Raw genomic sequence first — 48,834 nt, 5'->3', positions numbered from 1 at the left:
AGGACATGGTCCTGCGCCTCGCCGAGCATCTCGACGTCCCGGTGCGGGAACGCAACTCCCTTCTGCTGGCGGCGGGTTACGCCCCCCGGTACGCGCCGTTCAAGCGCGGGAGCTGAGCCGGTTCCCGCCGGGCGCGTCAGCCCTTGCTGACCGCCGTGAGGATCTCCGGCAGTCGCCTCGCCGTCTGCGGCGCCGCCACCCGCATGCCCGCCCAGGTGATCAGCGCCCCGTACACGGCGCCCACCGGCAGTACCGTCCACTGGGTCTCGCTGCCGGAGCCGGCGGAGGCGTTCAGCATGATCGTGAGGACGATCACCGGTGCGCACAGCAGCGCCGCCATGACCACGCCGCCGAAGATGGAGAGCCAGGCCAGCCCGCCCTGCCCCGGGGCCACGTTCTTGTAGGCGCTGTCCTGCGGGATCGAGTACGGGAAACGGGCCGAGGCCACCGCGCCCGTCGCCAGCATCGCGCCGAGCAGGGCGAAGGACAGGCCCAGCGCCTCCGGCAGGTCGTGCCACTCGCCGAGCGCCGCCGCCGTGACCACCACGACGAGCACGGTGTACGGGAGGGTGATGACGAGCAGCGCCAGGGTCCGGGCGCGCAGTTCCTCGTACGCGTCGCGTGTGGAGGAGATCGTCAGCGCCACCATCCAGAAGGCGGAGGTGTCCTGGCCGAACTGGTTGTACATCATGATGCCGAGCATCCAGGCGGCGAAGCACGCGAAGTAGATCGAGCCCGTGCCCTGGAGGGCGTTGAAGATGGGCACGATCAAGCCGATGGCCAGCGACGACACCCAGGCGCCCTTGGTCTTCGGGTCGCGCCAGATGTACTTGAGGCTGCGCTGCATCACCGTGCCCGTGCGGCCCTCCGGCAGCAGCCGGTGCAGACCGGACGTGGTGCCCTTGCGGGTCGGCTCGGACGCCGCGGCCAGCGTGGACCCGTCCGGGGCGGTCATCAGCTTCGTCAGGCTGTGGCGCCAGGTCCGCAGCAGCAGCACGAGCGCCACCGCGGACAGGGCGAGTTGGGCGAGGGCCTGGCCGTACGCGCCGTCGCTCGCGGAGTCCACCGCGCCGATTGCGGACGCCGGCGGCACCCACCGTACGATCGCCGCCGCCGGGTCCAGTGCCGCGAGGCCGCCCGCGTCGCCGAGACGCTGCACGCCGAAGTTCACGAACTGGATGCCCACCGCGATCAACAGGCCGCTGAGCACGGCCAGGTCGCGGCCCTTGCGGGAGGTGAGCAGCCGGATGTTCGCCGCCGCGACCGTGCGGGCGAGCGCCAGGCACACCAGCAGGGCGAGCGGGACGGCGACGAGGGACACCAGTGCCGCGACGACGCCGTGGGACAGCGCGAACGCCGACCCCACGACCATGCAGAGCGTGAACAGCGGGCCGATGCCCATCAGGGACGCGACGAGCAGCGCGGTCACCAGCGGCCCCGGCCGGAGCGGAAGCATCACCAGGCGCGTCGGGTCCAGCGTCTCGTCGCCGCTGGGGAAGAACAGCGGCAGCACCGCCCAGCCGAGCGCCAGCAGACCCGTCAGCAGGACGACGAGCGACATGGCGTGCTCGTTGCCGCGCAGCATGATCAGGCCCAGTAGCTGGACGGCGGCGAGCAGCAGCACGAAGACCATCGAGACGACGAACGCGGTCCTGCGGCCCGACGACTGGCGCAGCCCGTTGCGCAGCAGCGACAGCTTCAGACGTACGAAGACTGAGGTCAGGGTCGCCGTACTCAACGCGCACCGCCGCCGAGCCAGTCCAGCGACTCCCCGTTGTCCCTGCCCTGCGCGCCGACCAGTTCGAGGAACGCCGCCTGGAGCGAGGGGGCGTCGCCACGTACCTCGGCCAGCGGGCCCTGTGCGCGGATCGTGCCGGCCGCCATGACCGCCACCCAGTCGCACAGCGACTCGACCAGCTCCATCACATGGCTGGAGAAGACGACGGTCGCGCCGGAGGCGGTGTACCGCTCGAGCACCCCGCGGATCGTCTGCGCGGACACCGGGTCGACGCCCTCGAACGGCTCGTCGAGGAAGAGCACTTCAGGGTTGTGCAGCAACGCCGCCGCCAGGCCGATCTTCTTGCGCATGCCGGTCGAGTAGTCGACGACCAGTTTGTGCTGCGCGCCCGCCAGGTCGAGCACGTCCAGCAGCTGGCCGGCCCGCTTGTCGACCTCGTCGCCCGGCAGGCCTCGCAACCGGCCGTTGTAGGCGAGCAGTTCACGGCCGGACAGCCGCTCGAACAGCCGCAGGCCCTCCGGCAGGACGCCGATGCGCGACTTGACCTCGACCGGGTCGCGCCACACGTCGTGCCCCGCGACCTGGACCCGGCCCTGGTCCGGGCGGAGCAGGCCGGTGACCATCGACAGGGTCGTGGTCTTGCCCGCGCCGTTCGGCCCGACCAGGCCGATGAAGCTGCCGGCCGGCAGGGTCAGGTCGATCCCCGCGACGGCGATCTGCTCGCCGAACCGCTTCCACAGACCTTCGACGTGCACGGCGGGAGGTGCCGTCCGCACCCCGCCCGTCTCCTCAACTGCCTGGTCCGGCATGTGTTCCGCGCCTTTCGGAGTCCCCGTACGTGCCCTGCGGGCACAGGTGTACGGGTCCACCCTACGGACGCCCGGGTGCGGTGTGGATGCCCTGTCCCCGGCCCACCCGCTCCCCCCGGGGCATCCGCTCGGCCCCGGCGTACCGCTATCCCTGGCGCACCCGCCCCGACGCCGCGTCCCTGGCGCACGCGTACGCGAGCGGGCTGATGAGCTCCTCGACGTCCGGGAGCCAGCGGTTGGCCGGGGTGGGGCGGCGCGCCCACTGCACGGCGCCCTGCCCGCCGATCCGGGTCGGCGGGGCGGCGACGTAGTGGCCCTCGCCACGGGTGACCAGGTCGAGGGAGCTCGGGACCCAGCCCAGGTTCCTGATCAGCTCGGGGGCCTTGAGCGCCGCGCCCGGCAGCACGAAGAACAGCATCCTCCGGTCGGGAGTGCAGGTCACGGGGCCGAGGGGAAGATCCATCCGCTCCATGCGCGCGAGCGCCAGGAAGCCGGCCGAATCGGAGACCTCGATGGCGTCGAAGGTGCGGCCGGTGGGCAGCAGGATCGAGGCGGTCGGTTGCTTGGTCCACATCCGGCGCGCGGCGGTGGCGCTGCCGGTCGCCTGGTTCGCCCAGTCCGGGCGGGCGGCGTGCGCGCCGGGGAGCGGGCAGCGCAGGTCGCCGCACGAGCAGCGCTGCCCCCCTTCGACGGCCTCGAGCCAGGTGCCGGGGAACACGTCCCAGTGCCTCTCTTCCGCGTACCGCACAGCGCTGTCCAGCAGTTGCTCGCCTCGCTGCTGGGGGATCCGGGCGGCTTCCGTGACTGCCATGGTCTCTTCCACGACACACTCAACTACCGCCGCCAGTACGGGTTACGGGGCGTGACGCGGTGGGCGGTGGAGCATCGATCCTGCACGTGGGGCGCACGGGTGCACGACCGGGGGCGCGCATGGGCCGGGGGCCCTACGGGCGGGTAGGAGTGCGGCGCGTACGTCAGCGGCCGCGACCGGGCCGCGCCACGGCAAAAGCGAACCAACCCGACCAACCCTGCATTCTCCGTATATCAGCCGGGCATTGATCAACTCATTGATCAACATCAGGGGGTAGTTCATGGCAGCCAGGCCTCTCGTCGTCCGCCAGCCGAACGAACGGCTGCAGGCGCTCATCCAGGAAGCCGGATGCTCGAACGCCGGGCTGGCCCGGCGCGTCAACATGGTCGGCGCCGAGCGTGGCCTCGACCTGCGCTACGACAAGACGTCCGTCGCCCGGTGGCTGCGCGGCCAGCAGCCGCGCGGCCGGGCGCCGGGCATCATCGCGGAGGCGCTCGGCCGCAAGCTCGGCCGCACGGTCACGATCGACGAGATCGGCATGGCGAACGGCAAGAACCTCGCCACCGGCGTCGGCCTCCAGTTCGCGCCGACGGTGGTCGGTGCCATCGAGCAGGTCTGCGAGCTGTGGCGGAGCGACGTGGGCCGCCGGGACTTCCTGTCGGGCTCCGCGGTCGCCGCGTCCGCTCTCGTGGAGCCGAGCCGCGACTGGCTGATCACCGGAGCGGACACGCAGGTGGCCCGCACCGTCGGGGCCCGGGTCGGCCCGCCGGACGTCGACGCGGTCCGGGCGATGACCGCCGCGCTGACGGAGATGGACCACCGCTTCGGCAGCGGGCATGTGCGGCCGGTCGTCGTGCACTACCTGAACAGCGTGGTCTCCGGGATGCTGTCCGGTTCCTACCGGGAGACGGTCGGCCGGGACCTGTTCGCCGCGGCGGCGCGGCTGACGGAGCTCGCCGGCTACATGGCCGTGGACACCGGTCAGCCGGGGCTCGCCCAGCGGTACTACATCCAGGCCCTGCGCCTGGCGCAGGCCGCCGGCGACCGGGCGTACGGCGGCTATGTGCTGGCCGCCTCGATGAGCCACCTGGCGGCCGAGCTCGGCAACCCGCGCGAGATCGCCCAGCTCGCCCGTGCGGCGCAGGAAGGGGCGCGGGGCCGGGTCACCCCCCGGGTGCAGGCCATGTTCCACGCGGCGGAGGCACGCGGCCACGCGCTCCTCGGCGACTCCCGAACCTGCCACGAGGCGGCCGGCCGGGCGGTCACGGCGCTGGAGGGGGCCGAGCCGGACAGCGGCGACGACCCGGACTGGATCGCCCACTTCGACGGCGCGTATCTGGCGGACGAGCTGGCGCACTGCCACCGCGACCTCGGTGAGGCGCAGAGCGCGGCGCGCTACGCGTCGCAGGCTCTGGAGGGCCACCCGGAGTCGCGGGCCCGCCGCCGGGCGATCGGCCTGGTCCTGCTGGCCTCCGCGCAGGTGCAGCAGCGTGAGGTGGAACAGGCCTGCTACACGGGCACACGGGCGGTGGAACTGCTGGACACGCTGCGCTCCAGCAGGGGCGCGGAGTATCTGGACGACCTTCAGTTGAGGCTCGAGCCGTACGCGGAGGAGCCGTCGGTACGGGAGTTCGCCACCCGGCTGGAACTGCGCGCCGCGGCCTGACGCGGAGCGGGGCGTGGGAGGCGCCTGTGACGGATGCTGCACAAGGGCTTTCTGCCAGGAACGGAAGGCGAGTTGTGTCCGCGTCTTGTCACCGCTCCGGCACGTGTGTGCGGACCACTCCGGGCACCCGGTAGCGTGAGCCGACGATCGAAGTAGGTCCACACGTAGGAGTCCCGGTGACGCACAGCGGACAGGGTGACGAGCAGCGGCTACCCGCCGCGCGGCCCGCGCACGAAGGCGTCGTGCTGCCCGCCGACGGCAGTGAGCCCCTCATACCGGGCGCGCCAGGCGCACAGACGGCTCCGGCCGGCGGGCAGCCCTGGGGTGAGCCGTGGGGCCCGCAGCAGTCCGCACCCGCGCCCGGAGCCGCGTACGGATACCCGGGCCCGCCGCCGGCCGGCGACGCGCCCCAGGGGTACGGCTACCCGGCCCCCGCGCAGCCCGGCGGTTACGGCTACCCCGCCGCCCCGGCACAGCCGGGCGGTTACGGCTACCCCGGCGGCCCGGCGCAGACCGGCCACCAGAGCCACCCCGACGGCCCGGCCCAGGCCGGCCACCAGAGCCACCCCGGCGGCCCCGCTCAGCAGGTCGGTTACGGGGCTCCCGCTACCCCGCCGCAGCAGGCGGCCGCGCACCACGGGCAGGGCGCCCACGCCGCCCCGCCGGCCGGCCCCGCAGCCACCGGGCACGACCCGTACCCGGCTCAGGGCGGGCCCCAGGGGCAGCCGCCGTACGGCGCCCAGGTGCCGGCGGTACCGCAGCCGGGTGTGCACCGGCAGCCGCTCCCGCCGCAGGACGCCCCGGCGGCGCAGCCCACCGCCCCTCAGGGGCCGGACGCCTACGGGCGGTACCCCGAGTCGCCTCAAGGCGCCGGCCAGGCCGGGTTCGGCGGGCCGGGCGCGGGGGCGCAGCCCTTCCGGACGCCTCAGGGCGGGGCCTCGCAGGCGCCGCACGACCCGTACGCTCAGAGCCGTTCCCCGCAGACCGCCGGCCAGGACGCGCAGAGCGGCTTCCCGCAGGCCGCGCCGCAGCACGCCGCCGGGGGCGACGCGGACGCCACCCAATACATCGCACCCGTCACCTCCGGTGCGCTGCCGCCCGAGATGCCCGCGGAGTCGACCACGTTCCTCGGCACCGGCCCCCTGGCCTCCGGCGCCGCGCAGGGCGGCGCGCAAGGCGGCGCGCCGCAGGGAGCCGGCCAGGTCTCCGACGCCGACGCCACCCAGTACATCGCCCCGGTGCCCGGCGGGGCCGTGCCGCCCGCTCCCGCCGGGGCGCCGTTCGGCATCCGCCCCGGCGCCCCCGGGGACCGGCAGCCGCCGGCCGAGTTCGACAGCCTGTTCCGTTCCGAGGGGCAGGGTCCGCACACGGCCGACGCCACCCAGCAGATGCCCCGCTTCGAGGAACCGCCCGGCCACGGTCATCCGCAGGCCCGCCGGCCGGCGGCCCGGCCCGAGCCGTACTACGACCCGGAGCCGGAGCCGCGCCGCCGGTCCCTGGCGCCGGTGGTCGCCGCGGTCGTCGTCGGGTGCGCCGTCCTCGGACTCGGCGTCGGTGCCGTGATGTTCAACGGCGGCGACGACCCGAAGGACCCGGGCCCGGACAAGAACGTCGCGGCCGACTCCCCGGTGCCCAGCGAGGCGAGCCCCACCACGCAGGCGGCCGACCCCGCGGAGCCGCAGGCGAAGGAGCTCGACAAGCTCCTCGCGGACAGCAACAACAGCCGTGACGCGGTCATCCGTTCCGTGGAGAACATCAAGGTCTGCAAGAACCTGGACCAGGCCACCGCCGACCTGAAGGGCGCGGCGCAGCAGCGCCGGAGCCTGGTGACCCGGCTGGGCACCCTGTCCGTCGACAAGCTGCCGCGCAACGCCGAGTTGACCGCCTCGCTGACCAAGGCGTGGCAGGCGTCGGCCTCCGCCGACGACCACTACGCGGCCTGGGCGCAGCAGGTCAAGGGCAAGAAGGGCTGCAAGGACGGCAAGGCGCGGGTGACCGGCCGCACGGCCCAGGCCAACGCGGCGAGCGGAGAGGCCACGACGGCGAAGAACGCGGCGTCGCCGCTGTGGAACTCCATCGCCCGCAAGTACGGCCTGACCGAACGCCGCAGCAGCCAGCTCTGACGACGCGGCCCCCGGCCCGCTCCCGTGGGGAGCGGGCCGGGGGCGCCGGACGGGAGGCCGGAATCCTTGTCGGGAACGCCCTACGAGGCGTCCATCAGGGTCCGGCCGACGTCCACGAAGTCCTTCCGCTGCGTCACCAGCCGTCCGTCACGCACCACTTGGAACGTCACGCTGCTGTTGACGATCCTCGGGTAGCGGGAAGCGCCGAGCATGTCCTCGTAGCTCCACCGCAGGGCCGGTGTCAGGCCGTCGGTCGAGACCTCCACCCCCTGGTCGAGGGCGTGGGAGATCTTGCCGGGGGTGATCCGGTCGCTGTCGATCGAGCGGACGACCTTGTTGAGGACGTTGTACGCGATCCAGGTGGTCTGCACGCCCGCGTCCGCCGGGTCGATCCTGTTGTCGCCGAACGCGTGGGTCCGCACGACGTCGCGCATCCGGTCCCAGCGGGCGTCGCTCGCGTCGGGGTACCAGCCGGTGATGTAGGCGCCCTCGTAGGGGCCGTTGCGGCCGCCGGTGCGGTCGATGAGGGGCTGGCCGACGCTGCCCATCACGGACGAGATCCGGACCTGCCGTCCGTCCTCGGGCAGCCGCCGGTAGGAGTCGAAGAAGGTTTCCGTGCGTTCGCCGAGCGCGGCCGTGACACAGCCCGGCCGGTCGCCGTCGGACGCGGTCGTCGTCCAGGTCGCCTCTGCCGCCTTCCCGCGGGCACGCCTCGCCTCGTCGGAGTAGTCGGTGGCATCGTCGGCGGCGAGGATGTCCGCCGACTCCCGGGCCTTGCCGCGGGCCAGGCCCGCGTTGAGGAGGTCGGGCAGGTCGTCGCCGGCGAGGCTGTCCGGCCGTACCAGCGCGACCTTGTCGCAGACGTCCGCGAGCTGCTGGCCGTTTCCGGCGAGCAGGGCGGCCTGCCCGCCGTTGACGGGGTAGGACAGATAGCTGGTGAACTCCTCGTCGGAGATGCCGAATCCGCCGATGAAGGGGATGCCCGCGGCCTCCAGGGGAGCCATGAAGGCGTCGCCGTACTGGCTGTAGGAGCCGACCACCGCGGCCGCGCCTTCCTTGACGGCGCGCCGGGCGCAGGTGGCCGCGCCCTGGGGGGTGTTCTGCTCGTTGCAGGTGATGACACGCAGCTCGTGGCCGTCGATACCGCCCTGCGCCTCTGCCCAGCGGGCGTAGGCCTTGGCCATGGCGGGCATGCCGGGCATATTGGTCGCTTTGGTCTCTTCCGGGGCAAAGGTCATGACAGTGACGGGCTCCCTGGAGCCCCCCGGATCTCCAGGGAGTACGCCACAGCCGGCGATGAGCGACGCCCCGGTCGCCACCACCGCCGTACACGCGGTACGGACTGAGAGGGTTCTGGACGGGCGAGGGGAGGAGGAACGGCGCCTACCGGTCATGACTGTGCACGCTTCCGGTTCCAGGTAACGGCACAGTGAGCATGGTTCAACGAGGGGTGACGTCCAGGTGAATTGCAGGGGGGCGTTCGGGCGGCCGGGAAGGGAACGTACGATCGAAGGCGTGCAGCAAGGTTCGGTCAACCCTTCCCGTCGCGGCCGTCGCTCCTCCACCATGGGCGGCATGCCGCTCAACGACATGCCCTGGTGGCGCTGGCGCAGCAACGTGCGCTCGGCGCTGCACATGCTTTCCGACCCCGTCTTCCATCAGGAGTGCTGGCTGGCGGGGCGCGAGGGATACGGCGACGTCACCGACGCCGTCTACCGTCTGGTCGAGGACACCTGGCTGGACAACTGGTCCGCGGAGAAGTACGTCGGGACGATCTTCCGTGACTCCGGCGAGGCCGCGCTCGTCGACGTCGCCGTGCTGCGGGTGCTGCGGATCATGCACCAGGTCGGCGCCGACGCACCGGTCTCCGCGTACATGGAGCACCACGGCTGGCCGGAGGCCGTACGGGCGGCGCGTGACGCGCACGTCCGGATGGCCACGAGCGACGGGGAGGACCCCGACACCCCGCCGCGTTCCCTTGAGGTGCTGCGGATCATGACGCGGTCCGCCTGACGGACGTGTTCCTGGCCGCACGGCCGGATGTGGCAGGCTACAAGGATGACCGACCAGTACGTCCTGACGCTCTCCTGTCCTGACAAACAGGGCATCGTGCACGCCGTCTCGAGCTACCTGTTCATCACCGGCTGCAACATCGAGGACAGCCAGCAGTTCGGTGACCGGGACACTGGTCTGTTCTTCATGCGGGTCCACTTCTCCGCCGAGGCCCCGGTGACGGTCGACAAGCTGCGCGCCAGCTTCGCCGCCGTCGGCGACGCCTTCCAGATGGACTGGCAGATCCATCTCGCCGAGGAGCGGATGCGGATCGTGCTGATGGTCAGCAAGTTCGGGCACTGCCTGAACGACCTGCTGTTCCGTTCCCGTACCGGCGCGCTGCCCGTCGAGATCGCGGCCGTCGTCTCCAACCACACCGACTTCGCCGAGCTCGTCGCCTCCTACGACATCCCGTTCCACCACATTCCGGTCGCCAAGGACAACAAGGCGGCCGCCGAGGCGCAGCTACTGGACCTGGTGCACGCCGAGCAGGTGGAGCTGGTCGTCCTCGCCCGCTACATGCAGGTGCTCTCCGACGACCTCTGCAAGCAGCTCAGCGGCCGGATCATCAACATCCACCACTCCTTCCTGCCGAGCTTCAAGGGCGCCAAGCCCTACCACCAGGCGCACGCCCGCGGTGTGAAGCTCATCGGCGCGACCGCCCACTACGTGACGGCCGACCTCGACGAGGGCCCGATCATCGAGCAGGAGGTCGAACGCGTCGGCCACGAGGTCACCCCGGAGCAGCTGGTCGCGGTCGGCCGCGACGTGGAGTGCCAGGCGCTGGCCCGCGCGGTGAAGTGGCACGCCGAGCACCGCATCCTGCTGAACGGCCGCAGGACCGTCGTCTTCGCCTGACGTGCGCCGGGGACCGGGCCCTATTCCAGGGCCGGGGTGCCGCACAGGTCGTCCAGGACGAACGCCTTCTCCTGGCTCTGCAGCTGACGTTCGGCCTCCAGCTGCCCGAGCAGCCGGTCCAGCAGCGCCTCGTCGCCGGGGCGGACGACGAACTCCAGCACCGCCCGGTAGAACGCGTCGCGCAAGGTGGGCGGCATCGCGTCGGAGGCGTCGAAGCAGATCCTGCCCGCCGAGCGGAACAACCGCTGGACGTCCCTGGTGGCCGACGGTTCCGCGGTGACGACCGCGGAGCCGGGGAAGAACGGCCGCTCGCCGGGCAGCGCCGCGGCCGCCCAGCTCGCGCGTGCCTTCTCGGAGGTGAGCCGGTCGAGCAGGTCCCAGGCGGCCGCACTGCTCCTGAACACCGCGGCCATGTCGCCCGACACCTCGAAGGCGTTCTCGTCGCCCTCGTCGTCCTTCGCGGCCGGCAGCCTGTCCAGGTAGACGGCCGTCGGCCGGGGCCGCACGTCGTCGCCGTAGTGCCTGCGGATGAAGGAGCCCTGGTGCTCATGGGTGCAGTCGCCGCGGTTCAGGAGCCCGTGGCGGCGGTCGCCGATCAGCGCGAAGTCGTGCAGCCACCGGACGTCCGGGGTGCGCCCGCCCGCGGTGAGCATCCGCGCCCACTCCTCCCAGACCGGGCGGGTGTCCTCCCAGGGCATCCTGCCCGTGGCCCATTCCTCGTACTTCGCCGAGCCCCTGCGCTGGAGCATCAGGTCCTCGATCCAGTCGGTGCCCGGCCAGCCGGAGGTGGCGCCGGAGCCGAGTCCCACGCACCACACGGGAGCGGAGTCCGCCGCCTCGCTCCTGCTCCACACCAGCGACTTGAGGTCCACCCGTATGGGAGCCCAGTAGGCGCGGGTCCGGGCCTCGCCGCCCGCGTCCTGGACCGTGACGGTGGGCGCCCACGGGGTGACGGCGGCCCCCGCGACCCGCTCCGGCAGCGGAAGGAGATCGCCCGCCCTGGCGTACTCGGCCAGCTCACCCGGGCTGTTGAGGATCGCCATGTCCGGCGGGGCGCCGGCCTGGAGCTGCGCGACGAGGGTCTCGCGCAGTGAGCGGGTGCCCTTGTAGACGTAACGGTGCCCGGTCTGCTTCCCGATGCTCTTGAGCGCCTGGACGAACGGCCTCTCCTCGCCGTCGGTCCACGGCCCCAGCACGACCAGCGTGCGTTCCTCCGGTGGGCCGCCGCACCCGGCCGTGGCCACGGCGAGCAGAACACCCGCGAGCAGCGTTCTCAGGCCCCTGCGTCTCCTCATGAGTTCCTCACGCGTCGGTGGACGTCCGTCGGGTGCGGGCCGCCGGGTACGGCCTGCCGTAGAGGTGGAGCGTGACGCCGCAGGCGACCGCCCCGAGTCCCGCGGCCGGTACGGTGATCCCCGCCGTGAGCGACCAGCCGTCCGGGTCCGCCACGTCCATCCGCGCGTACGCGGCGTCCGCCGCCGCCTCGATCGCGCGCGGCGCGGCCTCGTCCGCTTCCACGGCCGCCAGGCCGGCGGCCGCCGAGTGCACGTCCTGCTGGGCGCCGTGCTCCTGGGCGCCGCCGAACGCCAGCAGCAGCGGCGTCACCAGTACCGGCAGCGCGCCCGCGGCCAGCTGGAGGCTGACGAGCCGCAGCCGGTCCCGCAGGAACACCGCCGTGCCGACGGTCATGAAGCCGAACAGCGCGGTCGTCAGGACGGCCGCTCCGGCGGCTGTCAGCGTCAGGGGGCTCCAGGCGGCGAGGTCGCCGCTCTCCTGCCGCAGCAGCTCCTCCATCTTCTCGATCCGGTCGAGCACGGTGGTGGGTTCCTGCTGTTCTTCCACGCTCGTGCCCGGGCTGCCGAGCAGGCCCGCCGCGTACTCGACACCGGCTGTGCGCAGCAGCTTGCTCGACCGGTTGCGGTCAGCCCAGGCGATCTTGTCCCCGTAGGCGACGACCAGCCCGGACACCACCCGCAGCTCCTGCTCCTGTCCCCGGCTCAGGGCACCGGTCCGGGCGACGAGGTTCAGACTCTGCGTCGCCTCCGTCAGCCGGGAGCGGTACGTCTCGCCGAGCTCGACCCGGCCGGCGTGCCGGGTCTCCAGCAACCGCAGTTCGGCCTGGTCCCGTGCCAGGACCAGCGACGTACGGGCCTGCGCCAGTCCCTCCAGCGCCGGCACCGACCGGTGGCGCAGCCGGTCGGAGCGGTCGTGCACGTCGCTGTACGCGGCGGCGCACAGCGCCAGCGCGACGAGCGCCAGGGCGGGCAGCACCAGCATCCGGCGCCGCAGGAACGCGGCCGTCGGCCGCCGTCCCCCGGGGCCCCGCCCGGTGGCCCGCGCCCACAGGCCCGGCCCGAGCAACCGCCAGGCACTGATCCACGGGGCGGGCTTCGTCGCCGGCGACCGCCGCACCGCCGCGACGGGGCGCCGCCACAGCGCGGCCACCCTGTGCCGCGCGGACGGCAGCACGCCGCTCCCGCCGGCCCTCCCCTCGGCGGCGTCCGCCGGTGGTCGGGTGTACGGACGCGTGGTCATGAACGGCCCCCGGGGGTCAGGCGGCGCAGCCAGGGGCCGCGGTCGTGGTGGCGGGCGTGACGCAGACCGAGCGGGCGGGTGCTGTACGCGTTGTCGAGGAGCGCCTCCGCCAGCGCGGCGCCCTCCGCGGTGTCCGTGTCCGGTACCTGTTTCGCCAGTTGGCGGTAGCTCGCCGACAACTGCTCGCGCAGTTCCCGTTCGGTGCGCGGGAGCGGGACGCCGGCCGGCAGCGCGGCCCGCACCTGCTCGAGCACGCCGGCGCCCTGTGACCGCACCAGCTCCAGCAGTTGCTCCAGCAGCTCCGCGGTGAGCCGCTCCTGCGCCTGCCGGTCGGTGAGCCCCTCGTGGCCGGCGAGCCGGTGCAGGGCGGCGTGGGCGCGTACCGCGGAGGCGGCCGTGGGTGTGCCGGCGTGGATGCGCACCATCGCCGTCCGCGCCGCCGTGCGGTGCCGCGAGTCGGGCGGGACGCCGTCGAGGGAGGCCAGCGCCCGCTCGGGGCTGTGCCGGGCGAGATGGATACGGGCGAGCCCGAACGCGGCCGCGCCGAGCGCGTGGTTGCGCCGCCACACCGCGTCGTAGAACAGCATGGCCTGCTGCTCGTGCGCCTCACGGGCCGCCGGGGCCTCGGGCGCGGTGGCCCGCTCGCCGGTCCGCCACTCGTCGGCGAGCTTCTCGTGGCAGTAGCCGAGGGCGAGTTTGGGCGCGTACTCGCCGGGGATCGCCGCGTACACGGTGTCGAAGCAGTTCAGTGCCCGGTGCAGCCGGCCGTGGGCCAGCTGCGCCAGACCCTGGTGCCAGTCCAGGCGCCAGTCGTAGCGGGCCCGGTCACCGAGCAGTCGCCCGGCCCGCTCCAGCTCCACCGCGGCGGTCACCAGTTCCTTGTCACGGCCGTGACGGCGGACACCGGCCAGCTCCAGATGGAGCCGGCAGCGCAGCAGATGCAGTTCCGGCGAGGGCAGCCACTCGTCGCTGAGCTGGAGCAGACCGGCCGGGTCGTCGTACGAGGTGCGCTGCAGCTCCTTCCAGTTGGGGTCCTGCACGTCGGCCTTGGGCACCGGCAGGGCCACCGCCGCCTCCGCCGGCTCCGGCACGTGGGCGCCGAGCCGGTCGGCCGTGCCGTCGGCCCGCCAGCGCTCCAGCGGCGGCGGCTTGCCCAGCCGGCCGTCCAGCGCGATCGCGGCCGAGTGGAACAGCGGGGACGGCTCGAACGTCTCCTCGTCCAGTCGCAGCGACCGCAGTTCGCGCAGCACGCCGCGCAGTTGGACGGCCATCTCCTGCGCGGAGGCGTAGCGCCGCCTCGGGTCGGTGGCCGTGGCGCGCGCGAGGGCGCGCCGGAGCGATTCGGTGCCGAGGTCGGACGGCGGCGCCGGGTCCTTGGCGAGCAGCTCGCCGAGGACGGCGCCGACGGTGTACAGGTCGCCCGCGGTGGTCATCCCGCCGCCGGGTCCGCTCTCCGGCGGCCGGTGGCTGACGGGTCCGGGGGCGCCCGGTTCGCGTACGCCCGCGACGTCGATGAGTTTGATGCCGGTGCCGCAGTGCAGGACGTTGGTGAGCGACAGGTCGCCGTAGACCAGCTTCTCCTCCTCGTGGAGATGGTCGAAGGCCTCCAGCACGAGCAGCCCGTACACGACGATGAACTCGCGGACCCGCGGGCCCGCGAACGGCTCGACGCTCCGGGCGATGCGGGAGCCGACCCACGACAGGGACGCCCCGTCGGCGAACTCCATCACGATGAACTCGGCCGACGTCGGTTCGTGGCGCGCGTAGTTGACCACCCGGATGACGGAGGGGTGGTTGAGGCTGACGAGCCGCAGCCGCTCCTGGTGGGCCTGGAGCACGGCCGCCGGATCGCCGGGGTCGAGGATGCCCTTGAGGGCGACGGGACGGTTCTCCAGGAGCAGATCGCGGGCGAGGTACACCTTGCCGTGGCTGCCCTGCCCGATGGGCCCCACCACCTCGTACTGCTGGTGCAGCCGCTCGCCGCCCGCCAGACGGTCCCCGGCCTGCTCGGTGACGAGCGCGTCCGGGTCGCGCACGGCGACGGCCGGCAGGTCGGTCAGCCCGTCACCGGGCGGCCCGACGACGAACTCCCGGGGCCCGGCCGGACCGGTGAGCTCCTGCTCGGCCGTCTCCGCGTCGAGCAGCGCCGCCTCGATGTCGACGGCGCAGCGGAACAGGGCGTGCGGCTGTTCCGGAGAACCGTTCAACGGGCCCGCCGGGCCGAGCTGTTCCAGCATCCGCCGCAGCCGCGGGGCCAGGGCGGCGGGCCGCCGGCCGGACAGCTGCCGCAGCCGCTGCTCGGTCTCCGCGAGCCGGCTCACCCGGGTGCCGAGCCGTTCGGTGCGGCGGGCGGCCCAGTCGGGGCCGAGGAGTTCGTCGCGCACCCGGGCGAGGAGCGGTGAGCGGGGGTCGCTGAAGACGAGCAGGAGCCGGCTCTGGCCGCGTTCGAGGAGCGCGGCGAGGAGCCGCAGCATCTCGTCGTCGGTGGAGGCCGACCGGTCGACGGACAGGAAGGCGGCGATCAGCGGCGGGCTCTCGGCCGCGATCCGTCCGAGCAGGTCCCCGTCCGTGCCGCCGGTGGACGGCGGCCCGTCCGGGAGGAGGTCGAGGCCGATCCGGTCCGCCGCGTCCCTGGCCAGGTCCGCCACGGTGCGGTTCGTGGCGTCGACCGCGAGGTCGATGCTGCCCGCCTGCGGCTCGCCCGCGACCTGCCCCGGACCTGTCGCGCTGCCCTGGCCGGGCGGCGCCTCCGGAGGGCTCTGCTCACGGTCGGCGAGGGTGAGCACCGATCTGACCGTGTGCAGTACGTCGTGCTCGCCCTCGCCGGCGAACACGGGCTCCACCGGGTCGGTGTCCGGGGCGCCGTCGAGCCAGCGCGTCAGCCGGCGGTGCAGCCCCGGGACGCGCCCGGAGGCGGTCCTGTCGTGGGCGACCGCGACGTCGTGCGACACGGCCGGCTTTCCCGTGACCGTCAGCCCCAGCCGTTCCAGCGGCAGGTGCTTCAGCACCGTCTCGGTCGGGATCATGTACGCGTGGTCCCGGCGCACCCGCGCCTGCGGCGTGCCGAACTGGTGCGCCACGATGCCGATGACCCGACGCGATCGGCTGTGCACGACGGCGCATCCGCTGTAACCGCGCCGCACCACGTACGGCGCGTTCAGCGCGTCGAGCTGCACCCACTCCGGCGTCGGCGCGGGGCCCCCGCGCCCCATCAGCCGGGCGTCCAGATGCTCCCCGCCGGGCAGATCCTCGGGATATCCGGTGAAATGCACCATGTCGCCGCGTGCCGGGATCTGCCGGTGCAGGACGGCGTGCGGTACCGCCGGCTCCTGGTCCAGCTTGAGCAGCGCCAGATCCCCGCCGTACTGGCCCGTCGGCATGACCAGGTACTCCGTCAGCAGCCGGGCCCGCAGCGGCTCCGGAGCGTTTCCGGCCGGGGCATGGGGTACGTCGACGTAGACCTCCTCCAGCGGGGTACGGATGCCGGAGGAGTCCGGGCGCATCAGGACGACATGCGCGCAGGTGAGCACCAGGCCGCCGGGCAGCAGCACCCCGGCGCCGAGCGGCCGGCCCGCCCGATCCGGTCCGCGGAGCAGACGTACCCGCCAACTCTCGTCGTGCGTCGAGGAGTTGGATGTGCGAATCGGCTCGCTCATACTGCTCAACGATAACTACGGGAGACGGGGGACGCGATGGCTGAGCGTGACGAAACCGCGGTCGTGGGGCTGGCGGAGGTCATCGGGCAGGTCCGTGACGAGCTCGAGAGGGCCCAACGCGCCGGTGAGGGACGCGATCTGCGGTTCAGCGTGGAGAGCGTGCACCTGGAATTCGCGGTGCAGGTGCGCCGGGAGGGGAGCGGGCGGGCCGAGCTGCGGATCGGGGTGCTGACGGCCGGCGGCGGAGGCTCCGCGGCGCGTGACACCACGCACACCATCCAGGTCGAGCTGAAGCCGCACGGGCCGGACGGCGACCCGAACATCAGCGTCGGCGGGGAGTGACACGGCCGGGACCATCGGCCCCGTGCGGGGTGCCGCGCACCGCCCGTGGGTCAGCCGGTCACCAGCGACTCACCCACGCTCGTACGGGCGTAGAGCACCACGCGACCCGTACGGTGCGCGCTGACCAGACCGGCCGCGCGCATCGCCGTCAGATGCTGCGAGACACCGCCCGCCGACAGACCGGTACGGCGGGCCAGGTCGGTGGTCGACGCCGGGGCCGCGAGCTCGGCCAGCAGCAGTGCCCTGCTGCGGCCCAGTACACCCGCCAGGGCGTCGGACAGCGGCGCCGCCCGCGCTTCCCACAAGGTGGCGGTGCCCCGCGGCGGATAGCGCAGAGTGGGCTGCCAGTCCGGGCTGTCCACGTCGGAGAAGATCCGCGGTCCGCCGAACACGGAAGGCACCAGGAGCAGTCCGCGGCCGTCCAGGCTCCGTTCGCCGCGTACGCACCGGTGCATCACCTGCAAGGTGCCCGAGTCCCAGGTGATCCGTGGATCGAGGTCGTCGAAGAGACGCCGGGCACCGCCTTCGGCGAGACGCTTGGCGCGGTAGAGGATGTCGCCCTCGACCACGGTGAGGATCCGCGGCCAGTACGGGGCCATCGCCACCTCCCAGTAGGCGGCGATCACGTCCGTGAGCCGCCCGAGACCGCGATCCGGGTCCGCGCGCAGTGCGGCGACCCCCTCCCGCGCGGCGGGCGTCGTCGTACGGAGCAGTTCGTGCGGCATGGAACGCAGCGCCGCCAACTCCACGTCGAGCGAGGGCTGCGGGGTCGTGGGCGGCGCCACCAGGAAGCCGGGGACGCCGGCCGGCGGCGGGCCGATCAGCGAGGACAGCGGGGCGAGATCCAGTTTCGCGGCCGCGAGAGCGGGCCGTACCCGCTCCGCCCACGGCCGGTGCGCACCCGGCGCGGTGTCCCTGAGCACCCGCACGCTCGCGACGACCTCCCACAGCGGGGACACGGCGAAACGTATGCGGGCCACGTCCTCGGCGGAGAAGCCGATCTCCAGTGTGCCGCCCTCGGGGCGGCTCTCCAGCACCATTCGGCCGAGGCTAAATCATTGGAGCGGGGCGCGGAGTCCGGGCAGCGTACGGACCATGACCGACGACAGTCCCTGGCGGTCCCGTGACTTCCGCACACTCTTCACGGCCACCGCCTTCAGCCAGCTCGGCACCAACATCGGCTACGTCGCCGTCCCGCTGATCGCCGTGTCCGCGCTCGACGCGAGCGCGGGCGAGGTCGGCCTGCTGGCGACGCTGAGCACGGTCGCGTTCCTCCTCATCGGCCTGCCGGCCGGTGCCTGGGTGGACCGGATGCGCCACCGCCGGGTGCTGATCACCGCGGACCTGGTGCGGGCCGGCCTGTTCGCCTCCGTGCCGTCCGCCTGGGCGCTGGACGCCCTCACCCTGGAACACCTCTACGTGGTCGTCCTGCTGAACGGCTGCGCCACGGTCTTCTTCGACGTCGGCTCGCAGAGCATCCTGCCCCGGCTGGTGGGCCGCGAGGGCCTGGTACGGGCGAACGCCGCCGTGGTGAGCCTCCAGGCGGCGGGCAATGTCGCGGGCCGGGGCGCGGGCGGCGGGATCGTGCAGCTGTTCACCGCGCCGGTGGCCGTGATCGGCGTCGGCGTCCTCTACCTGGCCTCGGCCGTCCGTCTCATGCTGCCGTCGGCGGGCCGCGCCCGCAGGCAGGCGGACGGCGTCCTGGCGCACGGGGCGGACGGCGCCGCCGTGCCGCCCGGGTCGGACGGCGGCCGGGACGCGTCGCGCGGGGGACTGGCGGCGCAGATCGCGGAGGGCCTGCGGCACGTCCTGCGCAACGCCGAGCTCCGCGCCCTCGCCCTCACCGCATCACTCACCAACCTCGGTGCGCAGATCGTCAACACGCTCCTGCCGGTCCTCTTCACCCGCGAACTCGGCCTGTCCGCCGGTGTGCTCGGCCTCTACTGGGCGGCGGGCGGCGCGGGCATCCTCCTGGGCGCGCGCTGCGCCCGCCCCGTTGCCCGGCGACTCGGCCACGGCCGCACCCTCGGCGTCGCGGGACTGGTGATGGCGCCCACCGCGCTGATCGTGCCGCTCATCGGCCCCGGCCCCTGGCTGTGGCTCGCCGGGGCCGGATGGATGCTGGTGACGTTCAAGATCGGCGTGGACAACGTCCTCGGGGTGAGCCTGCGCCAACGGCTTACTCCGGACCCGCTGCTCGGCCGGATGAACGCCACCTTCCGCTTCATGCTCACCGGCGCGATCGCCGTCGGCTCGGCCGTGGCGGGCCTGATCGGCGAACTCGCGGGACTGCGCGTCGCGATGTGGGTGGGCGCGGGCTGTCTCACGCTCGCCTTCCTGCCCGTCTTCCTCTCCCCGGTGCGCCGCCGTCGGGAACTTCCGCAGCCGTGGGCCCCCGTCCACCCGGCCGGCAGCCCACCGAAGGAGCGGACCACCGGCGCCTAGGGTCTTTCATCCGGTTCGCCCCGAAGTCCCCCGCGCCTGCGGGGCCTCTGGCCCGGAACCGGGGCGTCCACCCCAGGGACACCGCCGCCACCAGGGGATTTCTGCCGAACGCGAGCGCGCGAAGGTGCCGGAAAAAGATCGCTGCTCCCGTACATCCCTTGCCCCACCTTGCACGTCTGTACCGGTGCCATCTTCCTTGCACCGCTGTCTCCACATCCCCCATGGGCGCGCGCCCGCGCGCAGCGCCGCGGAGCGGCCGTGCGAGTGACACCCTCGAGGGGGGACCTTGACTTCCATGGACTCCGGCCGCGCCGCGACCGGTCCGCGCAGAAGCACCCGCGCCCGCACCCGCGTCGCCGCCTGCACCGCGCTCGCTCTCGCCGCCGGCATGCTGCTGGCGGCCCCGGCCGCCCAGGCCGACGAGGCCCCGATGCCCGACCGCGCGGCCGCACGGCCCAAGGTCGCCGCCCCACTGCCGACCCTCGAGCTGCCGCGAGCCGCGGAGGGCGGCTCGTTCAGCGCGGAGGACGGCGCGCTGCCGGCGAAGCCGCGCAGCGACGTGGACGGCGACGGGGCGTCCGACATGATCCTTCAGGACCTGAACGGCGTCGTGAACGTCTCGACCGGTGCGGGGAGCCACGAACTGGTCCTCCAGGACGGTCAGGGCTCCCAGTACCAGGTCTACAGGGACGCCTTCTCCGCGGCAGGCCTGCGCGAGGACGGACCTGTCCACTTCACCCTGTCGTCGGTCGGCCGTCTCTCGGCCTATGCCAACGACCTGCATTCCCCGGTCCGTTACTGGTCGGGCAGCGGCTGGCAGATCTACAACAAGGTCTTCTCGCCCGGTGACCTGACCGGCGACGGCATCGGTGACGTACTCGCCCGCACCTACGCCGGAGACCTGTACCTCTACCCGGGCACCACCAGCACCGGCAGCCCGCTCGCGTCGCGGGTCAAGGTCGGCTCCGGCTGGGCCCAGTACGACCAGCTGGCAGGCATGAACGACGTCGACAGTGACGGCGTCGCCGACCTGTTCGCCCGGAACACGGCAGGCGAACTGTACTTCTACCGTGGTACCGGAGAAGCGGCCCGGCCCTTCGAGGGGCGGGTCAAGGTCGGCACCGGCTGGAACATCTTCAACACGCTGTTCAGCCTGGACGACCTCGACGGGGACGGCAACGCCGAGCTGCTCGCCCGCGCCGTCAACGGGGACCTCTACCGTTACACCTCCACCGGCACCGGCGCGTTCCTGCCCCGGGTGAAGTTCGGCTCGGGGATGAACTCCGTCAACCAGTTCGCCAACGCGGGCAACGTGCCGAACTGGGGCAAGGAGGATCTGGCCGCCATCGACACGCAGGGCACCCTGTGGTGGTACCTCGACCAGAACAACGGCAGGTTCTCCGCCCGCCAGCAGCTCAGCAGCACCGGCGGCTGGAAGGGCGCCAGGATCACTGTGACGTCGTCCCTCGACGACGACAGCTACCCCGAGATCCTCCAGCTCTGGGAGGGCGGGCTCTACACCAACGGTGTGTCCGACGAGCCGTACTTCATCGGCTCCGGCTGGGGCGTCTACAACACCCTCGTCGGCCCCGGCGACCTCTCGGGTGACGGCAAGGGCGACCTGATCGCCCGCGACGGCTCCGGCGTCCTCCACCTGTACCGGGGCAACGGCAACGGCACCGGCTTCGCCGCCAAGCAGCGGATCGGCTCCGGCTGGGGCCAGTTCAACGCCCTGCTCGGCGCCGGTGACATCTCCGGCGACGGCCGCGCGGACCTGGTCGCCCGCGCCAAGGACGGCAAGCTGTACCTGTACGAGGGCACGGGCGTGGCCGCCGCGCCGTTCAAGGCCAAGAAGCTCATCGGCTCCGGCTGGGGCTCCTACACGAAGCTCGCCGCCCCCGGCGACATGACCGGTGACGGCCGCGCCGACATCATCGCGCGCACCAGCGGCGGCACCCTGTACCGCTACGACTCCGACGGCAAGGGCAACTTCAAGCCCAGGGCGTCCATCGGCACCGGTTGGAACACCTACTCGGGCCTCTACTGACGTACGTCCCCGGGGGCGCCGATGCGGCGCTCCCGGGCCGTCCCGCCCATGGGCGGGTCTCCTAGAGCCGGCTCAGCGCCGCCGCCGCGAACAGCACGTCCCGGATGGCCTGCCGGTCGCCGTCCTGGCCTGCGGCGGCCTCCTCCGGGGAGACGTGCCCGGCCACCAGCTTGCAGAACTCGACACCGTCCAGCGCCACTTGGGCTACCGATTTGTCCGGTGAGCCGACCGCCGCCGGGGAGTCCAGAGCGATGTACCAGCTGCCGCCGCCCGAACCCTCGACCTCCAGATGGAGCGACCGTCCGGGCGCGCCCGCCGCCACGAGATGCCGCGGCGGTCCCGCCAGCCCCGCGCGCCTGCGCTCCGCGAGGGCCGCGGGCAGCAGCCGGGCCGCGAGGTCGATCATCCGGTTGAGGTGGGCGCCGCTCGGCGGCGGGTACGGGTAGTCCACCGCGTCGGCGATGTCGTCCGCGTGGATCCAGCACTCGAAGGCCCGGTCGAGCAGCGCGTCCCGCAACGACAGTGCGAAGGATCCGTACGAGACGGACATGTCGGCGACGCCGGGTCCGGCGAACGACACGGTGCGGATCAGGTCGTGGCTCTGGTCGCGCCACGGTTCGCGGATCGTGCCGGTGGGCGGCAGGTCCATGTCGTTCCAGAACGCCTCGGTGCGCGCGGCCGGCAGCAGCGGCGCGTGCGGCCCCAGCGGGTCGCCGAGCCCCATCGCGCCGGCCACTATGCCGTCGACGGTCAGCAGATGCCCGATCACTCCGGCCACCGTCGTGCGGCGGCTCATCCGGCGTTCGCCCTCGAACCACTTGAGCCGCACCGGCGCGTGCCACTCGGAGTCCCCGATGTCCCGGAGCAGCGCGTCGAGCCTCGCGGTCTCCGCGTCGTACGGATCGGCCCAGCCGGGCACGGGGATACGGGCGGGTCTGCGGCCCAGGCAGTTCTCCAGCACCCGGAAGCGCAGCAGCGGGTCGAGGTCCAGGTCCCGGTCGGTGTGCAGCAGCCCGACCGCGTCACGCAGCCGCAGGGCCTCCTCCGCGCACGGGGCGCAGTCGCCGAGGTGCTCCTCGACGGCGGCGGTCTCCTCCGCGGAGCACGCGGACAGGGCCCAGGCGCCGAGCAGGGACTTCAGCACGCCGTGCGAGGGGGCGGCGGAGACTTCGGGAGCGGCGGGGGTGTCCCCGGCCGCCGGATCGTCGGAGGTGGACGCGCCGTTCACCGCGCGGTTCCCTGAGTCGTCGGCCGAGCCGTTCGACCCGCTGTCCGCCGTGCCGGACCCGCCCGCGGGGGCGGACCCCGCGGCGTCGGCGGGATCGGCGGGTCCGCTGTCGGGAGCCGGCTCCGGAGGGACGGGCGGCCCCGGCCGGTACGCGTCCGCACGGAGGTCGTCCGCCGCGGCGCGCGGGGACGGTATGCGCGGCACGCCCCGCACCTCTTCGCCGTCGCCACCGCCGCCCAGGGGCCCGTTCACAGTGCTCGTCCGTACCCGGGCGGTGACGAGCCCTCGAGCGAGCGGGTGTGCGCCGTCGCCAGCAGTTGCAGGCCCAGCCTCAGCCGCCGCCGGGCCTCGTCCTCCGTGACACCGAGGTCGGCGGCGGTCTGGCGGTAGTCCCTGCGCTGGAAGTACGCCAGTTCCAGCGCGGCGCGCAGCGGGGCGGGCATGGACGTCACGATGTAGTCGGCCCTGGCCGCGACGGCGGCCCTGCGTACTTTCTGCTCCAGTTCCTCCGCCGTGCCCCCGCCGCCCTCCGCGAGCGCCGCCGCCTCGCTCTGCCGCAGCCGGTGCACGGCCTGGCTGTTGGTGAGCCGCGCCACCCAGGACCGCATGGAGCCCTGCTTGGGGTCGTAGGCGTCCGGATTTTCCCATATGTACCCGAAGACTTCACGGGTGACCTGGTCGGCGGCCTCCTCGTCGTCGAGTACGCGGTGAGCCTGGCTGTGCACGAGCGCGGCGAACTTGTCGTACAGCTCACCCAGCGCCGCGGCCTCGCCGCGGGCCAGTCGCTGCTGCATCCTGCGATCCCAGCGCGGTGGTGCGTCCTTCGCCATACCGCCCCCAAGCTCTGCGCTCGCTCCGTGCCTGCTGCCTCTGCCCTCGTGACTGTTGCTCCTTCGAATGTAGTGCGCCGTACGAAATACGCACGTGCCTTTGCGTCAAGTACGCCCCTGCCGTGGTCCGGGATGGTAGGGCCGCGTACGGGGAAGAACTGCCTTGGGGGCGAGTGGAAACGCACTCCGTGACGAATGTCGCGTTTCAGCGACGGACAGTCGGGCAGCGGCAGTGGAAGGACAGCTTCCGGTCTTCTGTGACCGGCCTGAGGAGGGGTCCAGACGTGGTGATGCTCAAGGTGGCCGAGTCCCGGCAGGGCGCGTGGACCGTGCTGCACGTATGCGGGGAGCTCGATCTCGTGTCCTCGCCGGTCGTGCGCCAGCGGGTCCACGACGCCGTCGCCGCCGGTCACCACGACGTCGTGCTCGACCTCTCCGAGGTGTTCTTCTGCGATTCCAGCGGCGTCGGCGTGCTGATCGCCGCGCGGCGGCTGATGCGTTCGTGCCGGGGCAGGCTGCGGCTGATCCTGCCGGCGCGCGGCGCGGAGGACGGCTCGCACGTCAACCGGGTGCTGGGCGCCCTCGGTGTGCGCCGCCTCTTCGAGGTCTACGCGGACACCGGCTCGGCGACGGACGACGGGGCGCAGCCGCTGACCGCGTGACGCGGGCCGGAGCTGCGAGCAGCCCCACTCGAACTCGCGTCGGCCCAAGCCCGTATGCGCGCCCCGTGCCCCGTGCGCGCGCCCCTGTACGCCCCGTCGCACTCCCGTCACCTGCGCTTTGCCGAGGTGTTGCCGCCGTGCAATTGCCCGGGTGCGTACACACCTCCGCCTCCGGGGCTCTACGCTCCCCGCATGGACAGCGCAGAGTACGAGCGGAAGATCGCTTCCCGCTTCGCCGCCTTCGATCAGGACGGCAACGGCTACATCGACCGCGAGGACTTCAGTTCGGCCGCGGCCAAGCTGCTCGCCGAGTTCTCCGTCACGGCCCGGTCCGACAAGGGCCAGGACCTTTACAGCGGTGCGGAGGCGTTCTGGCAGGGCATGGCCGGGATCGCCGACGTGGACGGCGACCAGCGGGTGACCCGCCAGGAGTTCGTGACCAGCGCGGTCAAGAGACTGCGCGACAACCCGAAACGCTTCGGCGAGATCGCCCGCCCGTTCGTGCACGCCGTGATCAGGGTCGCCGACCAGGACGGCCGCGGCGTCACGCCCGCGGCCGTGGAACGCGTGCTCGGCGCGCTCGGTGTCGACGCCGGTGTCGCGGCGGCGGCGGGAGCGGCGCTGGACACGGACGGGGACGGGCGGATCACGGAGGAGGACGTACTGACCGCGTTCGCCGCGTATTACGTCACCCCCGAGCCCAACTGACGTTCCGGGGGCGGCCGCGTCATCCGTTCGCGGCTGCCCCGCCAGCCACCGCCGCGCCCCGCGCGGCCTCCCGGGGCTGCGCCCCGATCCGTTCCGCGCCCCGCGCGGCGTTCAGGGCTGCCCCGGACCTGTACCGCGCTCCGTGCGGTGGCCTCGGTCGCCGGGGAACTCAAGCGCCGGCGTTCGAGGCGCGGGGCTCGGGGCGGAGCCCCGGCAGGACCGGCGAGTTCCGGACCCGACGGCGTACGCCCCGCGAAGGGCCCGGACCTGCCCCGAACCCGGCCGGCCGGGCTGGATGCGCCTCCAAGGAGCACTTCCCGACCGCGCCGGACCTGCCCAGGACCGAAAAATAGTCATGCGTACCGTTCGCGCAGTTTGTACTTGAGTACCTTCCGCAGCGCCTCGTTGCGGGGGAGGGCGTCCACCACCTCGAGCCGTTCGGGGAGTTTGTGGAGCGCGAGGCCCGTGCCGCGGAGGAACGCGGTGATGTCCTCCAGTACGGGGTCCGCCGCACCCGGCGCCCGTTCCACGACCGCGCACACCCGCTCGCCGCGCTCCTCGTCCGGCAGGCCGACGACGGCCACGTCGCCGACCGCGGGGTGGCCGTGCAGGAGGTCCTCGATCTCCTTGGCCGAGATGTTCTCGCCCTTGCGGATGATGACGTCCTTGGCCCGTCCCGTGAGCACGAGGTGGCCGCTGTCGGTGAGCAGGCCGAGGTCGCCGGTGAGCAGGAAGCCGTCGGCGTCGAAGGCGGCCGCTGTCGCGGCGGGATCCAGGTATCCCTGGCAGACGGCCTCGCCGCGCAGCCTGACCTCGCCGTCGACGATCCGTATCTCCATGCCTGCGGGCGGTCTGCCCTCGGTCCGTACGAGGTCGTCCTCGCTGTCGTCGGGCGAGCCCATGGTGATCATCGGGACCTCGGTCATGCCGTAGCCGTGGGTGAGTACGCAGCCCATCTCGCGGACGACGGCGCGGTGCAGCTCCGGCGGCTTGGGCGCGCCGCCGCCGGCGAGCAGCCGCAGGGTGGGGATCAGCTTCCGGCCGGGCCGCTTGCGCTGTTCGGCGAGGAACATCGCGTAGAAGGCCGTGGAGCCGCCGGCGACGGTGACGCCGTGCCTGCGGTACTCGTCGAGCGCGTCGGGCAGCGCGAACTTCTCGAAGAGCACCGCCGGGAATCCGTACAGCAGCAGCATCACCAGGTAGTCCGGTCCGCCGATGTGCGCGAACGGGAAGGCGATCGAGCCGATGTCGTCCTCGGACAGGCGCAGCGCGTGCGCCAGGCACGAACCGCCCGCGATCAGCGAACGGTCGGTGTGCAGCACGCCCTTGGGGTCGGAGGTGGTGCCGGAGGTCCAGTAGATCCAGCGCACGTCCGTGCCGGAGGCGGGCGGCGCGGGCAGCACGGAAGGATCGCCGTCGGGCAGCGACGCGTACGCCTCGAAGACGCCGCGGGCGCCGGTCCGCCGCGCCATGGCCGTGAAGTCGAAGCCGCGCCATTCGCCCGGCACGGCGAAGTACGCGGCCCGTGACTCGCGGAGCGCGAAGCCGACCTCCCGGTCCCGGTAGAAGGGGATGACGGGCGACTGGACGGCGCCGAGGCGGGCCAGCGCCACGGTCAGCAGCACCGTCTCGATCCGGGTGGGCAGCTGCCAGGCGACGACCGTGCCGGGGCGGACACCCTTCGCGCACAGCCCGGCGGCGGTCCGCTCCGCGCGGTCGCGGAGCTCGCCGAAGGTGAGGACGCGTTCGTCCTGCAGCAGGACGGGGCGGTGCGGGGTGAGGGCGGCCCGGCGTGTGACGAGTTCCCAGAGGGTGCGGGCCGATCCCAGTGCGTGCGCGGTCTCTTCCATGCCCGGACACCTCCGCGGAATCTGTCTGACGGTGTGTCAGATCGTAGAGTTGCGCGCCTTGTCGGTCCAGGGGTGCGGGGCTAGCCTGAGCGACGGAACTGACGCACCGTCAGGAGCGGAGGCCCGATGGAACAGGAACTGCCCCGGATCGTCAGCGTCGACGACCATGTCATCGAACCGGCGCACCTTTTCGAGACCTGGCTCCCCGCCAAGTACCGCGAGCGCGGGCCCAAGCCGCTGACCGCCGGGATCGGCGAGCTCGCCTACGTCGGCGGCAAGTACCGGATCACGATGGACCCGGAAGGGCCGTCCACCGACTGGTGGATCTACGAGGACCTGAAGTTCCCGTACAAGCGCAACATCGCAGCAGTCGGCTTCGACCGCGACGAGATGACCCTGGAAGGCATCACCCGGGCCGAGATGCGGCCCGGCTGCTGGGATCCCGCCGAGCGCCTCAAGGACATGGACCTCAACCACGTCGAGGCGTCGCTCTGCTTCCCGACCTTCCCCCGCTTCTGCGGCCAGACCTTCGCGGAGGCCCACGACAAGGAGGTCGCGCTCGCCTGTGTCCGCGCCTACAACGACTGGATGGTCGAGGAGTGGTGCGGCGACAGCGGCGGCCGGCTCGTCCCGCTGTGCATCGTCCCGCTGTGGGACATCGGCCTGGCCGTCGCCGAGATCCGCAGGAACGCGGCACGCGGCGTACGCGCCGTCACGTTCTCCGAGATCCCCACGTACCTCGGGCTGCCGTCGATCCACTCGGGCTACTGGGACCCGTTCTTCGCCGTGTGCCAGGACACCGGCACCGTCGTCAACATGCACATCGGCTCGTCGTCCCAGATGCCCGCCGCCTCTCCGGACGCCCCGCCCGCCGTGCAGGCCGCGCTCTCCTTCAACAACGCCATGGCCTCGATGACCGACTTCCTCTTCAGCGGCGTCCTCGTGCGCTTCCCGCGGCTCAAGCTCGCCTACAGCGAGGGGCAGATGGGATGGATCCCGTACGCCCTGGAACGCGCCGACGACGTGTGGGAGGAGCACCGGGCCTGGGGCGGTGTGCGCGACCTCGTCCCCGAACCGCCTTCCACGTACTACTACCGGCAGATCTTCTGCTGCTTCTTCCGCGACAAGCACGGCGTCGCCTCCCTCGACACCGTGGGCCGCGACAACGCCACCTTCGAGACCGACTACCCGCACGTCGACTCGACCTTCCCGCACACCAAACAGGTCGCCCTCGACCATGTGAAGGACCTGGACGACGAGACCGTGTACAAGCTGATGCGCGGCAACGCCATCCGCATGCTCGGCCTGGACCTGGACACGTAGTGGATCTGGCGTACACCGCCGCGGAGGAGGAGTTCCGGGCCCGGCTGCGCGACTGGCTGGCGGACGCGCTGCCCACGCTGCCCCCACCGCCGCCGGCCGCCGACTGGCCGGCGCGGCGCGCCTACGACAGCGACTGGCAGCGAAGGCTGTACGACGCCGGCTACGGGAATGTGCACTGGGACGCCTCCCCGACCCTCCGGCTGATCTTCCTCGAGGAGACGGAGAAGGCCGGAGCGCCCTACGTCGGCGCGAACTTCGTCGGACTGCTGCACGCCGGGCCGACCATCGCCGCGGAGGGCACCCCCGAGCAGCGGGAACGCTGGCTCGGGCCCATCCTGCGCGGCGAGGCGATCTGGTGCCAGGGCTTCAGCGAACCCGAGGCGGGGAGCGACCTCGCCTCCCTGCGCACCAAGGCCGTCCGCGACGGCGACGCCTACGTCGTCACCGGCCAGAAGATCTGGACCTCGCACGCCGAGGTGGCCGACTGGTGCGAACTGCTCGTACGCACCGACCCCGGCGCCCCCCGCCACCGCGGCATCACCTGGCTCGCCATGCCGATGGACGCGCCCGGCGTCACCGTACGGCCGCTGCGCACCCTGGCCGGGTCCGCCGAGTTCGCCGAGGTGTTCCTCGACGAGGTCCGCGTGCCCGCCGCGAACCGCGTCGGGGAGGAGAACGACGGCTGGCGCGTCACCATGGTCACGCTGTCGTACGAACGCGGCACCGCCTTCGCCGGCGAGGTCGTCGCCTGCCGCCGCACCCTCGCCGAGGTGGCCGCGCTGGCACGTGCGAACGGACGCTGGGACGATCCGGTACTGCGCCGCGGACTGGGCAGGCTGCACGCCGAGTTCACGGCACTGTGGAGGCTCGTGCAGTGGAACGTCAGCGAGGCCGCCGCCACCGGCGGGGTGCCCGGAACCGGCGGGTCCGTCTTCAAGCTCCGCTACTCCCAGGCCCGTCAGGAGCTGTACGACGCCGCCGCGGAGGTCCTCGGACCCGGCGCGCTCGACCTGTCGCTGCCCTGGACGCGGGAGCGGCTCTCGTCCCTCTCGTACACCATCGCCGCCGGCACCTCACAGATCCAGCGGAACATCCTCGCCGAGCGCGTCCTCGGCCTGCCGAAGGGGCGCTGATGGACTTCCGGCTCAGCGACGACCAGAGGGCGCTGCGCCGCGGCGTACGGGACCTGCTCGACGGCCGCTTCGGGCGCGAGGCGCTGCGGGCCGCCGTGGACCGCGAGGGCAGGCTCGACCGGAAGCTCTGGCGCGAGCTGGGCGACGCCGGCTTCTTCGCGCTCCGGCTGCCGGAGGACGACGGCGGCGCCGGTCTGGGCCTCTCGGAGGCGGTGCTCGTCTTCGAGGAGGCGGGCCGGGCGCTGCTGCCGGGGCCGCTCGTGGCGACGCATCTGGCGGCGGGGTTCGTGCCGGGAGCGGCCGACGGCACGGTGATCGTCACCTCGGTGTCCGAACTCCCCTCCCTCGTACAGCACTTCGACGACGCCGGCGCAGTCGTCGCGTTCGCGTCCGACGGCACCCCGCACGCGGTGGACGCCTCGGAGGCGGTCGCCGTGCGGTCCCTGGACCCGCTCACGCCCCTGCACCGCCTTGCGCGCCCTTGCGCGCCCGAGGCGCCCGGCCAGTTGCTGGGGACCGCCGTCCTGCTCACGGCCGCGGAGCAGCTCGGCAGCGCCGCCCGCAGCACCGAGGAGGCGGTGCGCCACGCGAAGGGACGGGTGCAGTTCGGGCGGCCGGTGGGCGGCTTCCAGGCAGTGGGGCACCTGTGCGCGGAGATGCTCGTCCGCACGGAGCTCGCGCGTGCGGCCGTCTACGCGGCGGCCGTCCGCGGCGACCTGACGGAGATCGCCGGCGCCAAACTGCTCGCCGACGAGGCGGCGGTGCGCGGCGCCAAGGACTGCCTCCAGGTGTTCGGCGGCATGGGCTTCACCTGGGAGTCGGACGTGCACCTCCACCTCAAACGCGCCCTGCTGCGGGCCCGGATGTGGCTGACGACCGCTCAGGCGGAGGAGATCCAGGCGCAGGCTTTGGCCTCGGCATTCTGAACGGTCACCGTGCGTCGATATCGGGTTGTGTCCTTCGCGGGACTCGTCACTGGGTGGAGTCGGGGCGCCACTCCGGTACCCTCCGTGGGATGAGAGTCGCTGCGATGACGGGGTCTCACGGTGCCGCCGGTCAGGCGGTCCCGAGCCCGTCGGTGCGCAATTTCCGCGGCGATCTCTCGCAGCCGTCGGGCCGCAGGTGGGGGCCCCTCCGGCGGTCGGCGGGCGGTAGGCGGGCCGGGTTGCGAAAGGGTTCTGCGGCCTGGTGTTCGACTGTCCGGGGCGCGGGTCGCACAGTATGCACCATGCGTACTCCTTCACGCTGGAATATGCCCGAAGCGCTTGTTGCGGTGACTGACAGTCAATCATGCTGTGCTGTAAGGGAATCACATTCCGTTATGGCTGTGAGGCGCGAGGCTATGTGTCCGCCGGTTCGGGTGGTGTGAGCTGTGCAGGTGCTTCAGGTGCAGTTGGAGATCGGATCCGACCCTTCGGAGGTGGGGCGGGCCCGTAGATGGGCCCGTTCGCGGCTCCTCAAGTCCGGTATGGGCGACGACGAGCCGCTGGCGGAGACGTTGATCCTGCTGATCTCGGAGCTCGTCACCAACGCCGTGGTGCACACCGGGTGTCCGGCCGTGCTGCGGATGCTGTTCGGCGCGGGCACCGCGGCGGCGGGGACGGTCAGGGTCGAGGTCGCCGACGTCAGTGCCTGCCCGCCGAGACCCCGTCACGCGCAGGGCGAGGACACCGGCGGGCGCGGCCTGGAGCTCGTCGACGGCCTCGCGGACCGCTGGGGCTGGCAGCGGGAGGGCGCCGGCAAGTCCATCTGGTGCGAGGTGGACCGCGACCTGCCGGTGGACGCCACGCGGCTGGCCGGCCCGCCGGTCGCGGTGCGCGGGGCCTGATCCCGCCCGCGGGCGCCGGGCGCGGGTGTCAGAGTACGGCCACCGGTGCGACCGGCGTGCCGGTCCCGCCGACGAACGGCTCCGCCATCGCCGACAGCAGGAACGCGTACTGCCGCTCTTGTGCACAGGCTGTGGACAGTTCTTCCAGATTCCAGTTCTGCCCCTGCAGCATGCCCATCTCCACGAGATCGAGCGCGTGCACCGCGAGCCACAGGTTCTCGATCTCCGGGGGGAAGATCTCGAAAGTGAGAGTGTCGTTCGCGACGGCGGCGACGTCACGGGCGTGGAACCACTCGGGGGTGCGGACCGACAGGCCGGGCGACGGGAACGCGTATCCGTGCCGGTCGCCTTCCAGGCACAGCCGCATCTGCCCCGTCCGTACGAGGACGATGTCACCCGCCCGGACGGTGACCCGGCCGTACTCCGCCGCCTCCTCCAGGTCCTCCGGCGTGACGGCGTGGTCAGCGGCCAGCCGGTCCAGCCCCTTCGCCCGTGCCACGTCCAGCAGTACGCCCCGTGAGACCACGGGCGGCACCTTGTCGATGCCGCTGAGGCGGGCCCGGTCGTGCGGCGTGATCGTGTGAGCCGGGCGGCCGTTGTAGATGCGGCCCGAGTGCGAGGCATGGGGCAGGGCGTCCCAGTGGGTGGCCGCCTGGAGCCCCATCGTCACGGTGTCGTCGCTGGTGGCGACGGTCCCGGGCCCGAAGAGCTCCTGGTTGATCTGGACCATCGTGTGCAGCGGGTTCACCCGTCCCGGGATGACGCCGGTCTGCACGCCGTCCTGCCGGAGGGGGAGGGCGAGGGGGACGCGCCGGCCGCTGCGCACCGTGGCGGCGGCGCTCCTGACCACCTCGCCGGTGATCAGGTTCAGGGTGCCGATCTCGTCGTCCTCACCCCAGCGCCCCCAGTTGTTGACGCGTTTCGCGATGTCGTGGAACGCGGCCGGCAGTGACATCTGGCCTCCTGGGGCTTGTGCTCGTGCGGCGGACCGGGCCTAGAATCTAACGGTCCGTCAGAAACTGCGGGAAGGGGCCGGTCGTGGGGAACTTCTTGGCAGGCAGGGTCGTCGCCGTGACCGGGGCGGGCCGTGGCATCGGGCGGGCGGTGGCGCTCGCCTGCGCGGCCGAGGGGGCGAAGGTCGTCGTCAACGACCACGGCGTCTCGATCGACGGCTCCTCGCCCACGTCCGCCGTCGCCGACCGCGTCGTCAAGGAGATCGAGGCCGCCGGCGGCACGGCCGTCGCCGTGGCCGACGACATCGCGACGATGGCGGGCGGGGCACGCGTCGTGGACGTGGCCCTCGCCGAGTACGGACGGCTCGACGGCGTCGTCTGCGTCGCGGGCATCCTGCGCGAGCGGATGCTGTTCAACATGTCCGAGGACGAGTGGGACCCGGTCCTCGCCACCCACCTCAAAGGCACCTTCACCGTCTTCCGCGCCGCGTCGGCGGTGATGCGGGCCCAGCGGTCCGGCACGCTGATCGGCTTCACCAGCGGCAGCCACCAGGGCAGCGTGTCGCAGGCGAACTACTCCGCCGCCAAGGGCGGCGTCATATCGCTGGTCCGCAGTGCGGCGCTCGGCCTCCACAAGTACGGGGTCACGGCCAACGCGGTGGCCCCGGTGGCCCGTACCCGCATGTCGGCGAACGTCCCCATGGAACTCAAGGAGATCGGCGACCCCGAGGACGTCGCCGCCCTCGTCGTCTATCTGCTCTCCGAGCGTGCCCGCGCCGAGCGGATCACCGGGCAGGTCTACACGATCGCCGGCCCCAAGATCGCGGTCTGGGCGCAGCCGAGGGAACTGCGGGCCGCCTACGGGGAAGGGCCGTGGACCCCCGACCGGATAGCCGACTTCCTCCCCGGCACGGTCGGCACCGACCCGATGCCGCTGCTGGAACGGCTGGACGCGCCCCCTGGGGGCGACACCGCACGCGCCGATACGGCCTCGGTCTCAGACCTGCCTCGCGGCGCCGCCCCCGCCGCGACCGGCCCCGCCGACACCGGCCGGCGCCCCGGCGCCCGGCCCCCGGCGTGAGCCGCCGCCGTGGACCTCCTCTTCCCCTGGGCCGGCACGATGCACCTGCCCCGGGCCGACCCGGCTCCGCGCGGCCGCCGGCACCCCGCACGACAGCGGCCCGCTCGCCCGGCGCGCCACCGTCGAGACGCTGGTCGGCCTCGGCGCCCACGATCCACGGCGGCTCCGACGAGAGCCGGCGGAACACCGTCGCCGAGCGGGAGCTCGGCCTGCCGAAGGAGCCGCGATGAGAGGTGTCGTGTTCGACGGCGAACAGGCCGAGGTCGTCGCGGACCTGGAGGTACGGGACCCGGGGCCGGGTGAGGTCGCCGTCGACATCGCGGCCGCCGGGCTCTGCCACAGCGACCTGTCGGTGATCGACGGAACGATCCCCTTCCCCGTGCCGGTGGTGCTCGGTCACGAGGGCGCGGGCGTCGTCGCGGCGGTCGGCCACGGGGTCGGCCATGTGGCTCCCGGCGACCATGTCGCGCTGTCCACCCTCGCCAACTGCGGCGCCTGCGCCGACTGCGACCGCGGGCGCCCCACCATGTGCCGCCGGGCGATCGGCCGGCCGGGCCGTCCCTTCTTCCGGGCCGGTGAGCCGCTGTTCCAGTTCGCGTCCAACTCCGCCTTCGCGGAGCGCACGGTCGTGAAGGCCGTGCAGGCCGTGAGGATCCCCGCGGACATCCCCCTCACCTCGGCCGCGCTGATCGGCTGCGGCGTCCTGACCGGAGTCGGGGCCGTGCTCAACCGGGCCGAGGTGCAGCGCGGTGACACCGTCGTCGTCATCGGCACCGGCGGCATCGGGCTCAACGTCCTCCAGGGCGCCAGGATCGCCGGCGCCTCCGCGATCCTCGCCGTCGACACCAACCCGGCGAAGGAGGGCGTGGCCCGGCAGTTCGGCGCGACGCACTTCCTCGGGTCGGCAGACGGCGTGCGCGACATCCTGCCGACCGGCGCGGACCATGTCTTCGAGTGCGTCGGCAGCGCCGCGCTCGTGCGGCGGGCGATCGAACTGCTCGACCGGCGCGGCAAGGCGATCCTGCTCGGGATGCCCGCGCCGACGGCCGAGGCGTCCTTCCTGCCCGCGTCGATGTTCCTGGACAAGTCGGTGCTCGGCTGCCGTTACGGCTCCTCCCGCCCGCAGCACGACATCGCCCTCTACGCCGATCTGTACCGCCGGGGCGGTCTGCTGCTCGACGAACTGGTCACCGCCACCTACCCCGTCGAGGACTTCGCCAAGGCGGCGGAGGACGCGAGGCAGGGCCGGGTGGCGCGCGGTGTGCTCACGTTCTGAGTCCCCAAGGGCGCAGCCCCGGCGTCCCTAAAGGAGTGGCCACGGCCGGGCCGCCGTCCGTAGGGTCGCGGGACCGGGGTCGCGCGGCCCCGCAGGTCCCGGAGCCGTGGCAGAGCGGCCCATTGCGATCGGCGTGGGGGAGGCCCTTCCCACGCCGACTGACGGGGGCGGGGGCGGGCCTGCCCCTCCCCGTCCGCGGGTTCGAATCCCGCCGGCCCCGCGACCGCCCGGCCGTCCACCGCCCCCGAGGCCCGTTCCCCGGGCGTCCACGCCACCCCGCGTGCGCGGTTCCGCCGGGCCGCGCCCCGCCGCCTCGAGGCCCGTTCCCTGGGCGTCCGTGCCACCCCGCCTGCGCGGTTCCGCCGGGCCGCGCCCCGCCGGCCGCTGTCCGCCGCCCCGAGGCCGTTCCCTCCGTGCCCGACAGCTCCCCGCCCCGGTGTCAGGCGCCGGCCGCGCCCCCGGGTACACGCGCGCCGGGCCCGCTCCGTCGGTCGCCGGCTGCCGGCCCGACCTGCTCCACACCCTGTGCGTCCGGCCCTGCCCCGCCCACGTGTCAGGCGCCGGCCGCGCTCGCGCGGAAGGTGCGCCGGTACACGGTGGGCGGGACGCCGAGCGCCGCCTGCAGATGCTGGCGCATCGACTGGGCCGTGCCGAAGCCCGCGTCCCGCGCCACCTGGTCCACCGACAGGTCCGTGGACTCCAGCAGATGCCGGGCGCGTTCCACCCGCTGCTGGGTGAGCCACTGCCCCGGGCTGATGCCGACCTCCTCGCGGAAGCGGCGGGTGAAGGTCCGCACGGACATCGACTCCTGGTCGGCCAGGTCCCTCAGTTGCAGCGGCTCGTGCAGCCGGTCGAGCGCCCAGGCGCGGGCGGCCGTGGTGGTCGCCAACTGCGGTTCCGGGACGGGCCGGTGGATGTACTGGGCCTGTCCGCCGTCACGGTGCGGCGGTACGACGGTCCGGCGCGCCACCTCGTTGGCGACGGCGGCGCCGTGGTCGCGGCGCACGATGTGCAGGCAGAGGTCGAGTCCGGCCGCGACCCCCGCCGAGGTGAGCACGTCGCCGTCGTCGATGAACAGGACGTCCGCGTCGACCTTGACGGACGGGAACATCCGCTGGAAGTGCTCGGCCGCCGACCAGTGGGTGGTGGCGGGCCGGCCGTCGAGATAGCCGGCGGCGGCGAGTACGTACCCGCCGGTGCAGATGGACACCATGCGGGTGCCGGGGCGGATGTGCGCGAGGGCGGCGGCCAGATCGTCGGGGAGCCGGCCCTCGTCGTAGACGGGCCCCAGCTCGTACGACGCGGGGACGACGACCGTGTCCGCGCCGGCAAGCGCCTCCGGCCCGTGCTCGACGTGCACGGCGAAGTCGGCGTCCGTCATGACCGGCCCCGGCCTGATCCCGCACGTGAGGATCTCGTAGAGGGCGTTGCCGGCGGCGTCCTTGGCGCGGCCGAAGATCCGGTGCGGGATGCCGAGCTCGAAGGGGAGCAGCCCGTGCAGCGCCAGGACCACGACCCGGTGCCTTCTCGCAGCAGTCATGGCCCGATCCTATCGAACGCTGTCCTCCCGGCCACTCGTTGCGGACGGACCCCGGACCGGAAGCTGGGTGACGTGACCCAGACAACCGCGTCCAGCACCGGCTCCCGGCAGCCGCTTCGCCGCCCGCCCCGTATCCACCGCGCCTGGTTCGTCGCGGCCGTCACGTTCGTGACGATTGTCGGCGCGGCGGCCTTCGCGTCCCTGCCGGGTCTGCTGATCGAGCCGTTGCACGACGACTTCGGATGGTCGCGGGGCACGATCGGCTTCGCCGTCTCGGTGAACCTGGCCCTGTACGGGCTGACCGCGCCGTTCGCCGCGGCCCTGATGGACCGTTTCGGCATCCGCCGGGTCGTCGCCGTCGCGCTGACCGTGATCGCGATCGGGTCGGCGCTGACGGTGACGATGACCGCGGCCTGGCAACTGATCCTCTACTGGGGTGTCCTCGTCGGCCTGGGCTCCGGCTCCATGGCGCTCGCGTTCGCCGCGACCGTCACCAACCGGTGGTTCGTGCGGCGCCGCGGTCTGGTCACCGGCATCCTCACCGCGGCCGGCGCGTCCGGGCAGCTCGTCTTCCTGCCGCTGCTGGCCTGGCTGGTGGAGAACCACCGCTGGGAGCCCGCCTCGATCACCGTCGCGCTCTCCGCGCTGGCCGTCGTCCCCTTCGTCTGGCTGCTGCTGCGCGACCACCCGGCCGACGTGGGCCTCGCCGCGTACGGCGCCGAGGGCTTCACACCCAAGCCGGAGCCGGTGCCCGGCGCGGCGCGCAGGGCCGTCACCGTCCTCTTCCGTGCCGCCCGCACCGGCCCGTTCTGGCTGCTGGCCGGCACCTTCGCGATCTGCGGTGCCTCGACGAACGGTCTGGTCAAGACGCACTTCGTGCCCGCCGCGCACGACCATGGCATGCCGATCACCGCTGCCGCGTCGCTGCTCGCCGTGATCGGTGTCTTCGACGTCGTGGGCACGATCGCGTCCGGCTGGTTCACCGACCGCTTCGAAGCGCGCCGCCTCCTCGCCGTGTACTACGCGCTGCGCGGCGTCTCGCTGCTCTTCCTGCCCCTGCTGCTGGCGCCGTCGGTCGAGCCGCCGATGATCTTCTTCATCGTCTTCTACGGCCTCGACTGGGTCGCCACCGTGCCCCCGACGATCGCCCTGTGCCGCGAGCACTACGGCGACGACAGCGCGATCGTCTTCGGCTGGGTGCTGGCCTCCCATCAGGTCGGCGCGGCGGTCGTCGCCTTCGCGGGCGGCGTCGCCCGTGATGTCTTCGGCTCGTACGACGTGGTCTGGTACGCCTCCGGAGCCCTGTGCGCGGCGGCGGCCCTGATGGCCCTGGTCATCCGCCGCAAGCCGCTCCCGAAGGCGGTCCCGGCCGCCACGGTCTAGCGGCGACCGGTCCCGGGTGCCACGGTCCAGCGGCGGCGGATCTCGACCATGAAGCAGCCGAACTCCACGGCCCGCACGTGCACCAGCACCACCGCCGGGTCGGCGAAGACCTCCCGCAGCACGCCGTCGACCTCGGCGGCCCGCTCCCTGGGGAGCTCGACCAGCGTCCCGCCGAGGATGCGCCCGGCTGCGTCGTACGCGCGCAGCACCCTTCGCGGGCCGTGGAGTCCGACCGGGTAGCCGGGCCCGGACGTCTGCCCCGCGCACTCCTCCGCGTGGACGAAAACGGGCCCGCACTCGTCGTACGGTCCCGGATCGGCGCCGGTCTCCGCCGCCCAGCGGCGCAGCGGCGCGTACGAGACGAGAGCGATGCGCTCGCCGGCCTCGCTGTGCCGCAGGCAGCAGCGGAGCGGGGCGCCGCCCTGCGGGTCGACGGCGGGCCGCGGGACGAGTCCCGCGTCGTCACGTTCCCGCAGCCGCTTCAGCACGGTGGGCGCGATGGCGAGGGCTTCGTAGGTCGTCGTGGTCATGCGACCAGCATCCGCGGCGGTGACAGCGTGTGCCGGCGGCTATCGGACGTCGAAGCGCCCGAACCGCCCGCGGTGGAACAGCAGTGGCGCGCCGTCCTCCTGGGCGTCCAGTGCCATCACCCGGCCGACGACGAGGAGGTGGTCGCCGCCGGTGTGCACGGCCTGGACGGTGCAGTCGATCCAGGCGGGCGCACCGTCCAGCAGCGGCGCGCCGGTGACCGGCGCGGGCCGGTACGCGACCCCGGCGAACTTGTCCGCCCCGCTCACGGCGAAGCCCCGGCACAGCTCGCCCTGGTCCTCGCCGAGGATGTTGACGCAGAAGCCTCCGGCGCGGGCGATCCGCGGCCAGGTCGTGGACGTGCGCCCCACCATGAAGACGACGAGCGGCGGATCGAGCGACAGCGACGCGAACGACTGGCAGGCGAACCCGGCGGGCCCGTCCTCCCCGGCCGCCGTCACGACGGTCACCCCACTGGCGAAGTGCCCCAGCACCCGCCGGAACTCACCGGCGCCGAAGGGCGCCCGCTCGTCCTCCCTGACGGCCCGCAGCACGGGCGCCGGCACGCCGGCCCCCGGTCCGGCCCCGGTCGGCGCCCCGACGGACCTCAGATACCGGACGGCGGTGGCGGCCATGGCCGCGTGTCCCATCACGCCCTCCATTGAAGCTGACGAACCGTCAGATAGGAACCCTCTGCGCTCCGGTACCGGGCGACCGCGGTGGGTCTGGGTGGGTCGGCATGCTCAACTCGGGGGTGTGCCGGGGGAGGGTGCGCGGGCTGTGCGCCACGGGGTCAACCCGCACGGTCGAGAGGCTCGAACGCGACGCTGAGCCGTGCCCCGAGCGCTGCCGCGAGCCGTTCGAGCAGCGGCAGCGTCGGCATGGTGCCGCCCGCTTCGAAGCGCGCGACGGCGGGCTGCTGGAGACCGGCGGCGCGAGCGAGCTGGTCCTGGGTCATGCCGAGCGCCACTCGGCGTTCGCGCACCTCGCGGCCGAGTTCGTAACGGATGCGGGCCGCGTCGTACGCGTCTCGGGCCTCGGGGTGGGCGACGACCTCGTCCCTCAGCTCCGCCCACGGCTTCCGGTCGTTCATGGCTTCACTCCTCGTCCGCCGTGTGCTCCTCGGCCATGCATACGCGCATGGCCCGCAGTGCCCGTTCGACCTCGCCGGATTCCCGCATGCGTTGCTTGCGGAAGGCCGTCAGAAGGATGATTCTGCGCCCGCTCGCGATCCAGTAGGTGATGCGCGTCGCCTCGCTGTCCAAGTGGAACCGAAGCTCCCGGAGCTTGCCGCTCAGCTGTCTGGTGTACGGCTCGCCGAGCAGTACACCCTGCTTGGCGAGCAGGTCCACGTAGAACGCGGCAGTACCACGATGCTGCCGGCTCAACCCGAGGAACCACTTCTCCACCTCCGGCTCAAGCTCGATTTCTCCCCAGTTCATAACAAGGACGTTATGGAGAGCCTAGCGCGGGCCGCGGGTGATCGCTTTGCGTTCACCCGATGGTGGTGGTCCGGCCTCGCCGTTATCGTCCCTCGAAACGGGCCGCACGGCGCTCCACGAAGCTCGCCACGCCCTCCTGGGCGTCCGCCGTCGTCATGTTCAGCTCCTGGGCGTCGGCCTCCGCCGCGAAGGATGCCGCGCGGTCCGCGTCCAGGGAGGTGTTCACCAGGTGCTTGGTCAGGGCGAGCGCCCGGGTCGGGCCGGCGGCCAGGCGGGCGGCCCATTCGCGGGCCGTCGCGTCCAGGTCCGCCGCGGGGACGACCCGGTTGACGAGGCCCATGCGGAGCGCCTCCGGCGCGGGGAGGGCGTCGCCGAAGAACATCAGCTCCTTTGCGCGCTGCGGGCCGACCAGACGGGGCAGCAGGTAGGCCCCGCCGCCGTCCGGCACCAGCCCCCGCCGTACGAACACCTCGATGAAGCGCGCCTCTTCCGCCGCCAGGACCAGGTCGCAGGCGAGGGCCAGATGCGCGCCGATGCCGGCCGCCGTGCCGTTGACCGCCGCGATCACCGGCTTCTCGCAGTCCATCACGGCCCCGATCAGCCGTTGCGCGCCGAGCCGGATGGTCCGGGCGACGTCCCCGGGGGCCGGGGCGCCCGCGGGGGTGCCGCGCAGGTCCGCCCCCGCGCAGAAGCCCCGCCCCGTAGCCGTGACGACGACGGCACGCACCGCAGGGTCCGAGGAGGCGGCGGCGAGCAGCTCGATGACGCGTTCCCGCTGCTCCGGTGTCAGGGCGTTCATCACCTCGGGCCGGTTGAGCGTGATCCAGGAGACGGACCGGTCGACCTCGTGCAGGACGTCCCCGGTCACCGGCACACCGCCAGCGCGTCCAGCGCCACCGCGCCCTGCCCGCGCGGCAGCACCATCAGCGGGTTGACGTCCAGTTCCGCGAGCTGGTCGCCCAGTTCGAGGGCCATCCGCTGCACCCGGAGGATCACCTCCACCAGGGCGTCCACGTCCACGGGCGGGCCGCCCCGTACGCCCTCCAGCAGTGCGCGGCCCCGGAGTTCACCGAGCATGTCGCGGGCCTGGTCCTCGCCGAAGGGCGGGACGCGCACCGCGGTGTCCCGCAGCACCTCCACCAGCACCCCGCCGAGGCCGACGGTCACGGTGGGGCCGAACAGGTCGTCCGGCGCGACCCCGACGACCATCTCGACGCCCCGCTCCACCATCTGGCACACCAGCACGCCGTCGAGGTCCACGCCCTCGTAGCGGGCGATGTCGGTCAGTTCGCGGTAGCTGTCGCGTACCTGGCTCGCCGAGGTGAGGCCGATCTTGACGAGGCCCAGTTCGGTCTTGTGCGCGAGCTGCGGCGCCGACGCCTTCATCACGACCGGGTAGCCCACCAGGGCCGCCGCCCGTACCGACGCCGCCGCGCTGGTCACCAGCTGTTCGCGGGGCACGCGGATGCCGTAGGCCCGCAGCAGCTGCTTCGCCGCGTGCTCGCTCAGCTGCTCGCCGGGCCGCATCAGTGCCTGCGCCTTGCGGTACGAGGGGGACGGGGTGCGCGGCGCCTCGTCGAACGGGGAGCGGTAGCGGGCCGTGAACCGGTGGTGGGACAGATGGGCGCGCACGGCCGTGATGCAGTTGGAGAAGGTGCGGAAGGTGGCGACCCGGGAGGAGCCGAGCAGCGTGGTCCGGTACGCCTCCTCCGTGCCGGCAGGTGACCCCCACACCACGCACACCAGCTTGTCGGTGGTCTCCGCCGCGTCCACCAGGTCCTGGGCGAGCCTGTCGCTCATCGGCGGGAAGGGGCCGGTGATCGGGCAGATCAGCACGTCCACGTCCGGGTCGGCCAGGATCGCGTCGATGATCTTGCGGCCCCGGTGGTCGCCCACCGGGTGTCCGCCGTTGTCGATGGGGTTGGAGACGTTCAGGTAGGGCGGTATCCACTGGTGCAGTTCGGCCTGCCGGGCGTCGCTCAGCCGTGGGATCCGCAGTCCAGCGGCGGTCGCCAGGTCCGCGAAGTGCGCGCCCGTGCCGCCGGAGATCGAGTAGACGGCCACACCGTCGCCGGCCGGGCGCCTCGCCCGCGCCAGCAGTGCGGCGGTGTCCTGGAGTTCGTCGAGCCCGTCGACGCGGATGACGCCGAACTGCCGCATCGCCGCGTCCACGACCTGGTCGCTGCCGGTGAGCTTGCCGGTGTGCGAGGCGGCCGTCCGCGCGCCGGTGTCGGTGCGGCCGACCTTGACGGCGACGACGGGCACCCCGCGCCGGGCCGCCCGGTCGGCGGCGAGCAGGAAGGATCGCCCGTCCTTCAGCCCCTCCACGTAGCAGGCGATGGACCCGACCTCCGGGCGTTCGGCGAAGTACGAGATGAAGTCCGCCGTCTCGAGGTCGGCCTCGTTGCCGGTGGGCGCCCAGTGGGAGAGCCGTACGCCGAGCTCCTGCATGGTGAACACGGGCCGGCCCTGGTGACCGGACTGGGTGACGAGCGCGATCGCCGGCCCGTCGAGGTCGTCGCGGAACGTCTCGAAGGCGTTCAGATTGGTGTTGGGGCCGAGCAGCCGTACGCCGGAGCGCTCCACGGCCGCCGCGAGCCGCGACTGGGCGGCGACACCCTGTTCGCCGGTCTCCGCGTATCCGGAGGCGAACGCGACGGCGAACGGCACCTTGGCCTCGCCGAGTTGCGGGATCAGCGGGAGCGGGTCGCCGACCAGCAGCACGGCGACGTCGACGGGGCCCGGCAGATCGGCGACGGAGGGTACGCAGTCGAGGCCGAAGACGGACGTCCGGGTCGGGTGCACGGGGTGCAGGCGGGCGCCGACGCGGGCGGCCCAGTCCACGAGTCGGCGGGTGATGCCGGTGTTGGGCCTGCCCTCGGTGTCGGAGGCCCCGACGACCGCGACGGAGGAGGGACGGAAGAACCGGTCCAGGTCGGGCACCGGGGCGTACAGGGGCCGGCCGCTCACATCGAGGTCACCTGCGGACGTGGCGGGTCCGGCGACTTCGTGGACGGCGTTTCCGGGGCGGTCGCCGCAGGCGACGACGCGCGCGCGAAGGTCGGAGGTGAGGGTGCCGTGAGTTGATCCGAGCATCGCTGGTCTCCGCTCCTGCTCGATGGCCGAGCTGCCCGGCCGGTTAACTGACGCACAGTCAGGTTACCGAACTGACTGGTAGTCAGGAACCGTCGTGCGGGCCGAGAACGCTCGGACGCCGCGCCGGCGAGCGCCGCTGAGCGCGCCGAGCGGCGGCCCCCACGGCGGAACCGAGGCAGAAGCGGCCCCCGCACCCGTGCCCCCGCACCCGTGCCGGCCTTCCCCGGGGCGGCTCGCTCGGCGGAGGAGTCGGCTCCACCGCGTGACGGCGCCCGCGTCCGGCCGCTACGGGTATCCGCGTCCGGCCGCGGTGGGTACCCGCATCCTGGCCGACCGGACCGGACCGGGCATCCGGGCCGGAGGGGCTACCCGCAGGCAGGTCGACCGGACAGCCGCCCGCCCGCGCCGGCGCCGAGGCCGGGGCGGTACGCGCACCGGCCGGCCTGGCCCGCCCGGCCCGCGCACCGGCCGGCCCGGCCCGCAGGACCGCGCACCGGTCGGCCCGGCCCGCGCACCGGCCGGCCCGGCCCGCAGGACCGCGCACCGGTCGGCCCGGCCCGCAGGGCCGCGCTGCTATGCCAGCGCCTTCGCTATCTTGCGTGCGTCGATCGCCATCTCGCGGAGCATGCCGCTGATCGGGTTCGTGAAGCCGGTGAAGTACAGGCCCGGCGCCTGTGCCGGGGTGCGGCCGCCGTGGACGACGGGGCGGCCGCGCTCGTCGAGCACGCCCAAGTGCCCCACCATGTCCTCCAGCCCGCGCCGGTAGCCGGTCGCGGCGATCACGGCGTCCGGAGAGATCCGCGTACCGTCGGCCAGCACCGCCTTGCCGTCGTCGAACGACTCGAGGGCCGCGACGGGCTCCACCCTGCCCGTGCGCACGGCGTCGATCAGGCCCACGTCCTGCACGGGGATGGCGCCTTCCTTGACGCGCGAGTACAGGCCTGTGTCCGGGCGCGGCAGTCCCTGCGCGGCGAGGTCGGGTACGGCGATCCTGCACATGACCTCGCCCGCCCGGTCCACCAGCCGCACCGGGAGCCTGCGGACCAGGATGCCGGTGCGCTGGGCGGGCCAGCCCGCGGTGGAGCGGCGCACGATGTGCGGGACGGTGCGCACGGCCAGCCGTACGCGCGCGGCGCCGCCCTCCACGAGGTCGACGGCGATCTCGGCGCCGGTGTTGCCCACGCCGACGACGAGCACGTCCTTGCCCGCGAAGGGCCCCGGGTTGCGGTACTCGCCGGCGTGCAGCAGCCGGCCCTGGTACGTGTCGCGGCCCGGCCAGTCGGGCAGGTGCGGGGTGTGGTTGAAGCCCGTGGCCACCACGACCGCCCGCCCGGTCAGCCGACGACCGCCGGTGGCGTGCAGCACCCAGTCGTTTCCGGCCGGCTCGATGCGGGACACCTCGACGCCGGTGACGATCTCCAGCGCGTGGAACTCCGCGTACTTGTCCAGGTAGCGGACGACGTCGTCACGCGAGACCCAGCGGCCGAACGAGCGGGGCATCGGCAGGCCGGGCAGCGCGGAGAGCCTGCGGGTGGTGTGCAGATGGAGCCGGTCGTAGTGCCGCCGCCAGGACGCGCCGACCGACTCGGACCTCTCGAGCACCACCGCCCGTACGCCCCGCTCCCGCAGTGCGGCCGCGGCGGCGAGACCGCCCGGACCGCCGCCGACGACATACACCGGGCGGTCGTTCGTCCGGTCGATGCCCGGGTATCTGTCGGAGTCCTTTTCGTCGGCCATGAGCGTGAGCGTAATGACCCGCCGGTTTGATGGGTCTCAGTCAAGACGGAGTTCGGTTGCGAATCGGTCACGGTCGCGGCCCTCTTGCGTCCGCCACCGCCTTCCGCTGAACTGACGTACCGTCAGAAACAATGGGAGGGGAGGCCGGAGCATGCGGACGATACTGCTCACCGGTGCCGAATGGGCCGCCGTTCTGCGCATCGGCCTCGGCCTGTGGTGGCTGGAGAGCTGGCGCCACAAGGACCGCAAGGGCTGGCTCGAACGCGGTACGGGCATCACCTGGGCGGCCGGTGTCGCCGCGGAGCACCGCTGGCAGACGGTCCGCACCGGCTTCGACAGGGTGGTGGCGCCCCGCCCCAAGGTGATGGCCCACCTCGTCGTGCACGCGGAACTCGCCCTCGGGCTCGGCTTGGTCAGCGGATTCCTGACCCCGGTCGCGCTGGCCGGCGGGCTGCTGCTCAATCTGCTCTACCTGGTGCTCATGATCCACGACTGGGCGGAGCAGGGGCAGAACGCCATGATGGCCCTGACCTCCCTCGTCGCCCTTTTCGCCATGTCCTGGCAGGTGTGGTCGCTCGACGACGCGATCGGACTCTTCTGATGGCCCAGGACCCGTCGACGCCCGGCATCGACGACTTCACCCGCCCCTACTGGGACGCGGCCGCCGCCGGCGAACTGCTGATCCGCCGCTGCGCCGCCTGCGGGCGGCCGCACCACTACCCGCGCGAGTTCTGCCCGCACTGCTGGAGCGACGACGTCGGCTGGGAGCGGGCCGTCGGCCACGCCACGCTGTACACCTGGTCCGTCGTCCACCGCAACGACCTGTCGCCCTTCACGGACCGCGTGCCCTACACGGCGGCGCTGGTCGAACTCGCCGAGGGGGTGCGGATGATGACCGAGGTCGTGGAGTGCGAGCCGGACCGGCTGGCCGTCGGGATGGAGCTGACGGTCGCCTTCCGTACGGGAGCGGACGGCGTCAGTGTCCCGGTCTTCCGGCCTGCCGGGCCCCCTCAGGGCCAGAGCAGTTCCCGCTCCCACTCCCCGCCGGCGGCCCGCCGGTAGCGCAGCCTCACATGCCGGCGCCGCTCGTCGCCCTGGAAGAACTCGGCCTCGCGCGGCTGGAGCACGTACCGGGTCCATGTCGGCACCGGGGCGTCCGGTTCGGCGCGCGCCTTGTCCCACGCGGTCTGCGAGGCGCGCGCCAACTCTTCCACCGAGCCCAGCACTTCGCTCTGCCGCCCGGTCAGCGCCGCCGCCAGCGCACCCGTCGAGCGGGCGTGCAGATCCGCCGCGCTCTCTTCTGCGGTGGTGGGGACGACCCGGCCCCGGACCCTGACCTGGCGGCCCTGCGTGGCCCAGTAGAAGACGATCGACGCCTCCGGCACGGCCGCCAGCTGTCGGCCCTTCGCGCTGGTGGCGTGCGAGGCGAAGTGCCAGCCGTGTCCGTCGGCGTCGTGGAGCATCACGATCCGCGCGTCCGGACACCCCTGCGCGTCCACCGTCGCCAGGGTCATGGTGTGCGGCTCCGGCTGGCCGGCCGCCACGGCCTCGCCGAACCACCGGTGGAACAGCGGCAGCGGGTCACCGGGCGCGCCGGCCGGGTCGAACCCGGGCAGCTCGACGTCCCAGACGCGCTGCGCGTGCAGCAGGGCGCGGAAGGCCGCCTGCGGGTCGCGCTCTTCATGGTCCATAAACGCATTCAACCTCCCCGGGCTCGCCCGGGGGAGTTCACCCCCGCCCCAGCACCACCGTCCCCGACGAGCAGAACCAGCCGCCCGTCCCCGACGCCACCGCGAGCGCCGGCAGCCGGCCGCCCGGCCCCCGTACCTGGTGGGCGCCGGCCTCGCCGCGTAGCTGCCGCACGGCCTCCACCAGGAGGAACAGCCCCCGCATGCCCGGGTGGCAGGCGGAGAGGCCGCCTCCGTCGGTGTTGACCGGCAGCTTCCCGTCTCGCAGGAGCCGCCCCTGCTCGACGAAGGCGCCGCCCTCGCCCTTGGCGCAGAAGCCGAGATCCTCCAGCGTCACCAGGGTCATATAGGTGAAGGCGTCGTAGATCTCCGCGATGTCGATCTCGTCGGGCCGCACCCCGGCCCGCTCGAAGGCGAGCCGGCCGCTCACGGCCGCGGGGGAGACGGTGAAGTCGTCCCACTCCGACATGGTGGTGTGGGACACGTGCTCGCCGGTGCCGAGGATCCACACCGGGTCCTTCGCCGTGTCCGGTACGTACTCCTCCGCGGCCAGCAGCACCGCGCACCCGCCGTCGCTGCGGATGCAGCAGTGCAGCCTGGTGAACGGGTCGGCGATCACCGGGCCGTCCAGCACGTCGTCCACGGTGATCGGATCACGGAACATGGCGTCCTCGTTGGCGGCGGCGTTCGCCCGCGCCTGGACCGCCACCTGGGCGAGCTGCTCCAGGGTCGTGCCGTACCGGTGCATGTGGCGGCGCGCGGCCATCGCGTACTTGGCGACCAGGGTGTGCCCGTACGGCACCTCGAACTGGAGCGGGCCGCGGGTGCCGAAGGACAGGTCGGAGGTGCGCCGTCCCGCCTTGATGTCGGCGCGGGCGGTGGACCCGTAGACCAGCAGCACCACATTGGCGTGACCGGCGGCGACGGCGTCGGCCGCGTGCGCCGCCATGACCTCCCAGCTCGCCCCGCCGACGGCCGTGGAGTCCACCCAGAGGGGCCGCAGGCCGAGATATTCGGCGACCTCGGCCGGCGCGAAGGTGCCGAGGCCGGCCGAGGCGAGGCCGTCCACGACGGAGCGGTCCAGGCCGGAGTCGGCGAGTGCCCGGCGGGCCGCCTGGGCGTGCAGCGCGTAGGGGGTGAGGCCGTCGACGCGGCCGCAGTCCGAGAGTGACATGCCGACGACGGCGACCTTGCGCGGTGTGGAGGGCATAAACCTGACGGTACATCAGATAGCAGGCTTCGAGGGGCGGAAGACGTCTGTGCATCCGGTCCCCGACGCCCTAACATGACGGCCCGTCAGAATGTCGTGGGCAGGAGCCGCCGATGGATGCCGCCTTCACCACCGAGCAGCACGGGATACGCCGCACACTGCGCGAAGCGCTGACGGAACACGCGGGTCCCGCCGGGTCCGCCGCGGCCGCCCGCACACCCGAGGGGTACGACACCGAGCTGTGGGCCCGCCTCGCGGGGCAGCTCGGCCTGCCCGGCCTCGCACTCCCCGCCCGGTACGGCGGCGCGGACCGCACCCTCACCGAACTCGCGCCGGCCTGCGAGGAGAGCGGCCGGGTCCTGCTGCCGTCGCCCCTGCTCGCCACCACCGGCCTCGCCACCCCCCTGATCCTGGCCCTCGGCACCCCCGCACAGCGCGACGAGCTCCTGCCGCGCATCGCGGACGCCTCCCTGACCTGCACGCTCGCCGTCCCCGGCAACCTCGCAGAGGCCCTCGCGCTGACCGGCGACAACACGGCCGGCGCATGGGCGGGCGGCGGCCGTGCCGGCGGCATCCAGGCCCGGCGGACCGGCGACGCCTGGACCCTCTACGGCGAGGCCCCGCAGGTGCTCGACGGCCACAGCGCCCGGCTGCTGCTGGTCGCCGCCCACACGGGCGGCTTCCCGCGCAGCCGCCCCCTGCTGTTCCAGGTCGACGCCGACGCACCCGGCCTGACCCGCACCCGGCTGAGGGCACTCGACGAGACCCGCCCGCAGGCCCGGCTCGAGCTCCGCGACAGCCCCGCCCGGCTCCTCGGGGAGGACGGCGCCGATGTGCCCCGGGCTCTGCGTGCCACCGGCTCCGGCGCGGCGACCCTCCTGGCGGCGGATGCGGCGGGCGCGGCGGCAGGCGCGCTGTCGAGAGCCGTGCAGCACGTCAGGACCCGGGAACGGTCCGGCCCCAACGGCTCCCTCCAGGCCGTCGAACACCGGCTCGCCGATCTGTACGTCCACGTCCAGGCGGCCCGCTCCGCGGCGTACTACGCGGCAGGGGACCCGGCGGCGGGCGCCCTCGCACTCGCGCAGTGCCTCGAGACACTGCGCACCGTCGCGGGCGAGACGGTCCAGCTGCACGGCGGCATCGGCCTCACCTGGGAACACGAGGCGCATCTGTACGTGAAACGGGCCGCGGCCGACGAACTGCTCTTCGGCCCCGTGCACCGGCTGCGCGACGCCGCCGCCGAACGGGCCGGGCTGCTCGCCTCCTCCACGGAGGCCGCCGGCCGGCGCTGACGCTACCTCGTGTGCCGGGGCGGAGGTTCCTCGTCCCCGTAGTGGGCGCCCGCGTCGTACCGGTCCTGGCCCTGATAAGGACCGGGGCTGTTCGGGTCCCGGCCGTACGGACCCCAGTCGTCCGCCGCTGCCGGGACATGGCCCGGGGGCTCCTCGTCGTACGGCTCCTCGCGCCTGCGGCGCAGCGCGCGGCGACCGCTCATCAGCGCGGCGGCCAACAGCAGCAGCACGCCTCCGCCGAAGGAGAGAGCGACGCCCAGACCGAGGCCGTCCCCGTCCCCGCCCGCCGTGAGACTGCCGGCGGCCTGCCCCTGCCGGACCATCCACAGGACGGTGAACCCGAGGACGACCACGCCGGCGAGCGCCACCAGCAGGCGCGAACGCAGCAGCACACCGATCAGGGTCAGCAGGGCGGCGAAGGCCATGGGCAGCAGGAGGGACGCGAAGAGCTCGCCCTCGTTCGAGGTGATGCCGGTGAACAGGTCCTGGATGCGGTAGTCGCGCCCGTGACGGCCGTCGTACCAGTCACGGAAGGGGCTCCATACGGCGGCCGTCGCTCCGATGAGAGCGAGGACCGAGCCGATGACGTTGCGGATCATCGCCGGCCTCCTTCTGTCGCCGCAGCCGACGGCGACAGACGGCGGGTACCCATCGGATCCGTCCTGAACCGGGGGGCGTGGCGGGGCGGTGCCGCTGCGCGGAGCCGTTCCCCACCCCGCCCCTTCCCGAACCGGGGCAAGCCCCGGACCCGTACCGCGCTTCGCGCGGTGGCGGGGGCTCTGCCCCCGGGCCCCCGCGCCTCAATCGCCGGCGAGGCTGATTTCGCGGAGAGAAATCCAGCCTGCCCGGCGATTGAGGGCACCGCGCGGAGCGCGGTACGGGTCCGGGCGGAGCCCGCCACGCGGCGGAGCCGCACATCGGTACAGCGGGAAGGGGCGGGGTGGGGAACAGGCCCGCCGCAGGC

At 73.2% G+C, this 48,834-nt stretch carries 42 protein-coding genes, 1 tRNA gene and 1 pseudogene; 21 read left to right on the top strand and 23 right to left on the bottom strand.

What is annotated here, in order from left to right; genetic code table 11:
* Positions 1 to 92 (top strand): annotated as a pseudogene (locus AB0K36_RS27795) (transcriptional regulator); the annotation flags it as partial.
* 44 nt (positions 93 to 136) lie between these two features.
* On the opposite strand, the gene AB0K36_RS27790 reads toward AB0K36_RS27795, so the two are convergent.
* The 3 genes from AB0K36_RS27790 to AB0K36_RS27780 form a co-directional block, all read right to left on the bottom strand.
* On the bottom strand, positions 137 to 1,738 hold the full coding sequence (locus AB0K36_RS27790; protein WP_364599587.1) for a transporter: 1,602 nt from the start codon (positions 1,736 to 1,738) through the stop codon (positions 137 to 139).
* Positions 1,735 to 2,547: an ABC transporter ATP-binding protein gene (locus AB0K36_RS27785; protein WP_189468850.1), complete on the bottom strand. Its 813-nt coding sequence runs from the start codon at positions 2,545 to 2,547 to the stop codon at positions 1,735 to 1,737. The genes AB0K36_RS27790 and AB0K36_RS27785 overlap by 4 nt, the downstream gene beginning before the upstream one ends.
* A gap of 145 nt (positions 2,548 to 2,692) precedes the next feature.
* Positions 2,693 to 3,358, bottom strand: a complete 666-nt coding sequence (locus AB0K36_RS27780) for a bifunctional DNA primase/polymerase (RefSeq protein ID WP_364599585.1) — start codon at positions 3,356 to 3,358, stop codon at positions 2,693 to 2,695.
* 280 nt (positions 3,359 to 3,638) lie between these two features.
* Here AB0K36_RS27780 and AB0K36_RS27775 point away from each other — a divergent pair, with 280 nt between their 5' ends.
* On the top strand, positions 3,639 to 5,024 hold the full coding sequence (locus tag AB0K36_RS27775; protein WP_364599583.1) for an NsdA family TPR-like regulatory protein: 1,386 nt from the start codon (positions 3,639 to 3,641) through the stop codon (positions 5,022 to 5,024).
* A 176-nt stretch (positions 5,025 to 5,200) separates the two neighbouring features.
* On the top strand, positions 5,201 to 7,147 hold the full coding sequence (locus tag AB0K36_RS27770; RefSeq protein ID WP_364599581.1) for a hypothetical protein: 1,947 nt from the start codon (positions 5,201 to 5,203) through the stop codon (positions 7,145 to 7,147).
* Between the two features lie 80 nt (positions 7,148 to 7,227).
* On the opposite strand, the gene AB0K36_RS27765 is transcribed toward AB0K36_RS27770, so the two are convergent.
* Positions 7,228 to 8,541: an ABC transporter substrate-binding protein gene (locus tag AB0K36_RS27765; protein WP_364599579.1), complete on the bottom strand. Its 1,314-nt coding sequence runs from the start codon at positions 8,539 to 8,541 to the stop codon at positions 7,228 to 7,230.
* A gap of 172 nt (positions 8,542 to 8,713) precedes the next feature.
* On the opposite strand from AB0K36_RS27765, the gene AB0K36_RS27760 reads away from it, so the two are divergent.
* Positions 8,714 to 9,160 (top strand): SCO4402 family protein, encoded by a 447-nt coding sequence (locus tag AB0K36_RS27760; protein ID WP_005316098.1) that lies wholly within the window; start codon positions 8,714 to 8,716, stop codon positions 9,158 to 9,160.
* A 45-nt stretch (positions 9,161 to 9,205) separates the two neighbouring features.
* Positions 9,206 to 10,057 (top strand): formyltetrahydrofolate deformylase, encoded by an 852-nt coding sequence (gene purU, locus AB0K36_RS27755; RefSeq protein WP_364599577.1) that lies wholly within the window; start codon positions 9,206 to 9,208, stop codon positions 10,055 to 10,057.
* Between the two features lie 20 nt (positions 10,058 to 10,077).
* Here the strand turns inward: purU and AB0K36_RS27750 are convergent, their stop codons facing one another.
* Genes AB0K36_RS27750 through AB0K36_RS27740 form a run of 3 tightly spaced genes read right to left on the bottom strand, consistent with a single transcriptional unit; the run spans position 10,078 to position 16,248 of the window.
* Positions 10,078 to 11,352, bottom strand: coding sequence for an extracellular solute-binding protein (locus AB0K36_RS27750; protein WP_364599576.1), 1,275 nt, complete (start codon positions 11,350 to 11,352; stop codon positions 10,078 to 10,080).
* A 7-nt stretch (positions 11,353 to 11,359) separates the two neighbouring features.
* On the bottom strand, positions 11,360 to 12,592 hold the full coding sequence (locus AB0K36_RS27745) for a hypothetical protein (protein ID WP_364599574.1): 1,233 nt from the start codon (positions 12,590 to 12,592) through the stop codon (positions 11,360 to 11,362).
* On the bottom strand, positions 12,589 to 16,248 hold the full coding sequence (locus tag AB0K36_RS27740; RefSeq protein ID WP_364599572.1) for a tetratricopeptide repeat protein: 3,660 nt from the start codon (positions 16,246 to 16,248) through the stop codon (positions 12,589 to 12,591). The genes AB0K36_RS27745 and AB0K36_RS27740 overlap by 4 nt, the downstream gene beginning before the upstream one ends.
* A gap of 36 nt (positions 16,249 to 16,284) precedes the next feature.
* Here AB0K36_RS27740 and AB0K36_RS27735 point away from each other — a divergent pair, with 36 nt between their 5' ends.
* Positions 16,285 to 16,590 (top strand): trypco2 family protein, encoded by a 306-nt coding sequence (locus tag AB0K36_RS27735; protein ID WP_159690790.1) that lies wholly within the window; start codon positions 16,285 to 16,287, stop codon positions 16,588 to 16,590.
* A gap of 50 nt (positions 16,591 to 16,640) precedes the next feature.
* Here the strand turns inward: AB0K36_RS27735 and AB0K36_RS27730 are convergent, their stop codons facing one another.
* Positions 16,641 to 17,630: an ArsR/SmtB family transcription factor gene (locus tag AB0K36_RS27730; protein WP_364599570.1), complete on the bottom strand. Its 990-nt coding sequence runs from the start codon at positions 17,628 to 17,630 to the stop codon at positions 16,641 to 16,643.
* 55 nt (positions 17,631 to 17,685) lie between these two features.
* On the opposite strand from AB0K36_RS27730, the gene AB0K36_RS27725 reads away from it, so the two are divergent.
* Entirely contained in the window at positions 17,686 to 19,035 is a 1,350-nt protein-coding gene (locus AB0K36_RS27725; protein WP_364599568.1) for an MFS transporter, read from the top strand.
* Between the two features lie 295 nt (positions 19,036 to 19,330).
* On the top strand, positions 19,331 to 21,082 hold the full coding sequence (locus tag AB0K36_RS27720; RefSeq protein WP_364599593.1) for an FG-GAP repeat domain-containing protein: 1,752 nt from the start codon (positions 19,331 to 19,333) through the stop codon (positions 21,080 to 21,082).
* Positions 21,083 to 21,143: 61 nt separating this feature from the next.
* Here AB0K36_RS27720 and AB0K36_RS27715 read toward each other — a convergent pair whose 3' ends face one another.
* Complete coding sequence (locus AB0K36_RS27715; protein WP_364599591.1) at positions 21,144 to 22,523, bottom strand: maleylpyruvate isomerase N-terminal domain-containing protein; 1,380 nt, start codon at positions 22,521 to 22,523, stop codon at positions 21,144 to 21,146.
* A gap of 35 nt (positions 22,524 to 22,558) precedes the next feature.
* Positions 22,559 to 23,140 (bottom strand): sigma-70 family RNA polymerase sigma factor, encoded by a 582-nt coding sequence (locus tag AB0K36_RS27710; protein WP_364599567.1) that lies wholly within the window; start codon positions 23,138 to 23,140, stop codon positions 22,559 to 22,561.
* 287 nt (positions 23,141 to 23,427) lie between these two features.
* Between AB0K36_RS27710 and AB0K36_RS27705 the strand changes: the two genes are divergently transcribed.
* Positions 23,428 to 23,802 carry an STAS domain-containing protein gene (locus AB0K36_RS27705; RefSeq protein ID WP_189469458.1) on the top strand — a complete coding sequence of 125 codons (375 nt, stop codon included), beginning with the start codon at positions 23,428 to 23,430 and terminating at the stop codon, positions 23,800 to 23,802.
* A gap of 192 nt (positions 23,803 to 23,994) precedes the next feature.
* The gene (locus tag AB0K36_RS27700; RefSeq protein WP_364599565.1) at positions 23,995 to 24,510 is read left to right on the top strand and encodes an EF-hand domain-containing protein; all 516 of its coding nucleotides are present in this window, start codon (positions 23,995 to 23,997) and stop codon (positions 24,508 to 24,510) included.
* 353 nt (positions 24,511 to 24,863) lie between these two features.
* On the opposite strand, the gene AB0K36_RS27695 is transcribed toward AB0K36_RS27700, so the two are convergent.
* On the bottom strand, positions 24,864 to 26,360 hold the full coding sequence (locus AB0K36_RS27695; protein WP_364599563.1) for a class I adenylate-forming enzyme family protein: 1,497 nt from the start codon (positions 26,358 to 26,360) through the stop codon (positions 24,864 to 24,866).
* 126 nt (positions 26,361 to 26,486) lie between these two features.
* Between AB0K36_RS27695 and AB0K36_RS27690 the strand changes: the two genes are divergently transcribed.
* The 4 genes from AB0K36_RS27690 (at position 26,487) to AB0K36_RS27675 (ending at position 30,644) form a co-directional block, all read left to right on the top strand.
* Positions 26,487 to 27,683: an amidohydrolase family protein gene (locus AB0K36_RS27690; protein WP_364599561.1), complete on the top strand. Its 1,197-nt coding sequence runs from the start codon at positions 26,487 to 26,489 to the stop codon at positions 27,681 to 27,683.
* Positions 27,683 to 28,816 (top strand): acyl-CoA dehydrogenase family protein, encoded by a 1,134-nt coding sequence (locus tag AB0K36_RS27685; RefSeq protein WP_364599560.1) that lies wholly within the window; start codon positions 27,683 to 27,685, stop codon positions 28,814 to 28,816. The genes AB0K36_RS27690 and AB0K36_RS27685 overlap by 1 nt, the downstream gene beginning before the upstream one ends.
* The gene (locus AB0K36_RS27680; protein ID WP_364599558.1) at positions 28,816 to 29,742 is read left to right on the top strand and encodes an acyl-CoA dehydrogenase family protein; all 927 of its coding nucleotides are present in this window, start codon (positions 28,816 to 28,818) and stop codon (positions 29,740 to 29,742) included. Before AB0K36_RS27685 ends, AB0K36_RS27680 begins: the two co-directional genes overlap by 1 nt.
* Before the next feature lie 446 nt (positions 29,743 to 30,188).
* On the top strand, positions 30,189 to 30,644 hold the full coding sequence (locus AB0K36_RS27675) for an ATP-binding protein (protein WP_364599557.1): 456 nt from the start codon (positions 30,189 to 30,191) through the stop codon (positions 30,642 to 30,644).
* A gap of 28 nt (positions 30,645 to 30,672) precedes the next feature.
* Here the strand turns inward: AB0K36_RS27675 and AB0K36_RS27670 are convergent, their stop codons facing one another.
* A complete protein-coding gene (locus AB0K36_RS27670; RefSeq protein WP_364599555.1) occupies positions 30,673 to 31,599 on the bottom strand; it encodes a cyclase family protein in 927 nt (308 codons plus the stop codon).
* An 83-nt stretch (positions 31,600 to 31,682) separates the two neighbouring features.
* On the opposite strand from AB0K36_RS27670, the gene AB0K36_RS27665 reads away from it, so the two are divergent.
* The 3 genes from AB0K36_RS27665 to AB0K36_RS27655 all read left to right on the top strand — a co-directional run bounded on the left by AB0K36_RS27665 (position 31,683) and on the right by AB0K36_RS27655 (position 34,174).
* The gene (locus tag AB0K36_RS27665; RefSeq protein ID WP_364599554.1) at positions 31,683 to 32,678 is read left to right on the top strand and encodes an SDR family oxidoreductase; all 996 of its coding nucleotides are present in this window, start codon (positions 31,683 to 31,685) and stop codon (positions 32,676 to 32,678) included.
* Positions 32,679 to 32,904: 226 nt separating this feature from the next.
* Entirely contained in the window at positions 32,905 to 33,954 is a 1,050-nt protein-coding gene (locus AB0K36_RS27660) for a Zn-dependent alcohol dehydrogenase (RefSeq protein WP_364599552.1), read from the top strand.
* A gap of 100 nt (positions 33,955 to 34,054) precedes the next feature.
* Positions 34,055 to 34,174: transfer RNA gene (locus AB0K36_RS27655), tRNA-OTHER, on the top strand.
* A 333-nt stretch (positions 34,175 to 34,507) separates the two neighbouring features.
* Here AB0K36_RS27655 and AB0K36_RS27650 read toward each other — a convergent pair.
* On the bottom strand, positions 34,508 to 35,494 hold the full coding sequence (locus AB0K36_RS27650; protein ID WP_364599550.1) for a GlxA family transcriptional regulator: 987 nt from the start codon (positions 35,492 to 35,494) through the stop codon (positions 34,508 to 34,510).
* A 72-nt stretch (positions 35,495 to 35,566) separates the two neighbouring features.
* Here AB0K36_RS27650 and AB0K36_RS27645 point away from each other — a divergent pair, with 72 nt between their 5' ends.
* Positions 35,567 to 36,877, top strand: coding sequence for an MFS transporter (locus tag AB0K36_RS27645; RefSeq protein WP_364599548.1), 1,311 nt, complete (start codon positions 35,567 to 35,569; stop codon positions 36,875 to 36,877).
* Here AB0K36_RS27645 and AB0K36_RS27640 read toward each other — a convergent pair.
* The 7 genes from AB0K36_RS27640 to AB0K36_RS27610 all read right to left on the bottom strand — a co-directional run bounded on the left by AB0K36_RS27640 (position 36,874) and on the right by AB0K36_RS27610 (position 43,680).
* A complete protein-coding gene (locus AB0K36_RS27640) occupies positions 36,874 to 37,407 on the bottom strand; it encodes a DUF1203 domain-containing protein (RefSeq protein WP_364599546.1) in 534 nt (177 codons plus the stop codon). The two genes, AB0K36_RS27645 and AB0K36_RS27640, sit on opposite strands and share 4 nt — an antisense overlap.
* Before the next feature lie 39 nt (positions 37,408 to 37,446).
* A complete protein-coding gene (locus tag AB0K36_RS27635) occupies positions 37,447 to 38,040 on the bottom strand; it encodes a flavin reductase family protein (RefSeq protein WP_364599589.1) in 594 nt (197 codons plus the stop codon).
* A 158-nt stretch (positions 38,041 to 38,198) separates the two neighbouring features.
* Positions 38,199 to 38,498, bottom strand: coding sequence for a helix-turn-helix transcriptional regulator (locus tag AB0K36_RS27630; RefSeq protein ID WP_364599545.1), 300 nt, complete (start codon positions 38,496 to 38,498; stop codon positions 38,199 to 38,201).
* A gap of 4 nt (positions 38,499 to 38,502) precedes the next feature.
* Positions 38,503 to 38,847 carry a type II toxin-antitoxin system RelE/ParE family toxin gene (locus AB0K36_RS27625; protein ID WP_364599544.1) on the bottom strand — a complete coding sequence of 115 codons (345 nt, stop codon included), beginning with the start codon at positions 38,845 to 38,847 and terminating at the stop codon, positions 38,503 to 38,505.
* An 82-nt stretch (positions 38,848 to 38,929) separates the two neighbouring features.
* The gene (locus AB0K36_RS27620; protein WP_364599543.1) at positions 38,930 to 39,721 is read right to left on the bottom strand and encodes an enoyl-CoA hydratase/isomerase family protein; all 792 of its coding nucleotides are present in this window, start codon (positions 39,719 to 39,721) and stop codon (positions 38,930 to 38,932) included.
* Positions 39,712 to 41,943: an acetate--CoA ligase family protein gene (locus tag AB0K36_RS27615; RefSeq protein WP_364599541.1), complete on the bottom strand. Its 2,232-nt coding sequence runs from the start codon at positions 41,941 to 41,943 to the stop codon at positions 39,712 to 39,714. The genes AB0K36_RS27620 and AB0K36_RS27615 overlap by 10 nt, the downstream gene beginning before the upstream one ends.
* 573 nt (positions 41,944 to 42,516) lie before the next feature.
* A complete protein-coding gene (locus AB0K36_RS27610; protein ID WP_364599539.1) occupies positions 42,517 to 43,680 on the bottom strand; it encodes a flavin-containing monooxygenase in 1,164 nt (387 codons plus the stop codon).
* Between the two features lie 151 nt (positions 43,681 to 43,831).
* Here AB0K36_RS27610 and AB0K36_RS27605 point away from each other — a divergent pair, with 151 nt between their 5' ends.
* Both AB0K36_RS27605 and AB0K36_RS27600 read left to right on the top strand, forming a co-directional pair.
* Entirely contained in the window at positions 43,832 to 44,281 is a 450-nt protein-coding gene (locus AB0K36_RS27605) for a DoxX family protein (RefSeq protein WP_364599537.1), read from the top strand.
* Positions 44,281 to 44,742 carry a Zn-ribbon domain-containing OB-fold protein gene (locus tag AB0K36_RS27600; protein ID WP_364599535.1) on the top strand — a complete coding sequence of 154 codons (462 nt, stop codon included), beginning with the start codon at positions 44,281 to 44,283 and terminating at the stop codon, positions 44,740 to 44,742. The genes AB0K36_RS27605 and AB0K36_RS27600 overlap by 1 nt, the downstream gene beginning before the upstream one ends.
* Here AB0K36_RS27600 and AB0K36_RS27595 read toward each other — a convergent pair.
* Complete coding sequence (locus AB0K36_RS27595) at positions 44,691 to 45,371, bottom strand: pyridoxine/pyridoxamine 5'-phosphate oxidase (RefSeq protein ID WP_364599533.1); 681 nt, start codon at positions 45,369 to 45,371, stop codon at positions 44,691 to 44,693. The genes AB0K36_RS27600 and AB0K36_RS27595 overlap by 52 nt on opposite strands.
* A gap of 37 nt (positions 45,372 to 45,408) precedes the next feature.
* A complete protein-coding gene (locus AB0K36_RS27590; RefSeq protein ID WP_364599531.1) occupies positions 45,409 to 46,578 on the bottom strand; it encodes a thiolase C-terminal domain-containing protein in 1,170 nt (389 codons plus the stop codon).
* Positions 46,579 to 46,691: 113 nt separating this feature from the next.
* On the opposite strand from AB0K36_RS27590, the gene AB0K36_RS27585 reads away from it, so the two are divergent.
* On the top strand, positions 46,692 to 47,870 hold the full coding sequence (locus tag AB0K36_RS27585) for an acyl-CoA dehydrogenase family protein (RefSeq protein ID WP_364599530.1): 1,179 nt from the start codon (positions 46,692 to 46,694) through the stop codon (positions 47,868 to 47,870).
* A gap of 2 nt (positions 47,871 to 47,872) precedes the next feature.
* Here AB0K36_RS27585 and AB0K36_RS27580 read toward each other — a convergent pair whose 3' ends face one another.
* Entirely contained in the window at positions 47,873 to 48,469 is a 597-nt protein-coding gene (locus AB0K36_RS27580) for a hypothetical protein (RefSeq protein WP_364599528.1), read from the bottom strand.
* Between the last annotated feature and the right edge of the window lie 365 nt (positions 48,470 to 48,834).

It is taken from the genome of Streptomyces kurssanovii (genome assembly GCF_040677245.1).
Classification (GTDB): Bacteria; Actinomycetota; Actinomycetes; order Streptomycetales; family Streptomycetaceae; genus Streptomyces; species Streptomyces kurssanovii.
Note: the sequence above shows the minus strand (reverse complement) of the source record. Positions and strands in the feature narration are given on the sequence as shown.

Excerpts from the sequence above, each read along its gene's own strand:
- AB0K36_RS27735 (WP_159690790.1), top strand. The coding sequence starts at position 16,285 with ATGGCTGAGCGTGACGAAACCGCGGTCGTGGGGCTGGCGGAGGTCATC.
- AB0K36_RS27625 (WP_364599544.1), bottom strand. The coding sequence starts at position 38,847 with ATGAACTGGGGAGAAATCGAGCTTGAGCCGGAGGTGGAGAAGTGGTTC.
- AB0K36_RS27610 (WP_364599539.1), bottom strand. The coding sequence starts at position 43,680 with ATGGCCGACGAAAAGGACTCCGACAGATACCCGGGCATCGACCGGACG.
- AB0K36_RS27630 (WP_364599545.1), bottom strand. The coding sequence starts at position 38,498 with ATGAACGACCGGAAGCCGTGGGCGGAGCTGAGGGACGAGGTCGTCGCC.
- AB0K36_RS27660 (WP_364599552.1), top strand. The coding sequence starts at position 32,905 with ATGAGAGGTGTCGTGTTCGACGGCGAACAGGCCGAGGTCGTCGCGGAC.
- AB0K36_RS27600 (WP_364599535.1), top strand. The coding sequence starts at position 44,281 with ATGGCCCAGGACCCGTCGACGCCCGGCATCGACGACTTCACCCGCCCC.
- AB0K36_RS27695 (WP_364599563.1), bottom strand. The coding sequence starts at position 26,360 with ATGGAAGAGACCGCGCACGCACTGGGATCGGCCCGCACCCTCTGGGAA.
- AB0K36_RS27590 (WP_364599531.1), bottom strand. The coding sequence starts at position 46,578 with ATGCCCTCCACACCGCGCAAGGTCGCCGTCGTCGGCATGTCACTCTCG.
- AB0K36_RS27765 (WP_364599579.1), bottom strand. The coding sequence starts at position 8,541 with ATGACCGGTAGGCGCCGTTCCTCCTCCCCTCGCCCGTCCAGAACCCTC.
- purU (WP_364599577.1), top strand. The coding sequence starts at position 9,206 with ATGACCGACCAGTACGTCCTGACGCTCTCCTGTCCTGACAAACAGGGC.
- AB0K36_RS27615 (WP_364599541.1), bottom strand. The coding sequence starts at position 41,943 with ATGCTCGGATCAACTCACGGCACCCTCACCTCCGACCTTCGCGCGCGC.
- AB0K36_RS27710 (WP_364599567.1), bottom strand. The coding sequence starts at position 23,140 with ATGGCGAAGGACGCACCACCGCGCTGGGATCGCAGGATGCAGCAGCGA.
- AB0K36_RS27595 (WP_364599533.1), bottom strand. The coding sequence starts at position 45,371 with ATGGACCATGAAGAGCGCGACCCGCAGGCGGCCTTCCGCGCCCTGCTG.
- AB0K36_RS27785 (WP_189468850.1), bottom strand. The coding sequence starts at position 2,547 with ATGCCGGACCAGGCAGTTGAGGAGACGGGCGGGGTGCGGACGGCACCT.
- AB0K36_RS27700 (WP_364599565.1), top strand. The coding sequence starts at position 23,995 with ATGGACAGCGCAGAGTACGAGCGGAAGATCGCTTCCCGCTTCGCCGCC.
- AB0K36_RS27690 (WP_364599561.1), top strand. The coding sequence starts at position 26,487 with ATGGAACAGGAACTGCCCCGGATCGTCAGCGTCGACGACCATGTCATC.
- AB0K36_RS27580 (WP_364599528.1), bottom strand. The coding sequence starts at position 48,469 with ATGATCCGCAACGTCATCGGCTCGGTCCTCGCTCTCATCGGAGCGACG.
- AB0K36_RS27745 (WP_364599574.1), bottom strand. The coding sequence starts at position 12,592 with ATGACCACGCGTCCGTACACCCGACCACCGGCGGACGCCGCCGAGGGG.
- AB0K36_RS27650 (WP_364599550.1), bottom strand. The coding sequence starts at position 35,494 with ATGACTGCTGCGAGAAGGCACCGGGTCGTGGTCCTGGCGCTGCACGGG.
- AB0K36_RS27760 (WP_005316098.1), top strand. The coding sequence starts at position 8,714 with ATGGGCGGCATGCCGCTCAACGACATGCCCTGGTGGCGCTGGCGCAGC.
- AB0K36_RS27730 (WP_364599570.1), bottom strand. The coding sequence starts at position 17,630 with ATGGTGCTGGAGAGCCGCCCCGAGGGCGGCACACTGGAGATCGGCTTC.
- AB0K36_RS27775 (WP_364599583.1), top strand. The coding sequence starts at position 3,639 with ATGGCAGCCAGGCCTCTCGTCGTCCGCCAGCCGAACGAACGGCTGCAG.
- AB0K36_RS27585 (WP_364599530.1), top strand. The coding sequence starts at position 46,692 with ATGGATGCCGCCTTCACCACCGAGCAGCACGGGATACGCCGCACACTG.
- AB0K36_RS27680 (WP_364599558.1), top strand. The coding sequence starts at position 28,816 with ATGGACTTCCGGCTCAGCGACGACCAGAGGGCGCTGCGCCGCGGCGTA.
- AB0K36_RS27605 (WP_364599537.1), top strand. The coding sequence starts at position 43,832 with ATGCGGACGATACTGCTCACCGGTGCCGAATGGGCCGCCGTTCTGCGC.
- AB0K36_RS27635 (WP_364599589.1), bottom strand. The coding sequence starts at position 38,040 with ATGGCCGCCACCGCCGTCCGGTATCTGAGGTCCGTCGGGGCGCCGACC.
- AB0K36_RS27720 (WP_364599593.1), top strand. The coding sequence starts at position 19,331 with ATGGACTCCGGCCGCGCCGCGACCGGTCCGCGCAGAAGCACCCGCGCC.
- AB0K36_RS27640 (WP_364599546.1), bottom strand. The coding sequence starts at position 37,407 with ATGACCACGACGACCTACGAAGCCCTCGCCATCGCGCCCACCGTGCTG.
- AB0K36_RS27750 (WP_364599576.1), bottom strand. The coding sequence starts at position 11,352 with ATGAGGAGACGCAGGGGCCTGAGAACGCTGCTCGCGGGTGTTCTGCTC.
- AB0K36_RS27740 (WP_364599572.1), bottom strand. The coding sequence starts at position 16,248 with ATGAGCGAGCCGATTCGCACATCCAACTCCTCGACGCACGACGAGAGT.
- AB0K36_RS27780 (WP_364599585.1), bottom strand. The coding sequence starts at position 3,358 with ATGGCAGTCACGGAAGCCGCCCGGATCCCCCAGCAGCGAGGCGAGCAA.
- AB0K36_RS27725 (WP_364599568.1), top strand. The coding sequence starts at position 17,686 with ATGACCGACGACAGTCCCTGGCGGTCCCGTGACTTCCGCACACTCTTC.
- AB0K36_RS27670 (WP_364599555.1), bottom strand. The coding sequence starts at position 31,599 with ATGTCACTGCCGGCCGCGTTCCACGACATCGCGAAACGCGTCAACAAC.